Below are 55,602 nucleotides of genomic sequence, written 5' to 3' on the forward strand. Positions count from 1 at the left end.
CCCCCCCCCCCCCCCCCCCCCCCCCCCCCCCCCCCCCCCCCCCCCCCCCCCCCCCCCCCCCCCCCCCCCCCCCCCCCCCCCCCCCCCCCCCCCCCACCGATCCCATCCCTGGAGCCTGTGATGACCCTCCCCGCCCGGCCGGCGCTGCGCGTCGGCCTCATCGGCTACGCCTTCATGGGCGCCGCCCACTCCCACGCGTGGCGCACCGCGCCACGCTTCTTCGACCTCCCGCTCCGCCCCGAGCTGACCGTGCTCGCCGGCCGCGACCCCGCGGGGCTGTCCGCCGCCGCCGGCCGGCTGGGTTGGGCGGACACCGAGACCGACTGGCACCGGCTCCTCGACCGCGACGACGTCGACCTGGTCGACATCTGCACCCCCGGCGACACCCACGCCGAGATGGCGATCGCGGCGCTGGCCGCCGGCAAGCACGTGCTGTGCGAGAAGCCGCTGGCCAACACGGTGGCCGAGGCCGAGGCGATGGCCGCCGCGGCCGAGCGGGCCGCCGCCTCCGGCGTCCGCGCGATGGTCGGGTTCACCTACCGCCGGGTGCCCGCGATCGCCTTCGCCCGCCGGCTGGTCGCCGACGGGCGGCTGGGGGAGATCCGGCACGTGCGCGCCCAGTACCTGCAGGACTGGATCGCCGACCCGGCCGCCCCGATGTCCTGGCGGCTGCAGAAGGAGAAGGCCGGCTCGGGTGCGCTGGGCGACATCGGCGCGCACATCGTCGACCTCACCCAGTTCATCACCGGCGAGCGGCTCACCGGGGTCAGCGCCGTCCTGGAGACCTTCGTCCGCGAGCGCCCGCTGCCGGCCAGCAGCGGCAAGCTGGGGGGCGTCGGGGGAGAGGGGATGGGCGAGGTCACCGTGGACGACGCCGCGGTGTTCCTCGGCCGGTTCACCGGGGGAGCGCTGGCCACCTTCGAGGCCACCCGCTTCGCGCTGGGCCGGAAGAACGCCATCCGGATCGAGGTCAACGGCTCGGCGGGCAGCCTGGCGTTCGACTTCGAGGACATGAACGTCCTGCACTTCTTCGACGGCACCGAGCCGGCCGCGACCGCGGGCTTCCGCCGGATCGTGGTCACCGAGCCCGAGCACCCCTACGTCGGCGCCTGGTGGCCGGCCGGGCACGGGCTGGGCTACGAGCACGGCTTCACCCACCAGGTGGTCGACCTGGTCACCGCGCTGGCCGCGGGTGAGCAGCCCACGCCGTCGTTCGCCGACGGCCTGCAGGTGCAGCGGGTGCTCGACGCCGTCGAACGCAGCGCCGCCGACCGCTCGACCTGGACCGAGATCTGCACCGACCACCCCGACAACGCTGCTCAGGGAGAGAACTGATGCCCCGTCCCGTCACGCTGTTCACCGGCCAGTGGGCCGACCTGCCCTTCGAGGAGGTGTGCCGGCTGGCCGCCGGGTGGGGGTACGACGGCCTGGAGATCGCCTGCTGGGGCGACCACCTCGACGTCGTCCGGGCCGCCGAGGACGAGTCCTACGTCCGGGACCGGCTCGACCTGCTCCAGCGGCACGGCCTGCAGGTCTTCGCCATCTCCAACCACCTCAACGGCCAGGCGGTCTGCGACGACCCGATCGACGAGCGTCACCGCGGCATCGTGCACCCCCGGGTGTGGGGCGACGGCGACCCCGAGAGCGTGCGGCAGCGGGCGGCGGAGGAGATGAAGGCGACCGCGCGGGCGGCCCGGGCACTCGGCGTCGACGTCGTCGTCGGGTTCACCGGGTCGAAGATCTGGAAGACCGTGGCGATGTTCCCGCCGGTGCCCGAGTCGATGATCGACGACGGCTACGCCGACTTCGCCGCCCGCTGGAACCCGATCCTGGACGTGTTCGACGAGGTCGGGGTCCGGTTCGCGCACGAGGTGCACCCCTCGGAGATCGCCTACGACTACTGGACGACGGTGCGCGCCCTGGAGGCGATCGGCCACCGCGAGGCGTTCGGGCTGAACTGGGACCCCAGCCACTTCGTCTGGCAGGACCTCGACCCGGTCGGCTTCCTCTGGGACTTCAAGGACCGGATCTACCACGTCGACTGCAAGGACGCGAAGAAGCAGGTCGGCAACGGGCGCAACGGCCGGATGGGCTCGCACCTGCCCTGGGCCGACCCGCGGCGCGGCTGGGACTTCGTCTCCACCGGCCACGGCGACGTGCCGTGGGAGGCGTGCTTCCGGATGCTCAACACCATCGGCTACGCCGGCCCCATCTCGGTGGAGTGGGAGGACGCCGGGATGGACCGGCTGGTCGGCGCGCCCGAGGCCCTGGAGTTCGTGCGCCGGCTGGCGTTCGACCCGCCGTCCGCGGCCTTCGACTCGGCCTTCTCCAGCGGGGCCTGACTCCGCCGGCTGCGGGGGCCACGGGGCCCCGCAGCCGGCACCGCCCCCTTGCCGCCGGGTGGCCGGACGGTGATGCTCGTCACATGTCCAGCACCCCGGGTCCGACGTCGTCGGTCGAGGAGACGCCGCAGTCCACCGGCAAGGTCGACGGCAAGTACTACGAGAAGGAGCTGGCCCGGCTGCAGGCGGAACTGGTGAAGCAGCAGGAGCACGTCCGCGCGCGGGGCCTGCGGGTCGTCGTCCTCTTCGAGGGCCGCGACGCCGCCGGCAAGGGCGGGGCCATCCAGCGGATCACCGAGAGCCTGAACCCCCGGCACGCGCACGTCGTCGCCCTGGCGACGCCGACCGACCGCGAGAAGGGGCAGTGGTACTTCCAGCGCTACGTGGCGCACCTGCCCGGGCCGGGGGAGATGGTCCTGTTCGACCGGTCCTGGTACAACCGCGCCGGCGTCGAGCGCGTCATGGGCTTCTGCACCGACGAGGAGTACGCGGAGTTCCTGCGCTCCTGCCCGGAGTTCGAGCGGATGCTCGTGCGCAGCGGCATCACGCTCGTGAAGTACTGGTTCTCCGTCAGCGACACCGAGCAGGAGAAGCGCTTCCAGAAGCGGCTCGAGGATCCGACGAAGCGCTGGAAGCTCAGCCCGATGGACCTGGAGGCCCGCAACCGCTGGGTCGACTTCTCCCGGGCCAAGGACGCGATGTTCGCCGCCACCGACATCCCCGAGGCGCCCTGGTGGGTCGTCGAGGCCGAGGTGAAGAAGCGCGCCCGGCTCAACGTGATGGCCCACCTGCTCACCCAGGTGCCCTACGAGGACCTCACCCCGCCCGCGCCGGAGCTGCCGCCCCGGCCGCCGGTGGAGGAGGACTACCTCCGGCCGCCCAAGGAGAGCCAGCACATCGTGCCCGACATCGTCCCCTGAGTCCCGTTCCCTGAGCGGCCGGCCGGCGGCGGGGGTCAGCGGGCGCCGGCGACGTACCGCTCGAACCAGTCGTTGCGGAAGGCGCCGCGCGGGTCCAGCCGCTCGGTGAGGGCCAGGAAGTCCCGGTGCCGCGGGTAGTGGGCGGCGATCGTCGCCGCGTCGGCGAGGAAGAGCTTGCCCCAGTGCGGCCGCGGGCCGAACGGCTCGAGCGCGCCCTCCAGGTGCACCAGCAGCTCCTCGACGGCCGGCTGGTCGGGCAGCCAGGTGAAGTGCAGCGCGACGCTGGCCTCGTCGTACGCGGTGCTCATCCAGAGCTCGTCGGCGGCGACGGTGCGGATCTCGCAGGTCTGCAGCAGCGGGCGGATCCGGTCGCCCAGCGAGCGCAGCGCGTCGATCGCCGCCACCGCGTGCCGGTGCGGGACCAGGAACTCCGACTGGATCTCCTCGCCGTTGCTCGGGGTGAAGCCCATCCGGAAGTGCGGCAACCGGTCCGACCACAGCCCGGGAACCCCCTGCTGCACGGTGGCCGGGCCGGACGGCAGGCCGGGGATCGGGTGCCGCTCGCCGTCGGCCTCCCGCGCGCCGAACAGCTCGCCCGCGGGCCCGTCGCCGGCGTCGGTGCGGGACTTCACCCAGACCATCTCCACCGCCTCGCCGAAGAGGGTGAACAGGCTGACGCTGTAGCCGGCCGACATGACCTCGTCGAACCGCTCGGCCAGCGTCGACCACGGCAGCCCCTCGAACACGCGCTGCCGCACCTCGAAGGCCGGCTCGACGTCCAGCGTGACGCGGGTGACCGCGCCCAGCGCCCCCAGGCCGACGACCACGCCGGCGAAGTCGGCGTCCCCGCGCACCGGGTGCAGCACCTCGCCGGTCGAGGTGACCAGCTGCAGGCCGGCCACCGCCGCGGCGAGGTTGCGGTTGGTCACGCCCGACCCGTGGGTGGCGGTGGCCACCGCGCCGGCGACCGAGATGTGCGGGAGCGAGGCCAGGTTGTGCAGCGCGAGGCCCTGCTCGCGCAGCACCTCGGTCAGCTGGCCGTACCGGACACCGCCGTCGACGGTGACCGTCCGGCGGTCGGGGGAGGTGACGACGCTGCCCGTCAGCTCCTCCAGGGAGAGCAGCTCCGCGGAGTCGGCCACGCCGGTGAAGGAGTGCCGGGAGCCCAGCACCCGGATCCGCGCCGCGGCGGCCACGACCTCCTGCACCTGCTCCAGGCTGGCGGGCCGGTGCAGGCGCGTCGCCCGATAGGTGTGGTTGCCGGCCCAGTTGCGGGCCGCGGTCAGTTCCGCCGTGTCGGTCACGCCCCAGTGTCCCGCAGCCCGGTCCCGGCCGCCCGGAAACCGGGTGGTCGCCGACCCGCGGGCCTGGGAGGTGGGCCCGGACGTGCAGCGGGCGGCGGCCGCGGCGATCGGGCACTGGGCTCTCGCCGTCGGGACGCGGCGACGGGGGAGGAGGTCGCCGGGATGGTCCAGGTGGCCCGGGCACGGTTCGCGCCCGACGTGGCGGCCGAGGGGGAGCGTCCGGGAGGCTGACGCCCGGCCGCGGCGCGCGCGGTCTGGTTCACTGGTGGTTGAACGTTGAACCGGATCGGTCCCGATCCGAGCCCAGCCACCTGGAGGACCCGTGCACCTCGGCGTCGACAGCTTCGTCTCGGCCGTCACCGACCCCTCGACCGAGCGGCTCATCGGCCCCGAGGAGCGGATGGAGCACCTCCTGGAGGAGATCGCCCTCGCCGACCAGGTGGGGCTCTACTCCTTCGGCATCGGCGAGCACCACCGGGCCGAGTACTACGACTCCGCCCCGCCGGTGATCCTCGCCGCCGCCGCGGCGCGCACCTCGCGGATCCGGCTGGGCAGCGCCGTCGCCGTGCTCAGCGCCGCCGACCCGGTCCGGGTGTTCCAGCAGTTCGCCACCCTCGACCTCATCGCCAAGGGCCGGATCGACCTGGTCGTCGGCCGGGGGTCGTTCACCGAGGCGTTCCCGCTGTTCGGGCTGAGCCTCGCCGACTACGACTCGCTGTTCGAGGAGAAGCTCGACCTCCTGCTCCAGATCCGCGACAGCGAGCAGGTCACCTGGTCCGGCCGGCACCGCCCGGCGCTGACCGGCCAGGGCGTCTACCCCCGCCCGCTGCAGGACCCGCTGCCGATCTGGGTCGGCGTCGGCGGCACCCCGGAGTCCTTCGTCCGGGCCGGGCTGCTCGGGCTCCCGCTGATGGTGGCGATCATCGGCGGCGAGCCCCGCCAGTTCGCCCCGCTGGTCGACCTCTACCGCCGGGCCGGCGCGCAGGCCGGGCACGCACCCGAGAAGCTCCAGGTGGGCCTGCACGTCTTCGGGTTCGTCGCCGAGAGCACCCAGGCGGCGGCGGACACGATCTACCCGGGGTGGCACCAGATGTTCACCTCGGTCTCCCGCGAGCGAGGCTTCGCACCGCCCACCCGGGCCCAGTTCGACGCGACCAGCGGGCCGAACGGCGCCTTCTTCATGGGCGACCCGCAGACCGTGGCGGACAAGCTGGTGCGGGTCTCCGAGCAGCTCGGCGGGGTCCAGCGCATCTCGCTGCAGATGACCAACCCGCGCCTGGCGCACGCCGACCTGCTGCGCGGCATCGAGCTGCTCGGCACCGAGGTCGCCCCGCGGGTCGCCGGCGCCTGAGGGAGCGCGGCCTGAGGGAGCGCGGCCTGAGCCGCCCTGTCGTCCGGTTCACCGCGGCGCAGCACGGCGCACCGGACGGCGCAGCGGCTCAACCCCCGGCGAGCAGCGCGCGGACGGCGTCGAGGGTGTCGGCGTCGGCCGGGGTCTTGTCCGGCCGGTACCGCACCACGCGGGCGAACCGCAGCGCGACGCCGCCGGGGTAGCGGGTGCTGCGCTGGGCGCCGTCGACGGCGATCTCCACGACCAGCTCCGGGCGCAGCCGCACGCCCCAGTCGGCCTGCTCCACCGCGTGCTCGGGGAAGGTGCGGGTCTGCCAGGCCAGCAGCTCGTCGGTCATCCCCTTGAACGTCTTGCCGACCATCACCGGCTCGCCGCCCTCGGGGTCGCGGGCGCCGAGGTGGATGTTGGACAGCGTGCCGGTGCGCCGCCCGTACCCCCACTCCGCGCCCAGCACGACCAGGTCCAGGGTGTGCACCGGCTTCACCTTCTGCCAGGCGCGGCCCCGGCGGCCGGCGGCGTACGGCGCGTCCAGCGCCTTGACGACCACGCCCTCGTGGCCGGCGGCCAGCGCGTCGTCGAGCACCACCGCGGCCTGCTCCGGCGTAGGCAGGCGCACCCCGGGCATCCGCAGCGCCGCGTGCTGCTCGTCGGCCAGCAGCCCGGCCAGCGCGTCGAGCCGCTCGGTCAGCGGAGCGTCGAGCAGGTCACGGCCGTCCAGGTGCAGCAGGTCGAAGAAGAACGGGCTCAGCAGCACGGCGGCCTCCTGGTCCCGACCCGGGCCCTCGCTGCCGAAGCGGCTCATCGTGTCCTGGAACGCACGCGGCCGGCCGTCGTCGTCCAGCGCCAGCGTCTCGCCGTCCAGCACGCAGGCCCGGCACGGCAGCGCCCGCACCCGGTCGACCAGCTCGGGCACCCCGTCGGTGACCTCGCGCAGCGTGCGGGTCCACACCCGGACGTCGTCGCCGTCGCGGTGCACCTGGATGCGCGCGCCGTCGAGCTTGAACTCCACGGTCACCTCGCCGCCGAGGTCGGCCAGCGCGGCGTCCAGCGACGATCCGGGGCTGGCCAGCATCGGCCGCACCGGGCGGCCGACCCGCAGCCGCTCGGCGTCCAGCGCGGCGACCCCGCCGGTGAGCGCCGCCGCCGCGGTGCCGGGGAGGCTGCCGGACAGCATGAACGCCCGGCGCACGCTCGCGGCCGGGACCTCGGCCGCGGCGGCGATCGCGTCGAGCACCACGCCCTCCAGCGCGCCCTGGCGCAGCTCACCGGTCAGCAACCGGACCAGGAACTGCTGCTCCTCGGTGGTCGCGGCACCCAGCAACGCGCCCAGGGCCGCGTCCCGCCGCGCCGCCGAGCCGGTGCCCGCCGTGCCGGCGAGCAGCTCCAGGGCCTCGTCCACGTCGACGACGCCGAGGGACGGCGCGTCCGCCGGGTCCCCGGTCAGCCGGGACAGCGTCCGCCAGCCCACGCCGAGCCGGCCCTGGCGCGGCTCGCCGGCCAGCCACGCGGTGACCGGACCGACCTCGTCGTCGCCCGCCCGCCGCAGCAGGTCGGCGATCGCGGCGGCCTTGGCGGTGCGTGACCGGGTGGCCGCGACGGCGGCGGAGGCGGCGACGACGGCGGCGAGCAGCACGCCGGCCATCGTGGCAGCAGCCCTGGGCGCCGTCGCGCCCGACGGCGGTCGCGCGGACCCGGCGGCCGAGCTGCGGCGGCTGCACGACGAGCTGAGGAGGTCGCTGCTGCCCGCCGTCCACCAGCTGCCCACCCGGGACGACCCCCTGGGGGAGATGGTGTGCCGGCTGCGTCGCTGACCCGGCGGACCGTTTCCGGCCGCCGGTGACAGGGCACCTGCCCACCGTGACCGGGACCCCTGCCGCCGTGCCACCGGACCGCGCCCCCGGCGTGCCGCCGACCCTGGTCGACGGCACCCGGCTGTGGGTCGACGCCCGGCTCCGCGCCCTGGTGCAGCGCCGCGGGGAGGCCGCGATCCTGCACCGGCTGGGCGGGGACGTGCCCGGTGACCGGGTGCTCGAGCTGGGCACTGGCCGCCGCGGCACCGGGCTGCGGCTGGCCGTGGAGGTCTTCGGCGCCGGGCACGCCACCGGGGTCGACCTCTACCCGGCCTCGGTCGAGGCCGCCCGCCGGGCGCTGCGCGACCTCGGCGACCGGGTCACCGTCGTCCAGGGCGACGCGACCGCGCTGACCCTCGACGACGCCTCCGTCGACGCCGTCTTCGGTTACCACGTGCTGCACCACGCCGGCCCCTGGCGCGACGCCGTCCGCGAGGCGGCCCGGGTGCTCCGCCCCGGTGGTCGGCTCTACTCGTGCGAGATGACCGCCCGGTTGATCGACAGCCGCCCGCTGCGCGCCTTCTCCCGGCACCCCGCCGACGGCGACCGCCCCACCCCGGAGTCGATCGCCGGCGCCTGCCGGGACGCGGGGCTCACCGTCCTCGCGCAGGAGACGAGGCTCGCCGGCTGCTGGACCGGGCTGGTCGCGTCCCGCTCGTGATGGCCGCGCCCCGCAGCAGCTCCGACGCACGGCCCGGCGCCACGCTGCGTGCCGCGCTCGGGTTGCTCGGCCGGCGGTGGCGGGCCGCCTACCTGGCCGCGCTGATCGCGGCGGCGGTGAACACCGTCCCCGACGTGCTCCGGCAGGTGCTGGTCTGGGACGACCCGCGCTACGGCGCGGCCCTCGCCGTCGACGTCGTCGGCTTCACCACTGCGCTGATCGCGCAGCTGTGGGTCACCGGTGCGGTCGCCGGGCTGCCGGACGGCGGCCCGCTGCGGACCCGTGGCGCGCTGCGACGGGGCACCGCGCTCGCCGTGCGGGCGGTCCGCCGGGCACCCGGGACGGTGCTGGCCGGGGTCGCCGCCGGCGGGGCGGTCTCCGCGCTGCTCACCCTGCCCGTCTCGATCGCCGCCCTGGGGCTGGACCGGGTGATCGGGCCGCTGGACTCCCCGGGGGTGGTCCCGTTCGCCGTCGCCACCGTCTCCGACCTGGTGGCGAGCACGGCCACGCTGCCGTTCCTGGCGCTGGTGCTCGTGCTGGCCGGCGCCGGTTGGCCGGCTGCGCGGCCGGGCACCAGCCGGTCATGACCAACGACTGGGATGTCACCCGCAAGACGATCGGCTCGCTGTCGGTGTGGCTGGGCACCGGGGCGCTGTTCGCGCCCCGGGCGATCACCGCCGTGCTCGGGGTCCGGGAGCAGGCCGCCCAGGGCGACGTCGCGCTGCCGCTGCTGGTGCGGCTGATCGCCGCCCGGAACATCGCCATGGGCGCCGCGCTGCTGGTCACGCCCGCGCCGCAGGCCCGCCGGACGACGGAGGTGACCCTGCTGCTCACCGCGCTCGACGCGGCCGCCGTGCTGGTGGCCCGGCGCGGCGAGGACGTGGCCGGGCGCAGCGCCGGCCTGTCGCTGACCGTGCTGTCGCTCGCGGCGGCCGGCGCGGTGCGCTGGCACCGGCGCTGACCGCCGCGGAGGTGCGCTAGGCCGGGACGCCGTCGGGGTCGTCCGGCCCCTCGGGATCGACGGTGGGCTCGACCGGGAGGTCCGGCTCGGGCGGGGCCGGAGGCAGGTCGTCGGGGGTGTCCGGCAGCAGCGGACCGGGGTCGTCCGGCATCGGCGCGTCCGGGTCCAGCGGCGGGTACTCCGGGTCGGCGGTCACAGCAGCCGGTCCAGGTCGTCGGGGCCCGGCCCGGTACCGCCGGAGTCGCGCACCGGAGAGGTCTCGGGCAGGTCGTCGTCCGGCGGCTCGGCCGCCACCGGGCCCTCGGCGTAGAGCGTGTCGGGGTTCCGTGGATCGATCTCGGTCATCCGCCTGCCCTACCCGGCCGACGCGCGCTGACGCACGGTCGCGCTTCCGTCGGACCCCTCGGCGACACTGCAGGGGTGGAGCGGGTCCTGCTGGTGCGGCGGGGCGACGACGTCGTCGAGGTACGCGCGCACGCCGGCGACGACGTCCAGGTCACCCGGCTGCCGGCCGCCGAGCTCCCGGGATTCGTCGTCGCGCGGGAGGCAGGGGCACCGGTCCGCTGGGTGTGGGACGACACCACCCGCTGGTACCCGGCGCTGCTCGACGCCGGGGTGCGGGTGGCCCGCTGCACCGACCTGCGGCTGTGCCACGCCCTGCTGCGCCGTTCCCCGTTCGTCGACCAGGCCCTGCTCGCCGGCCCGGACCTGGCGGGCTGGGACGCCCTCCAGCCCGTGGTCGCCGTCGACCCCGCGCTCTTCCCCCTCACCGACCCCGCCGACGCGCTCGACCCGGTCGCCGAGTCCGGGCGCCAGCAGGCCGCGGTGGCGGCCTCGCCCCACCGCGGCCCGCTCGGGCTGCTGCTGGCCGCGGAGTCCTCCGGCGCGCTCGTCGCCGCGGAGATGACGCACGCCGGCCTGCCGTGGCGCACCGACCGGCACGAGCAGCTGCTCACCGAGCTGGTCGGCCCGCGACCGCCGGCCGGTCGGCGCCCGCCGGTGCTCGAGCGGCTGGCCGCCGACATCCGGGCCGCGTTGCGGGCGCCGGAGCTGAACCCCGACTCCCCGGGTGGGCTGCTCCGGGCGCTGCAGGCCGCCGGGCTGCCGGTCGAGGACACCCGCTCCTGGACCCTGGAGCAGCTCGATCACCCGGCCGTCCCGCCGGTGCTGGAGTACAAGAAGCTGTCCCGGCTGCTGGCCGCGAACGGCTGGAACTGGCTGGACACCTGGGTCCGCGGCGGACGGTTCCGGTCGGTCTTCGTCCCCGGCGGGGTGGTCACCGGGCGGTGGGCGTCCAACGGCGGCGGCGCGCTGTCGGTGCCCACCCAGGTGCGGCCGGCCGCGGTCGCCGACGACGGGTGGCGCTTCGTCGTCGCCGACGTCGCCCAGCTCGAGCCGCGGGTGCTCGCGGGCATGAGCCGGGACGCCGCGATGGCCGAGGCGGCGCGCTCGGCCGACCTGTACGCCGGCATGGTCGCCGGCGGCACGGTGGCCACCCGGGCCGAGGCGAAGATCGGCATGCTCGGGGCGATGTACGGCGGCACCCGCGGCGAGAGCGGCCGGATGATGCCGCGGCTGACCCGCCGCTACCCGCGGGCGATCGGGCTTGTCGAGGAGGCCGCCCGGGCGGGGGAGCGGGGGGAGGTGGTGCACACGCTGCTGGGCCGGGGCTCGCCGCTGCCCACCGGCCCGTGGGCGGAGCGGGCGGGCGACCTGGGGGAGCCGCCGGAGCCGACGGGATCGCGCGAGGACGCCGACCGGCGCCGCCGCGCGTGGGGCCGGTTCACCCGCAACTTCGTCGTCCAGGGCACCGGCGCGGAGTGGGCGCTGTGCTGGCTGGCCGACCTGCGCAACCGGCTGTGGCTGCTGGGCGGGGGAGCGCTGACCGATCGCCCGCACCTGGTCTTCTTCCTGCACGACGAGGTGCTGGTGCACACCCCCGCGGAGCACGCCGACGACGTCGCCGTGGCCGTGCGGGAGTCGGCCGCGGCGGCGGGCCGGCTGCTGTTCGGGGAGTTCCCGGTCGACTTCCCGCTGGACGTGGCCGTCGTCCGGTCCTGGGCAGACGCGGGCTGAGCGGACCGGCGGTGGAACGCGACGGGCCCCGCGGTCGGTGACCGCGGGGCCCGTGCACGTCCACCCGGTGGGGTCAGACCAGACCCTCGTTGTGCGGCTCGATGCTCGCCGACGGGTCGACGCCCTCGTCGGCCGCGGGCTGCACCGGGCCCTCGCCGGGCTTGGAACCGCTGCCGGCGGCCGTGTTCCGCGACGAGCGCTCCGGATCGTTCAGATCGGTGGTGGTCGGCGCCTGGCCGATCCGCTTCGCGGCCTCGCCGGTGCCGGTCTGCTCGAGCTCGTTCTCGCTCACGTCTCCTCCATCCGTCGGGTGCGTGCGTTCTACCCGGGTGGCACCTGAGCACACGCCGGCCGGGGAGCCCGCTGCACCGCCGGGGCCTCGGCCGCACTGCGTTCGACCGCTGCCGGATCGACGTGCGCACCCCCCCCGGCAGGGCGAGCGCGGTGCGTGGCGAGGTGTGCCTCGCCGGGGGATCAGGCAGGCTCGTCCCGCCATGACGCCGAACGAGCAGGGGTCCTCGATGTCGCGGATCGACCGCATCGCCGTCCTGCGGGGTGCGCTCCACCGGCCAGTGGGCGCTGAGCCCGGGCACGGCCCGCGGTGAGCGTGCTGCGTGCCGGCCCACTCGGTGTCCTGGTCGACCGCATACGGGGGTCGCTGTGGCCGATCCCGTTCATCGGCATCCTGGTCGCCGTCGGCCTGGGCATCCTGCTGCCGGCCGTCGACGGCGGGCTCGCCTTCGGTGACCACCCGCTGACCTTCGCCTTCGGGGGCGGACCCGCCGCCGCGCGTGACCTGCTCAACGCCATCGCCGGCTCGCTGATCTCGGTGACCGGGCTGGTGTTCTCCCTCACCGTGCTCGCGCTGCAGCTGAGCAGCAGCCAGTACTCGCCACGGTTGCTGCAGACGTTCGTCACCGACCGGGTGGTGCAGCTGACCCTCGCCCAGCTGGTGCTCACCTTCGTCTACGCCCTCACCGTGCTCCGCACCGTGCGGACGGCGGACGCGACGACGGGCGAGTCGGCGTTCGTCCCCCGCCTGTCGATCAGCGTCGCCTACCTGCTGACCCTGGGCAGCGTCGTGGCGCTGGTGCTCTTCATCGGCCACCTGGCCTCGGTGCTGCGGGTCGAGACGATGCTCCGCGACGTCCACCAGGAGTCCACCAGCACGATCGCCCGGGAGCTCGGCGGCCGGGAGGGCCGCGACCCGGCGGAGACCGGGGTCGGTGGCTCCGGTCCCCGCGGGCGGGAGGTGCTGCTGACCGCGCGGTCCAGCGGCTTCCTGGTGGGGCTCGACGCGGCGGCCGCGGCGGCGGCCGCCGCCGAGGCACGGGTGGTCGTGGAGCTCGGGGTGCGGATGGGCGACTCGGTCGTCGAGGGCACGCCGGTGGCCCGGGCCCGGCTCGAGCCCGGCTCGGATCCCGACATCGAGGCGCTGACCGGTCGGCTGGACGGGGCACTCCGGCTGCACTTCGAGCGCTCGGCCAGCCGGGACGTCGCCTACGGCCTGCGCAAGGTCGTCGACATCGCGTTGCGCGCGCTCTCCCCGGGGATCAACGACCCGACGACGGCGGTGCACGCCCTCTCGCACGCCTCGGCCCTGCTGGGGCAGCTCGCGGTCACCCCGGCCGACGAGCGGGTGTGCCGGGACGAGGAGGGGAACGTGCGGGTGGTCCTGCCGCCGTGGGACCTGCCGGCCCTGCTGCAGCTGGCGGTGGAGGAGCCGTTGCACTTCGCCGAGGGGCAGCCGGCCGTGCTGCGCCGGCTGGCCGGGCTGCTGCGCGAGTTCGCCTGGCGGGCCCGCGGCCGCGGGGTCGACGACCTGGTGCTCGAGTACGCCGACGCCGTCGCCGACAGCGCCCGGCGGTCGACCCAGGTGCCGGAGGCGGAGACCAGCGCCTGGCGCGAGCAGGCGGCGCAGGCGCTCGCCGGGGAGTGGCCCGCCGGTCGACGCTGACCGGCGGGCGCGCCCCGGCCGGGGCGGCTCAGCCGTCCGACGGATCCTCGTCCGGGTTCGGGAAGTCGAAGGTCGGGAGGGGGTCCTGGTCCTCCGCGGACACCATCGCCTCGATGGTGACCTCACCGGCCCGCTCGAAGGTGAACGTCACCGGGATCGACTCGGACGAACGCAGTGAGGTCTGCAGGTCGACCAGGGTGATCGCCGGCATGCCCTCCGCCCCCACGTACACGTTGTCGTTGGCGTCGACCTGCAGCGAGATGTCGTCGCCCCCGGCGGTGCCGTCGGGTCCGGCGATCCGGGCGTCGGCGAAGTCGGGGCCGCTCACGTCGATGAGCGTGTCCGCCTCGGTGCCGTCGTTCGCGATGCCCAGGAAGAGGGTGGCGTCCTCGCCCTCCTCATAGACGCCGTCCAGCGGGTACTCCAGCTGCACCTGCAGCAGCTTGATGGTCTCGCTGACCTCCTCGTCGGGTCCGACGGCGCCACCCGTCACCTCGAGGGCCGCCGTCTCCCGCGGTGCGTCGTCGTCCTCCCCGCACCCGGCGGCACCCAGCAGGGCGACGGCGCTGGCAGCGGCAGCGAGCGCGCGGCGCCGGGACGTGTGGTTGGTCGTCTGCACGGTCTGGTCCACTCCTCCGATCGGGGACGGCCGCCCCTCCGGTCCGGCCGTCCGCGGAACTGCTCCCAGCGTGCGCGGTACCCGTGGAGGGCGCCCGGTGAGCACCGACGTCGTGAGCGAACCGTCACCGTCGCCGAGCGGACGGCGGGCACCGTGCGAGAGTCGGCGGGTGAGCGACTCCGGCCACCCGCTGTCCTTCGGCGCCTTCCTGACCCCGGCCAACGCCGACGCCGAGCGCACCGTCGCCCTGGCGGTGCTGGCCGAGCAGGTGGGGCTGGACCTGGTCACCTTCTCCGACCATCCCTACCAGCCGGGCTTCCTCGACACCTGGACGCTGCTGAGCTTCGTGGCTGCGCGCACCGGCGCGGTGCGCCTGGCGGCGAACGTCACCAACCTCCCGCTGCGGCCGCCGGCCGTGCTGGCCCGCAGCGTGGCCAGCCTCGACCTGCTCAGCGGCGGCCGGGTGGAGCTCGGGTTGGGCGCCGGCGCCTTCTGGGACGCCATCGCGGCGATGGGCGGCCGCCGGCTGTCCGGTGGGCAGGCGGTGCAGGCGCTGGAGGAGGCGATCGAGGTCGTCCGGCAGACCTGGGACGCCGACGCGCCCGGCGGCGTCCGGGTGGAGGGGGAGTTCCACCGGGTGGTCGGTGCCAAGCGCGGCCCGGCGCCCGCGCACGAGGTCGGCATCTGGCTGGGCGCCTACAAGCCGCGGATGCTGGCGCTCACCGGCCGGCGGGCCGATGGCTGGCTGCCCTCGCTGAGCTTCCTGCAGCCCGGCGACCTCGCGCGGGGCAACGAGGTCATCGACGCGGCCGCCGTCGAGGCCGGCCGGTCGCCGGCGGACGTGCGCCGGCTGCTCAACATCACCGGCACCTTCACCGCGACCGGTCGCGGCCCGCTGCAGGGGCCGGTGGAGCAGTGGGCCGAGGAGCTGGCCGAGCTGGCCCTGGCGGACCGGATCGGCACGTTCATCCTGGGCAGCGACGACCCGGACGACCTGCGCCGGTTCGCCGCGGAGGTGGCCCCCGCGGTGCGGGAGCTGGTCGCGGCCGGGGGCAGCGCCACCGTCGAACCGCCCGCGGGGCCCGCGGTGGTGGGGGAGTCGTCGTCCGCCACCACGTCGTTCCCCGTCGCCCCCACGCCCGACGACGGCACCCGGCGCAGCGACCGGCGGGTCTGGGACGAGGCGACGCGCCCGACCGGACCGGCGCCGGATCCCGGGCGCAGCTACACCCCGCACGAGCTGGCCCAGGGACAGCAGCTGGTGGCCATCCACGACGGGTTGCGCGCCGAGCTGGCCCAGGTCCAGTCACTGGTCGACCAGGTGGCCGCCGGCACGATGGACGTGGGGACGGCGCGGTCGCACATCAGCGTGATGACGATGCGGCAGAACAAGTGGACGCTGGGCACCTACTGCGAGGCCTACTGCCGGATCGTGACGACGCACCACACCATCGAGGACCGGTCGATGTTCCCGCACCTGCGCGCCGGTGACGCCCGGCTGGGCCCGGTGATCGACCGGCTGGAGCAGGAGCACCACGCCATCCACGACGTGCTGGAGGGCGTCGACCGGGCGCTGGTCGAGTTCGTCGCCGCCGACGACGGGATGGCCGGCCTGCGCGCCGCGATCGACCTGCTCAGCGACACGCTGCTGTCGCACCTGGCCTACGAGGAGCGGGAGCTGGTGGAGCCGCTCGCCCGGCTCGGCATGCACTGACCCGGCGGCTCTCCACGCTCTTCGTCCGCTCTCCACGTGCTGCAGCGCGGGGAGGGCAGAGGAAGAGCGTGGGAACCGGTCACCGCGGCGCTCGGCGGTGTGACCGCTGGGACGCGAGGGGCGTCACTCCACAAATCGGTCCGGGCGGATTGTCACGACTCCACAACGCACCTACGGTGGCTGAGTCCGATCGGCCGTTCCGCTCCTGCGCGGGGGTCCGAGTGGATGCCACCGACGCATGGTCCGGGACCTCCCCGGGTGGCCTGCCCGGCGGCCCGCCGCAGCCCGCGCACCCCTCCCGGGGTGCCGCCGACAGCCGTCTCGGAGCCCTCCTGCTCATGCGCCCCCGTACTCCTGCTGCCCGCCGCACCCCGCCCACCGGCATGCGCCGCCCCTCGCTCTACCTGGCGGTCGCCGCCGCCGGCGCCGTCGGGATGAACGTGCTCGCCGGCGCGGAGCCCGCCGCCCAGGCGGAGGCGGCCCCGACCGGGACGGTGAGCGTCGCCCAGGCCCTGGGCCTGACCGGCTCGGCCCGCCCCGTCGACCCGGAGCGCGACCTGGCGCCCCTGCAGGAGCTGGCGGCCACCCGCAGCAGCCGCGAGGACGCCCAGGTGGCCGCGCAGCAGGCCCAGGCCGCCGCCGACCAGGCCGAGGTCGACCGCCTGGCCGCCGAGGCCGAGGCGACGGCCGCGGCCGAGCGGGCCGCCGCCGAGGAGGCAGCGGCGAAGGCTGCTGCCGAGGCCGAGGCACGGGCTGCCGCGCAGGCGGCGGCCGCCTCAGCGGTACCCGCCGAGCGGGCGGCTCCGCAGCGGAGCGGCACCACCGCTGCCGCGACGACCGCCGCCGCGGCCGCCGCCGGCGCGGTCGGCCGGATCAGCAACAGCGCGGGCGGGGTGAAGCCGGTGGTCCAGGCCGCCGCGAACGCCGTCGTCTCCGCCGTGCCCGGTGCCGGTCGCATCACCCTCGGCGGCACCCGGGCCAGCGCGGCCGACCCGGGCGGCCACCCGTCCGGCCTCGCCCTGGACTACATGGTCATGAACGACGCCGCCCTCGGTGACGCCATCGTGGAGTACCACCGCGCGCACTGGGCCGAGCTGGGCGTGGACTACCTCATCTGGGAGCAGCGGATGCTCTCCTCGCCCTCCGGCTCCTGGAAGAGCATGGAGAACCGGGGGAGCGCCACGGCGAACCACTACGACCACGTGCACGTGAACTACCGGGGCTGACCCCACCGGGGCACGGACGTCCGCCCCCGCGCGCCCGGACCAACGTCCCTGCCCCCGGCCCGCCGGGGTGGGGAGGCTGGGGGCATGGCCGCCACCGAGCAACTGGCCCGCACTCCCACGCCGGCTCCGCACCACGGCCTGCCCGTTCCCGACGTCGTCGTCCTGCTGGGCACCGACCGCGAACGGGGCCTGAGCGAGCACGAGGCGGCCGACCGGCTGACGCGCCTGGGCCCCAACGTGCTGCCCCGGCTCGGCCAGCGCGGGCCCTGGCTGCGCCTGCTGCTGCAGTTCCACCACCCGCTGATCCACGTGCTGCTGGTGGCCGCCGGCGCCACCCAGCAGTGGCAGAGGGCTCCGGCCGACGGGCACGTGCGGGTGGGCCCGAACGAGCCGCTGCATGAGCCGTCCTGAGCAGCCGGCCGGGGCGGGCGCGGTCAGGGGCGGGGGTTGGTCCGCGTCCAGCCGCGCTCGTCCCGGCGGGCGCCCAGCCCCGCCCGGCAGCGGCGGCACACCTCGGCGACGGCATCGGCGTGCCGGCCGGACTCCGGCTGCACGTCGGCCCAGGTCACGTGCGGGAAGCGGCGCAGCCGCGACCGGCTGAGCGAGAGGCCGCAGACCGTCTCGTTGCGCCCCTGCTGCCAGGCGTGCACCTCCCCGGCCGGCCGCCGGATCCCGTCGGGGTCGGTCCACTCGTCGGCGGCGGCGACCGCCGCGCTCGCTGTCCGCATGGCGCAGGCCCTACCCAGGTCACGGTCCGGGTGCACGGTCCGGGTGCGCGGTCCGGGTGCGCGGTCCGGGTGCGCGGTCCGGGTGCGCGGTCCGGGTGCGCGGCCCGCCGCGTTGACCGCGCACGACCCCGCCGTGATCCTCGGGCGACTGGAGGACCAGGGACGGGGGATGCATGGGCGCGACAGGTGATCGCCGGGCAGCCGCGGCGGGTGGGCTGCTGGTCCTGTCCGCCGCGGTGCTGGCCGGCTGCACCGGCGACGGGCCGGCGGAGACGATCCGCTCCTACGACGTGGCCGTCGAGGCCGCCGCCGACGGCTCGCTGCGGGTCGCCGAGACGATCGACTACGACTTCGGGGACGAGGAACGGCACGGGATCGAACGGCTGATCCCGGAGCGGCTGCCCCACGAGCAGACCCGCGACCGGCTGCACCCGGTCAGCGACGTCACCGTGGAGAGCCCCACGGGGGCGCCGGTGGACACCGAGCTGACCAGCGAGGACGGCGTGCTCACCATCCGGGTCGGGGACGAGGACACCGAGGTCAGCGGTCGGCACACCTACGTGATCGGCTACCGGGTCGAGGGCGTCGCCGACCCCGGCCCCGACAGGCTGCGCTGGGGCGCGGTCGGGACGGCGTGGGAGGTGCCCATCGACGACGTCGAGGTCCGGGTCACCGGGCCGTCCGGCATCCCACCGGTCGACGGCGCGTGCGTGGTGGGTGAGGCCGACTCGACCACCCCGTGCGCGGCGGCGATCGAGCCCGGCGGCGACCTGCACGCGCAGGCCTCCGGGCTCGAGCCGGGGGAGGGGGTGACGGTCGCCGGTCGCTGGCCGGCGGGCACCTTCGCCGCGGCGGAGCCGATCTACGACGACACGTTCAGCCCGGCGCAGGCGTTCCGGGTCACCCCGGCCACCGCGGGTGCCGGCCTCGCCGCGCTGCTCGCCCTCGCCGCGCCGGTGGTGCTGCTGGCCCGCCGTGGCCGGCCGCGGCGGCCGGCCGGCCCGGTACCGCCGCAGCTGACCCCACCCCGGGGCGGGCGACCCGCGCAGCTGGGCACCGTGCTCGACGGCCACGCCCAGCGGCACGAGGTGACCGCCACCCTGCTCGACCTGGCGATCCGCGGGCACCTGCGGATCGAGGAGACCGCCGGCCCCACCACCGAGCAGGAGGACGCACCCGCCGACTGGCGGCTCGTCCGCACGGCGACCGATCCGCGGGACCCCCGTCCTCACGACCTGCGCGGCTACGAGGTGCTCCTGCTGGACGGGGTCTTCGCCGAGGGCGACGTCGTCACCCTGTCGGAGCTGCAGCCCCGGTTCGGCGGGCTCGATGCCCGGGTCCGCTCGGCGATCTACGCGGACGTCGTCGAGCTGGGCTGGTTCACCGCCGACCCGGCCGCGGTCCGGCGCCGCTGGTACGGGCGGGGCGCCGCGCTGCTGGCCGCCGGTGTGGTGCTGACCGTGGTGCTCGCGGCCACCAGCACCTGGGCGCTCGCCGGTCTGGGCGTCGTCGTCGCCGGGCTGGTGGTGCTGGGGCTGGCCGGGCGGATGCCGCAGCGCACGGTGGAGGGTGCGGCGGTGCACCAGCAGGTGGTGGCCTTCCGCGACGCCCTCGCCGCGTCGGACGAGCTGGCACGGGTGGCGGCCGGCCGGGTCGGCGACCTGGCCGGGGACCCGCGGGCCCGCTACCTGCCGCACGCGGTCGCGCTGGGCGTCGCGGAGCAGTTCGCCCGGACGCTCGAGGCGACCGGTCTCGCGCCGGCGCCGGACTGGTACGTCCCGGCGCACGGCGCCGGGTACGCCGGGATGTGGCCCGCCCTGGTCGCCTTCTCCGCCCCGGACAACCCGGCGCTCTCCCCGCCGGTGAGCAGCGGCGGCGGCGCGACGTCGGTGGGCGGCGCGGCCGGCGGAGGTGGCGGCGGCAGCTGGTGACGGCTGGCACATGTCAAGCAGCCTTGACAGATCGGTCGCCTGTCAAGCACCCTTGTCGTGTCAAGGACGTTTGTCCTGTCCCGGCCGGTCGACCAGAGAGGGAGCCATGCGCAACGACGTCCGGGAGCTGCGGCTCGCCGCCGGCCTGTCCCAGCGGGAGCTGGCCGAGGCCCTCGACGTCTCCCGGCAGACGGTCAACTCGATCGAGACCGGCCGCTACGACCCCTCGCTGCCCCTGGCCATCGCCATCGCCCGGCACTTCCACCGCACCGTCGAGGAGACGTTCCATGTCGACTGACACCGACCGCCAGCCGGTCCAGCACCCCGCCCTCGTCCTCCTGGTCGGCGCCGCGACGCTCACCGTGGTCATCGGCGTCGGCCTGCTGCTGCGCGAGCACGGCCCGGGGAACATGGGCAACGGCTTCCTGCAGGGCGGGGCGGTCGGCCTGCTCCTGGCCGGGGTGATGATCTGGCGGGTCAGCCGCCGCCGGGGTCGGGCGACCACCTTCGAGCGGGCCTGGACCCAGACCGGGGACGAGCGGGACGACGTCGTGCTCACCCGGGCCCTGGCCGTGGTCGGGCTGCTCGCCTTCCCGCTGACCGGGATCGCCACCGTCGCCATCGCCCTCGGTGCGCTGACCGAGATGGTGTTGTTCGGGCTGCTGGTCGCCGAGGTCGCGGTCGGCGCCGTCGCCTTCGGGGTGATCTCCCGCCGCAGCTGAGGCCGGGAGCCGCGATCGCTCGTACGCTCGAGGGGTGAGCATCGCCCCGGCAGTCCCGGTCACCCTCGACGACGGTTTCGCCCGCGAGCTGCCCGAGCTGGCGCTCCCGTGGCAGGCCGAGCAGGCGCCCGCGCCGGCGCTGCTCGTGCTCAACGAGGGGCTGGCCGACTCGCTCGGCCTGGACCGCGGGTGGCTGCGCAGCCCGGCGGGCGTCCGCTTCCTGGTCGGCAACGCCGTCCCCGAGGGCGCGTCCCCGGTGGCGCAGGCCTACTCGGGGCACCAGTTCGGCAACTACTCGCCGCGGCTGGGCGACGGGCGGGCACTGCTGCTCGGCGAGCTCGTCGACGACCAGGGCCGGCGGCGCGACCTGCACCTCAAGGGCTCCGGCCGCACGCCGTTCGCCCGTGGCGGCGACGGGCTGGCCGCCGTCGGGCCGATGCTGCGGGAGTACGTGATCAGCGAGGCGATGCACGCCCTCGGCATCCCGACCACCCGCTCCCTCGCCGTCGCCGCCACCGGGCGTGACGTGCGCCGGGAAACCCTGCTGCCCGGCGCGGTGCTCGCCCGGGTGGCCAGCAGCCACCTGCGGGTGGGCACCTTCCAGTACGCCCGGGCCACCGGCGACGTCGACCTGCTGCGCCGCCTCGCCGACGTCGCGATCGCCCGGCACCACCCGGCCGCGGCCGACGCCGAGCAGCCGTACCTGGCGCTGTTCGAGGCGGTCGTCGCCGCCCAGGCGTCGCTGGTGGCGCAGTGGATGCTGGTCGGCTTCGTGCACGGGGTGATGAACACCGACAACGTGACGATCTCCGGCGAGACGATCGACTACGGGCCCTGCGCCTTCCTCGACGGCTACGACCAGGCCACCGTGTACAGCTCGATCGACACCGGCGGGCGCTACGCCTACGGCAACCAGCCGCTGGCCGCGGAGTGGGACCTGGCCCGGCTCGCCGAGGCGCTGCTGCCGCTGCTGCACGACGAGCAGGAGCAGGCGGTCCCGATCGCCGTCGAGGCGCTCGGCCGGTTCCGCGGCGAGTACAACGCCGTCTGGGGCGCCGGCATGCGCGCCAAGCTCGGCCTGGCCGGGGAGGTCGACGGTGCGGGCGTCGACGACGCGGCGGCCGGCGCCGTCGTCGAGGAGCTGCTGCCGCTGCTGCAGGAGAGCCGGGCCGACTGGACGTCGTTCTTCCGCGCGCTCGGCACCGCCGCCCGCGGCGACGCCGAGCCGGCCCGGCGGCTGGTGCTCGACCTGACCGCGTTCGACGGCTGGCTCGACCGCTGGCGGGCGCTGGCCCCGGACGCCGGGCTGATGGACCGCACCAACCCGGTGTACGTCCCGCGCAACCACCTGGTCGAGGAGGCGCTGGACGCCGCCACCGCCGGTGACCTCGCGCCGTTCCAGGAGCTGGTCGCGGTGGTGGCGCGGCCCTTCGACGAGCGGCCCGGGCTGGAGCGGTACGCCGCGCCGGCACCGGACACGTTCGGGCCCTACCGCACCTTCTGCGGCACCTGACCGGTCACAACTCGGCGCGCAGGATCGCCGCGGCCTCGGCCAGCGAGCGCATCTTGCCCGCCGCCGATGCCCGCGGCAGGTACTTCAGCCCGCAGTCGCTGGAGAGCATCAGCGCGTCGACGTCCACGGAGTTAAGCGCCCGGCGCACCCGGTCGGCGATCACCTGCGGGGTCTCCACCTCCGGCGTGGACAGGTCGAGCACGCCCAGCGCGATGCCCTTTCGGCGCAGCGGCCGCAGCGTCGCCGGGTCCAGGCCGGACTGGGCGGTCTCCACCGAGACGGCCGCCACCGGGACGTCGGCCAGCTCGGGCAGGAACGAGTAGCCGGCCGGCCGCTCGGCGACCATCGCGGCGTAGCCGAAGCACAGGTGCACGTGCACCGGCCCGGCGGCGCCCTCGACCGCGCGGGTGAGCGCCTCGGCGCCGTACTCGCGGGCGATCTCCGGGCGGGCCTGCAGCCACGGCTCGTCGACCTGCACGATGTCGGCGCCGGCGGCGAACAGGTCGGCGATCTCCGCGCGGACGACGTCGGCGTAGGCCAGCGCCAGGGCCCGGTCGTCGGGGTAGTGGTCGTTCTGCGCCTGCTGGGCCATGGTGAACGGCCCCGGCACGGTGATCTTCACGGCCCGGTCGGTGTGCGCGCGGAGGAACGCCACGTCGTCGACCTGCACCGGCGCCGGACGCCGCAGCTCGCCGGTGACCCGGGGCACCGGGATGTCGATGCCCGACCGGTTGCGCACGTGCCCGGGGGAGTCCAGGTCCAGCCCCTCCAGCGCGGTGGCGAAGTGGTTGGAGTAGGACTCCCGGCGGATCTCCCCGTCGGTGACGATGTCCAGCCCGGCCTCCTCCTGGGAGCGCAGCGCCGCCAGCGTGGCGTCGTCCTGGGCCTCGGCGAGGTGCTCGGCGGGGACGCGCCACAGCTCGGCGGCGCGGACCCGCGGCGGGAACTGGTGGCCGAGCCGCTCGCGGTCGATCAGCCAGTCGGGCTGCGGCAGGCTGCCGACGACCATCGTGGGCAGGGGCGGGAGCTGGCGCGGCATCCGCCCATCCTGCCGGGCCGGTCGCCGGCGCGCGTGCCCGGGGCGGGCGGTCAGCTGGTCGCGGCGCGGCCGTCGTGCCTGCGGTGCCAGGTGAAGACGCCCGCCGACATCGCGGTGACCACCGTCGCGTCGACGGCCCACCTGCCGAGGGAGCGCAGGGCCAGCTCGCCGTCGCCCGCCACGACGGCCATCGCGGCCAGGCTGAGCGACGGGATCAGCCCCAGGGCGATCATCACGCCGGCGGTCAGCACCCGGCGGTTGATCACCAGCAGCAGTGCACCACCGAATCCGCCGACCACGGCCACCGCCCAGCTCACCCACGAGGTGGTCGAGAAGTAGCTGACCAGCGCCGCGGACGACAGGTAGCTGTCGGTTCCGGCGGACAGCGCGTCAGCGCCGAAGATGACCATGGCCAGTGCGCTGAGCGCTGCGCCGGCCGCCAGGGCGGCGTAGCCCTTGGCCACGGCGAGCAGGCCGCGCCGCCAGGCCGCGCTGCGCTCGACGAGCCCGAGGGCGATCCGGCTGAACGGCTCGAAGCCGGGAGCGATGACCATCGCACCGATCACCAGGTGCAGGCTTCCGCTGGCCAGGCCGAACCCCGCGATCAGCCCAGCGGTCACCATCACCCCGATCTTGCCGGCGGTCATGGTGCTCTCCCGGCCGATCTCGAGCTCGATCTCCTCGGCCGTGCCACTGGTGATGTCCTGCATCACGTCGTCGTGCCGGCCGGCGGAGACCGTGCTGGCCGGTCGGCTCGTCGAGAGGGAGACCGACGAGTCCCGGCCGGCGCCGCACCGGTCGGCCAGCCGCACCACCTCGGCGAGCCGGCGGTTGGTCACCTCGACCGTGACCACGTCCCCGGGGGGCTGCAGTGACGCGCCGCGGAACACCTTCAGCGACAGGGGCTCCATGCTGCGCAGTTCCTGCACGACGGTCTCGACCAGGTCGGGGGGCAAGGTCATCTGCACGGTCCTGGGCATGAGGGGCGTCTGCCCGGCCGGGTACCGCGGCAATCCTCGTTGCGCTGCGCCGGGCGGGGGTCACCGCGGCTCGACGACGTCGTGCTCACCGGGCATGCCGCGGGCCACGACGACCGGGGGCCCGCCGTCCACCGGCCAGACCCGGAGGTCCCGGAAGGCCATCGGCAGCCCACGGGCGCGGAACGGGTCGGCGTCGTCCATCACCTGCAGGTGCACGTGCGGCTGGGTGGAGTTGCCCGAGTTGCCGCACTCGGCCAGCTGGTCGCCGGCGGCCACCGGCTGTCCGGCCGCCACCCGGATCGACCCCCGGCGGAGGTGGGCCAGCACGACGAAGCCACCGCCGTCAGCCAGGACGATCACGACGTGGTTGCCGGCCAGCGCCCCCGCCCCGCCCCGGGCCCGCCGGGCCTGGGTGAGCGCGTAGGACACCCGGGCCGGCGCCGATCGCCGCGCCGCGTGGTCGGGCTCGCCGTCGTGCACGGTGACCACCCGGCCGGCGGTGGGGGAGAGGACCGGCCGGCCGAAGGCGACGAACCGCTCCGGTGGCTCGGTGGCCAGCGCCGTCCGCCAGTCCCGGGTCCGCGCCGTCTGCTCGCCGGCCACGGCGACGAAGTCGATTGCGTAGGTGGTGGCGAACAGGTGGCTGCCGTGGCTGGGCACCCGCCGCGCCGGGCTGTTCACCGCCCGCCAGGTGCCGTGGAACGGCAGCCGGAGGACCACCCCGTCGGATCCGGACATCGGCTCTCCTCGGTGTTCGCGGTCAGCCGGCCGGCTGGCCGAGCGACCGGCCGATGCCGCGCGCCGTGGCCAGCAGCAGGGGCACCAGCTCGGCCGCCCGGCCGTCGTTGGGCACGATGACCGACAGCGCGGCGACGACCCGGCCCCCGGTGTCCCGCACCGGGACGGCGACCCCGGTGGCGTCAGGGTGCTGGTGCCCGGCGAGCACCGCGCGCTGGGTGTGGCGGACCTCGGCGAGCGCGGCGCGCAGCTGGGCGGACGTGCGCAGCCCGGCCGGGGTGACCGGGTGCAGCGGCCGGGCCAGCACCCGCTCCTGCACCTCGTGCGGCGCGTGCGCCAGCAGCACCAGCCCGGAGGACGACGTGGCCAGCGGCAGCCGGCCGGCGATCCGCGAGAAGTTGATCACCGCGTCGCGCGCGCTGAGCCGCTCGACGAAGATCACGTCCTCGCCGTCGAGGACCCCGAGCTGGACGTGGTGGCCGATGACGGCGTGCACGTCCTCCAGGAAGGGCATCGCCGCGTCGCGCAGCGAGACCGTGGGCGAGGCGCGGGAGCCCAGTTCCCACAGCCGCACGCCGATCCGCACCTCCCGCCCGGGCCCGCGCTCCAGGAGCCCGTGCTGCACCAGTTCGGCGACCAGCCGGGACGCCGTGGCCACGTGCAGGCCGCTGCGCCGGGCGACCTCACCGACCGTCAGGGCGGGGCCCTCGGCGGTGAACGCGTCCAGCACGCGCACCGCACGGGTCAGCACGGACTCCCCGGGCGCGGTTCGGGCCATGTCGGCAGTCTGCCACCGTTTCTCTCATTCAGTGAGAACCGGCTACGGCAGAGGGTGACCGGCGTCGCATCCTCGGTACAGCGACGACGAGGAGGTCGGGATGCTCAGCGCGGAGCAGGGCAGGACGGCGGACCGCACGGTGGTGCGGGTGCTGGAGAAGACGCCGGTCGCCGACGGCGTGGTGGTGGTGACCCTCGCGGCGCCGGACGGCCGGCGGCTGCCGGACTGGACCCCGGGGGCGCATGTCGACCTCACCTTCGGCAACGGGCTGACCCGGCAGTACTCGCTGTGCGGGGACCGGTGGGATGCGCACGCCTACCGGGTGGGCGTGCTGCTGGAGCCGGCCGGCCGGGGTGGCTCGGCCTACGTGCACGAGCAGCTCCAGCCGGGGCACCAGGTGCAGCTCGGCGGGCCGCGGAACAACTTCCCGCTGGTGCCGGCGGAGACCTACCGGTTCGTCGCCGGGGGCATCGGGATCACCCCGCTGCTGCCGATGATCGTCCAGGCCGAGCTGGTCGGCGCCGACTGGCAGCTGCTCTACGGCGGCCGGCAGCGCAGCTCGATGGCGTTCCTGGACGAGCTGGCGCAGCACGGCGACCGGGTGCTGGTCCGCCCGCAGGACGAGTTCGGCCTGCTCGACCTGGCCGGCTTCCTCGGCGAGCCGCGGCCCGGGGTGCGGGTCTACGGCTGCGGCCCGGGCCCGTTGCTCACCGCGCTGGAGGCGGCCTGCGCGGACTGGCCGGCGCCCACCCTGCACACCGAGCGGTTCGCCGGCGCCGACCAGGGCGCGCCGGTGCGCACCACGGCCTTCGAGGTGGAGCTGGCCCGCACCGGGCGCACCGTCACCGTGCCCCCGGAGCTCTCCGTGCTGGAGGCGGTGGCCGCGGTGGGCGTCGACGTCCTCTCCTCCTGCCGCCAGGGCACCTGCGGCACCTGCGAGACGGTCGTGCTCGCGGGCACCCCCGACCACCGCGACTCGCTGCTCGACGACGCCGACCGGGCCGCCGGGGACTGCATGTACCCCTGCGTCTCCCGGTCCTGCAGCGACCGCCTCGTCCTCGACCTCTGACCCCCCCCCGGGAGCCGGCCATGACCCTCACCCCGATGACCCTCACCCAGACCGCCGCCGACCTGCCGGTCAGCGACGTCGACCCGTTCGCCCACGACGTGCTCGAGGACCCGCTGCCGATGCACCAGCAGCTCCGCGAGGCAGGCCCGGTGGTGCACCTGAGCCGCTACGACGTGTTCGCCCTCGCCCGGTACGAGGAGGTGCACGCCGCCCTCGTCGACTGGCAGGAGTTCCAGTCCGCCGCCGGGGTCGGGCTGAGCAACTTCCGCACCGAGAAGCCGTGGCGGCCGCCGAGCCTGCTGCTCGAGGCCGACCCGCCGCGCCACGACGCGCCCCGGCGGGTGCTCACCTCGGTGCTGGGGCCCCGCGCGCTCCGCCGGCTGCGCGACCGGTGGGCCGCGGACGCCGAGCAGCTGGTCGACGCCGTGCTGGCCGCGGGCACCGAGTTCGACGCCGTCCCGACCCTGGCGCAGGCCTTCCCGCTGCGGGTCTTCCCCGACGCGGTCGGGCTCGGCCCGGACGGCCGGGAGAACCTGCTCCCGTACGGCGACCACGCCTTCAACGCCTTCGGCCCGAGCAACGACCTGGTGGCCAAGGGCGAGCCGCGGGTGGCCGAGCTGTCGGCCTGGGTGGCGGCGCAGTGCGCCCGGGAGGCGCTCACCGACGACGGGTTCGGGGCCGCGATCTGGGCCGCCGCCGACCGCGGTGACATCACCCCGGAGCAGGCGCCGCTGATGGTGCGGTCGCTGCTCACCGCCGGGGTCGACACGACCGTGCATGGGATCTCCGCGGTGCTGTACGGACTCGCGTCGCACCCGGGGGAGTGGGACCGGCTGGTCGCCGACCCGTCGCTGGCCCGGGTCGCCTTCGACGAGGCGGTCCGGTGGGAGTCGCCGGTGCAGACCTTCTTCCGGACGACGACCACCGACGTCCGGATCGGCGGGACCGTCGTCCCGGAGGGCCGCAAGGTGCTGATGTTCCTGGCCGCGGCCAACCGCGACCCGCGCCGCTGGCACGACCCCGACCGGTTCGACCTGACCCGGGACCCGTCCGGGCACGTCGGCTTCGGCATGGGGCTGCACCAGTGCGTGGGGCAGCACGTGGCCCGGTTGGAGGCGGAGGCGGTGCTGACCGCGCTGGCCCGCCGGGTGCGGTCGATCGAGCTCGCCGGGCCGGTCCGGCGGCACCACAACAACACGCTGCGGGCGCTGGACAGCCTGCCGCTGTCCCTCGCCCTGCGGTAGCGCGCAGGAGGGCCCGTCCCCGACGGGTCCCGGCCGGTTACCGGGCTCCGCGACCGGGTCATCTGTCGCGGTCCGGGTGGGGCGCCGGCCCGATCCGCCGCGGCGCGGCGCTCCGTAGCGTCGACGGATCGGCGGCCGCCCGGCGCCGCCCCGTCGCAGGGAGCACCGCGTGGCCACCGTCGTGAACCCGCCCAGTGCGCCGCCGCTGGTCCACCCGCTGCTGCGCCGGTCCGGCCGGTGCGCCGTGCTCGGCGTCCTCAACGTCACCCCGGACTCCTTCTCCGACGGCGGGCTGTGGTCGACCCCGGACGCCGCCGTGGCCCACGGCCTGGCGATGGCCGCCGACGGCGCCGACGTCGTGGACGTCGGCGGCGAGTCGACCCGGCCCGGCGCCGGGCGGGTGGAGATCGCCGAGGAGCTGCGCCGGGTCGTGCCGGTGGTCACCGAGCTGACCGCCGCGGGGGTGGCGGTGAGCGTGGACACCACCCGGGCCGTGGTCGCCGAGGCGGCGATCGCCGCTGGAGCCATGCTGGTCAACGACGTGAGCGGCGGGCTGGCCGACCCCGCGATGGCGCGTGTGGTCGCCGACGCCGGGGTGCCCTGGGTGCTGATGCACTGGCGCGGTCACAGCCGGGACATGTACGCGGCGGCCGACTACCGGGACGTCGTCGCCGAGGTCCGCACCGAGCTGACCGCCCGGGTCGACGCCGCCGTCGCAGCGGGCGTGGACGCCGGCCGGCTGCTGCTCGACCCGGGGCTGGGCTTCGCCAAGCGCCCGGAGCACGACGTCGCGCTGCTGCGGCACCTCGACGCGCTGGTCGACCTCGGCCTGCCGCTGCTGGTGGGCGCCTCGCGCAAGCGGTTCCTCCAGGCGGTGCTGACCGAGCAGGGTGGAGCACCCCGGACGGCGGAGCAGCGCGACCCGGCCACCCTGGCCACCACGGTGCTCGCCGCGCAGGCCGGCGCCTGGGGCGTGCGGGTGCACGAGGTGGCCGGCACCGCCGACGCCCTGCGCATCCTCTCCGCCGTCACCGCCGGCTGAGTTCGCAGTCCGCTCCGGCGTCAGCCGGGCAGGTGGCGGACGAAGCAGACCCGGTCCAGGCCCGGCCCGTCGTAGTCCGGTTGCACGGCACACCGTCGACGAGGGGCGTGCTCGGCTCGATCTGGAAGCCGAGGCGCGGCTACTCCGGGATGCTCGGCTGGACGTCGACGGACGAGGCGGCGAACCACAGCCCGGGGACGGCCGGGTGTGGCTGGGCGCCCAGGACGAACGCGATGCTTGCCTCTGGCCCAGGTGTCACGGCGGACGACTCCTCGGCTGCGCTGCGGCTTCCACGGCAGCGCCGTCGTCGGCAACGCGGACCGTCCAGCCCCCGGCTGACGCATGCCACGCGGCCGCGCCGGCTCGGAGAAGCGCCTTCTCGTCCACGACGTCGACTGTGTAGCTCACCGCTACCCGGTAGGTCGTCATCACCCGATCCTGGCATCCGCCGGAGGTCCGCTGCGGAGCGATAGCCGCCGGAAGCGAGAGCCGCCACAGGCGCTCGCGCGGTCCAGCTCCATGATCACCTCGGCTTCATCGTTGCCTCGGTCGCACGGTGACCGCACTGGGCCCGGGGTGATCATGCGGGGCGAGCGGCCGGCGGCGCGGACGTGCCGCCGGAACGGCCAGGGGCCGGGCAGCGCTGCGTGTGCAGCGCCACCCGGCCCCTGGTGCGACCGACCTGGTGGGTCAGGCCTTGTTACCGGTGCGCCAGCCGGCCTGGTACGTCTCGCGGGCCATGGCGGCGAACGGCGCCGGGCTCACGACGGCGCGCACGGCGAACTGCTCGTGCGGCTCGACCGTGGTCTTCTTGCTGCCGCCGTTCGGCTCGCCCCAGACGACCTGCACCTCGGCGCCCAGCGGGACGTCGGGGCTGACGGTGGCCAGGGACAGCGCCCGCCGCTCGTTGGCGCTGTAGCCGGTGAACAGCGACAGGCCGACCAGGTTGCCGTCGGCGTCCTGCACCCGGTCGTAGTTCGACGAACCGTAGTTGGCGTTCGGCAGGTCGAAGACCTGGTAGCCCGGGCCCTCGAGGTCGACCAGGCTGCCCAGGATCTTGGCGACGTCGTCCGGGTTCCAGGCGAGGGTCACCTTGCGGCGCTGGCTCTCCTTGTCGATGTTCTCCAGCGCCTCACGGCCGATGAAGTCGTGGTCGAACTTCACGAACGAGCCGTAGCCGAGCTCCCACGGGTTGAGGTAGTAGTCCTCGATCCGGTCGGAGACGAAGCTGCCGGCCAGGGCGTTGGTGGCCTCGTAGCCGTCACTCGGCAGCCACTGGCGGTAGTCGCTCAGGCCCTCGCTGCTGTAGACCGCGGGCAGCGGCGAGGGGATCCAGCCGGACTCCAGCGTGTTGCTGGAGTAGGCGCGCGAGCCACAGGGCTCGATGCCGAACTCCTGGCCGGCCTCGAGGATGGCGTCGCGGGTCTGCTCGTAGGTCTCGTACGGGCCCCAGATCTCCAGACCCGGTGCGCCGGCCATGCCGTGGCGCAGGGTGCGCACCTGGTTGCCGGCGATGTTCATGGTGCTCATCTTGAAGAACTTGAGCTGCTCGACGGTGCCGCCGTTGAGCTTCTCGATGATCTCCCAGGCGCGCGGGCCCTGGATCTGGAAGCGCCACACCGAGCGGCTGACCGACTTGCCGTAGGGGCGGGACGGCGAGCGGGGGTCGTTCTTCAGCTCGACGTCGTAGCCCTTGCTGCCGTGGTACATCAGCCAGTTGGCCACCGGGGCGCGACCGACGAAGACGAACTCCTCCTCGGCCAGGCGGAAGAGGATGCCGTCGCCGACGACGCCGCCCTCGGGCGAGACCGGGACGAACTGCTTGGCGCTGTCGACCGGGAAGTTCGCGGTGCTGTTGATGCCCGTCTCGGTGAGCAGCTTCAGCGCGTCCGGGCCGGAGACGTAGGTGTTGAACATGTGGTGCGACTGGTCGAACAGCACGGCGCTGTTCTGCCACGCCTTCTGCTCACGCCGCCAGTTGGTGAACTCCGACGGGACGACCGGGTAGATGTAGGTGCCCAGCTGCGAGTTGCGCAGCAGCTCGACGGTGTTGCCGCTCTGGTTCAGCAGGTCCTGCAGGTTGTTGGCGCTCATGTGGGTCCGTTTCGTCGTCGATGGATTCCCGGTGCCGTCCAGGCGGGCGGCGGGCTGGTGCGGGGTGGTGCCGACCTACTGCTCGGCGAGACGGTTGAGCATCTGCTGCCGCCACGCCTCGGTCGGCTCCAGGTCGTTGAAGGTGAAGACGTGGAACTTCTCGATCCGCTGGTCGGACGCCCCGATCGAGGGGGCCAGGCCGCGGATGATCCCGTCGGGGCTGTAGCCACCGGGGAGGAAGAAGCGCCACAGCAGGTTCTGCTGCTTCTTGAGGAACTTCGCCGACTCACCGATGCCCAGCCCGTTGGAGACGCGCAGCAGCTTCTGCCGGGTCACCGCGCCGGGGATGCCGATGTGCAGCGGCAGGTCGATGCCGCGCCGCTGCAGCTCCTTGGCCCAGCCGACGATGCGCTTGGTGTCGAAGCAGATCTGGGTGGTGATGTGGTTGGCGAAGGGGGCCTTGTCGGCGAGCGCGCCGTAGAGCACGTCGTCGGAGACCGACGGGTGGCCCTCCGGGTGGCCACCGATGCCCACCTCGGTGAACGGGTGGTCCAGCTCCTTCATCGCCAGCAGCAGCGCGTGGGCGTCCCGGAACTCGGTGGGGGTGTCGGTGGGGTCACCGCCGACCACGAAGACCTCGGTGATGCCGGCCTCGCGCACCTCCGCGATGATGTCGGCCAGCTGCGCCCGGTCGGCGATCTGCTGGGCGCTGAAGTGCGGGGCGACGGTGTAGCCGGCCTTGGTCAGCCGGACGGCCAGCTCGACCGTGGCACCGATGCCCTTGGCCGGGGAGGCGGTGACGGTCAGGCGCACGTCGGTGGGCACGTGCTGCTGGACGTCGTCCCCGGTCTTCTTGAACGGGATCACCTCGTAACCGAGGGTCTCGAAGGTGCGGCGCAGGGCAGCGCGGGTGTCGGGGTTGCGCGGAAGCGACCTGTTCACTCCGTGTCCCTTCCTCGTGTGGCGCGCGCCCGGGGCGCGGGCGGCGGGATCTGTGCGGGCCGGGCGGTGGCGTACGTCCCACGGCCACGATAGGGACCGTCCTGTGACCAGCGGCACAGTGCAATGGCGGGACCGCGGCGGCCGGGTGCGGCAGCGGCGGGTGGGTCAAATGTCGCGCGGACGGGCACGGCCGGGCTCAGCCGGCCTCTGCCTGGGCGCGGGCGGCGACCAGCGTGTTGTGCAGCAGCATCGCGATGGTCATCGGGCCGACGCCGCCGGGCACCGGTGTGATCAGCGAGGCCCGGGCCGACGCGGCCTCGGTGTCGACGTCGCCGACCAGGCCGGAGTCGGTGCGGTGGATGCCGACGTCGACCACGACGGCGCCGTCCTTGACCCAGTCGCCCTGGACCAACCCCGGCTGGCCGGCCGCGGCGACGATGACGTCGGCGCGGCGGCAGACCTCGGCGAGGTCGCGGGTGCGCGAGTGGCAGATGGTCACCGTTGCGTTGCGCTGCAGCAGCAGCTGGGCGACCGGCTTCCCGACCAGCTCGGAGCGGCCGATGACCACCGCCTCGGCGCCCTCCAGCGGGACGTCGTGCGCGTCGAGCAGCTCGATCACCCCCGACGGGGTGCACGGGCGCAGACCCGGACGGCCCTGGGCCAGCAGGCCCGCGCTGAGCGTGGTCAGCCCGTCGACGTCCTTCTCGGCGGGGATCAGCTGGACCAGCGCCCCGGAGTCGAGGCCGCGGGGGAGGGGGAGCTGCAGCAGGATCCCGGAGACCTCGGGGTCGGCGGCGAGCTCGGTGAGGACCGCGGCCACCTCCTCCTGGGTCGCCGTCGCCGGCAGCAGCCGGTGGTGGTCGGTCATCCCGGCCGCGACGCACTGCTTGCGCTTGCTGGACACGTAGACCGCCGAGGCCGGGTCGTCGCCGACCAGGACGGTGGCCAGGCCCGGCGTCCGTCCGGTGCGGGCGGTGAACTCGGCGACCTCGGCCGCCGTCCGCTCGCGCACCTGCTTGGCCAGCGCCTTGCCGTCCATCAGGGTGGCGGCCATCAGAGCACCACCGTCGCGTTGCCGTGCCGGAACACCCGGTCCTCGCAGTGCCAGGCGACGGCGCGGGCCAGCACCGAGCGCTCGACGTCGGCGCCGCGGCGCTGCAGCTCAGCGGCGAGCTGTGCGTGGGACACCCGGGTGACGTCCTGCTCGATGATCGGCCCCTCGTCGAGGTCCTGGGTGGCGTAGTGCGCCGTCGCGCCGATCAGCTTCACGCCGCGGGCCTTCGCCTGCAGGTAGGGGTTGGCGCCCATGAACGCCGGCAGGAACGAGTGGTGGATGTTGATCACCGGGCAGCCGACGTTCTCCAGGAACGTGCTGCTGAGGATCTGCATGTACCGGGCCATGATCACCAGGTCGACGTTGCCGCGCAGCATCTCCAACTGCCGGGTCTCGGCGTCGGCCTTGGTGTCCTTGGTGACCGGGATGTGGATGAACGGGATGCCGAAGGCGCGCACCTCGTCGGCCAGGTCCGAGTGGTTGCTGATCACCATGACGGGGTTCATCGCCAGCTCGCCGCGGCCGACCCGCCACAGCAGGTCCAGCAGGCAGTGGTCGTACTTGGAGACCATGATCCCCACCCGCTTGGGCTCGTCGGCCCGGGTGAGCGACCAGTCCAGCTCGAACTCCGCGGCGATCTCGGCGAACTCGGCCTCGATCGCCTCCTGCTGGGCCGACAGCCCGTCGAGGTGGAAGACGGTGCGCTGGAAGAACCGCCCGCCCTCCGGGTCGGTGGAGTACTGGCCGAGCTCGATGATGTTGGCCCCGTGCTCGGCCAGGAAGGTCGAGACCGCGGCGACGACGCCGGGGCGGTCGTCGCACTGCACCAGCAGGCGACCGACGTCCCGGGTTCCGGGCATCGGGGACGCTGCCGCACGCGGGGCGCCGAGGGTGACCATCTGGCTCATGGGGGAGGCTCCTGGCAGGGGTCGCTGGGACGGCGGTGGGTGGCCGGGATCGACCGGTCACCTCTCTCTGAGCACCTTAGGAATGAGCTGCGTCACTCCGGATCACGCGGATGACGGGATCAGCGCGTGCACTCGTCGCGGGCGCTCTGCGACAAGTGACGTAGCTGGTCGCCCGAGCGGCCGGCAGCCCCTTCCCTCACGGGCGCAGGCTCCCACGCCGGGCCCCGCCCCGCCCTCCGAGCCGACCAGGCCGCCGGTGACCGCCGGTGTCGCCGACGGCGGGTGTTGGGCTCGCAGCCACCCGGTGTTGGCCCCTGCTGGGGAGGGTGGGGATACGGGGATGTCAACCGCAGGGGGAGCGCCGTGACGGACCAGAGGAACGACACCGCACCGACCGAGCAACCACCCGAGAAGATGACCCGGCGCCAGGTCGCCGGCCATGCCGCGCTGGCGCTGGCGCTGCTCTACCTGTTCCTGGTGGGCGTCGGGGTGGTGGAGGACGGCATCGCCCAGATGGGCGAGGGGTTCAACGACGCGGTCCTCGCCGGGGTGAGCAACCCGCTGACCGGGCTCTTCGCCGGCGTGCTGGCGACCATCCTGGTGCAGTCCTCCTCGGTGTCCACGTCGGCGATCGTGGGCATGGTGGCCGCCGGGGTCATCCCGGTGGAGCTCGCCGTGCCGATGGTCATGGGCGCGAACATCGGCACGACCGTGACCAACACCCTGGTGACGATGGTGAGCATGCGGCGCCGGAACGAGTTCAAGCAGGTCGTCGCCGCGGCCACGATGCACGACCTGTTCAACTTCTTCGCGGTCCTGCTCCTGCTGCCGCTCGAGCTGCTCACCGGTTTCCTGTCCTCGTCGGCCCGCTGGCTCGCCGGGCTCGTCTCCGGTGCCGGCGTCGGCGGTGCGGAGCTGCAGAGCCCGCTCGCGCTGGCGACCGACCCGGCCAACGCGGCGGTCGGGACCGTGCTGGGCGCGCTGGTCCCGGCCGGTGCCTTCCTGGGCACCGTCATGCTGGTCGTCGGGATCGCCGCGCTGTACGTGACGATCCGGTACATCAGCAAGAACATGCGGGCGGTGGTCACCGGGCCGCTGCAGGAGAAGGCGAACCGCTCGGTGAGCAAGGCCGGCGGGCTGGTGGGCATCGGTGTCGGGACGGTCGCCGCGGTCCTGGTCGTCAGCTCCTCGATCGTCACCGTGACGCTGCTGCCCCTGGTGGCCGCCGGGGTGCTCACCGTGCGCAACGCGTATCCGATCACCATCGGGGCCAACCTGGGCACCACGGCCACGGCGCTGCTCGCCGCGCTGGCCACCGGCCAGCCGGAGGGGCTGGTCATCGCGCTGGTGCACGTGCTGTTCAACGTGTTCGCCGTCGTCCTCATCTACCCGGTGCCGAAGATCCGGTACATCCCGGTCCGGCTGGCGGAGGCGCTCGGTTCCTTCGTTGCCAGGCAGCCGTGGGCCATGCCGGTCTACGCCGGTGGGGTGTTCGTGGCGGTGCCGGTGGCCGCCGTCGCGCTGGGCTGACCGGGGCGGGTGACGGCGCGGCGTCCGCCCCAGGGTGCGCCCGTGCCGTTCACCCTGGTCCACCCGGCGGCGGTCCTGCCGCTGGTGCGCACCCACCTCGTGCCGTTGGCGCTGGTGGCCGGCTCGCTGGCGCCGGACCTGCCGTACCACGTCCCGCTGCAGTGGATCGGCGGGGACCACGACCTCACGCACACCGCGTCCTCGGTGCTGTGGCTCGACCGCTGGTCGGGCTGCTGCTGCTCGCCGCCTTCCACCTCGTGCTCGAGCGCCCGCTGGTGGCGCTGCTCCCGCCGGCGGGCGCGGGCCGGGTGTGGCCGGCAGCGCACCGGTTCCCCCGGCCCGGGCCGGGAACCGCGGTCCGGGTGCTGCCGGGCGGGCAGGACGACCTGCGGGAGCTGGGCAGCTGGTCCCCGACCGAGGTGGCGCAGTACGCGGCGCGGGAGTTCGCCGTGGAGGCCGCGACGGCCCTGGGGGTGGCGGTGGCGCTCTACGCCGTGGCCTGGCACCTACGCCGTGGCCTGGCACCTCGTCCGGCTGCACGCCGGGCGGGGCACCCCGGCGGGGTGCACCGGCCGTCCTGAGCACCGGCCGGGTGGTCGCGCTGCCCGCCGGCCCGCCAGGCGGTAACCTGGGACGAGCACCGACCGCACGGCAGCTGCCGTGTGACTGGCGACGACGTCCGGCTCTCGGGTGTCGACCCGACCGCCGGCTCCGGTTCCTCGTCGAGGGCGGGGCGTCCGGCGCCGAGGCGTCGATCTCGTGGAGATCCGCGTGGGGATCCGACGAGCCGGTTCCCGGCTCGGGGTGGCCACCGACGGCCCTCCGCCCGTGACGTGGTCGCCCGACCACGGGACGGTGCGCAGCACCATGCCGCGGGTCGCCCGCGGCATCCAGAGGAGGAGTCTGTGGGCCGATCAGGCCAGCGCTCGACGGGTCAGCGACGTGCGGCCCCGCGGAACCAGCGACGCGTCCCCGGGGACGTGGTCACGCTGCTGTCCCGCACCGTCCGTTCGGTGGAGGCCGCCGTCCAGGACGGCCGCGTCACCCCGGCGGTACGCACCAAGTTCCAGGTCGTCGCCCTGATGGTGCGCGACGAGCACGCCCGGGTGCGGGCGGACGAGAGCCTCAGCTCCGCCGCCCGGTCGGAGCAGCTCAAGCGCATCGACCAGATCGGCACGATCCTGGCCAAGACCGCGGTCCGCGACCCCGGGCTGCTCGCGCTGCTCGCCGATGACGCCGTCGTCACCACGGCCGCCCGGTCGCTCCAGCAGGAGATGCTGCGGTCGGTGGGCCTGGAGCCCGCGGCCGAGCCGGAGCCGGAGCCGGAGCCGGCTGCCGCACCGCCTGCCGCGCCGGAAAACCGGGTGGTGCCGCAGTCGGTGATCTCCCGGCAGCTGGCGAACCCGTTCCTCGCCCCCGACTTCTCCGCTGCGCCCCCGCCCGTCGCGCGGCCGCGCCGGCTGGCCGGCTGGGAGCTGATCGGCCCGCTGCTCAACTCCTTCGAGCGCGCCGGCGGCGGGGACGCCGCCTGCATGCCGATGCCCGCGCAGGCCGCCCGGCCGCTGCCCGGGGGCGCCGAGCTGATGCCGCACCAGGCGCAGCTGGTCGCCGCCGCGGCCGCCGGCCACCGAACCTTCCTGCTCGCCGACGAGCCCGGCCTGGGCAAGACCGCCCAGGCGCTGCTCGCCGCGGAGGCGGCCGACGTCTACCCGCTGCTGGTGGTCGTGCCGAACGTGGTCAAGACCAACTGGGCCCGCGAGGCCGCCCGGTGGACGCCGCGCCGCCGGGCCACCGTCATCCACGGCAACGGGGAGACCGTCGACGGCTTCGCCGACATCGTGGTCGTCAACTACGAGGTGCTCGACCGGCACGTGGGCTGGCTGGGCGACTTCGGCTTCCGCGGCATGGTGGTCGACGAGGCGCACTTCATCAAGAACAAGACCTCGCAGCGCTCCCAGCACGTGCTGGAGCTCTCCGAGCGGATCCGCACCCGCACCGTGCGCCCGCTGCTGATGGCGCTGACCGGCACGCCGCTGATCAACGACATCGAGGACTTCCGGGCGATCTGGCAGTTCCTCGGCTGGATCGACGACGCGAAGCCGCTGGGTGAGCTGATGAACGCCCTGGAGGAGGTCGGCCTGACGCCGGCCGACCCGGGCTTCTACCCCGCGGCCCGCCGGTGCGTGATCGACATGGGCATCGTGCGCCGCCGCAAGGTGGAGGTGGCCGCCGACATCCCGGCCCGCCGGATCGCCGACCTCCCCGTGGAGCTGGACGGCGCCGCCGGCCGGTCGATCCGGGCGGCCGAGCGCGACCTGGCCCGCCGGATGGTGTCCCGGTACGAGACGGCGCTGGCGAACCGGCGGTCCGGTGACCAGGTCGAGGGCATCGACCCGGAGCTGGTCCGCACCGTGGCCCGCTGGGAGCTCAAGGACGCCACGACCTCCAGCAGCGGCGACAACGTGTTCGGCATGCTGCGCCGCATCGGCCAGGCCAAGGCCGACCTGGCCGCCGACTACGCCGCACAGCTCGCGCGCAACGCCGGCAAGGTGGTCTTCTTCGCCAAGCACGTCGACGTCATGGACGCCGCCGAGCAGGTGTTCACCAAGCAGGGGGTCCGGTTCTCCTCCATCCGCGGGGACCAGACGCCCGCGGTGCGGCAGCGCAACGTCGACGCGTTCGTCAACGACCCGGGCGTCGCGGTCGCCGTCTGCTCGCTGACCGCGGCGGGGGTGGGGCTGAACCTGCAGGTGGCGTCCAACGTGGTGCTCGCGGAGCTGTCGTGGACCGATGCCGAGCAGACCCAGGCCATCGACCGCAGCCACCGCATCGGGCAGACCGAGCCGGTCACCGCCTGGCGGATCATCGCCGCGCAGACCATCGATGCCCGGATCGCCGAGCTCATCGACAGCAAGGCGGGGCTCGCCGCCCGGGCGCTCGACGGGTCCGACGAGGAGGTGCAGTCGTCGGCGGACGTGCAGCTGGAGGCGCTCGTCGCGCTGCTGACCGACGCGCTGGCGGCGCGGCCGGTCCCCGTGCCGCCGCTGCCCGCGCCCGCCGGGGACTGACCCGCCGGGCGCGGCTCACCCGCGGCGAGCCGGGCTCACCAGCGCAGCGGCTCCATCGAGCGGGACTGGGCGGTGCGGCAGGCCCGGCAGTTGCCCCAGGTCACCAGCTGGAAGGGCGTGGTGGGCCGGCCGCACTCGGGGCAGGGGACGACGTCGCCGGCCTGGGCGCGCGCCTCGTCGCGCTCGCGGGCGCGCTGGTCGTGGACGGCATCGTCGCCGCGGCAGGTGCACCCGAGGTGGGCGTCGGCGCAGCGTCTCCGGGGAGTGTCGATGGGGAGCCTCCTGGCTGGGCGGGGCGGAGCTCGATCGATCCGTCCACCGGGCACCGGGCCCGGGAACGGACGAGGCCCCGGCGTGCAACGCCGGGGCCTCGTCTCAGTGCTCAGATCGGGCGGACGTTCTCCGCCTGCGGGCCCTTCTGGCCCTGCGTGACGTCGAACTCGACGCGCTGCGCCTCGTCCAGCGACTTGTAGCCGCTACCGCTGATCGCGGAGAAGTGGCAGAACACGTCGGGGCCGCCACCGTCCTGCTCGATGAAGCCGAAGCCCTTCTCGCTGTTGAACCACTTCACGGTGCCCTGGGTCATGTCGTCCTCGTCCCGGGTGGGGTTGTCCGGCCGACAGTCGTCGCGCCGGGATCGCCGTACCGACCGGCAGGACCGAGAAGGAACGTCAGGCAGAGACGACTGCGGACGTCCGGGAACGAAGCAGAGGCACAACGGCGATCACCACGGACTGTACGGCCTCACCGGCCTCCCGTGGGGCGGAGGGCCCGAGAAGTCCTCCGAAGCGTGACCCACGGCGCCTCGCGGGCGGCCCCGCCGTGCGCGGGAACCGGGTGCACCGGGTCACCCGGCGGCGCCGCCCAGCCGGGCACGGAGCGAGGCCACGGGCAGCGCGGCCTGGACCGTGCTGCCCGTGCCCAGCCGGCGCCCGTCGCCGTCCACGGCGGTGCAGCTGCAGGTGAGCCGGTTGCCGTGCACCTCCGCGCGGGTGGCGGTGACCCGGATCCGGTCGCCCACCCGGCTGGGGGCCAGGTGCTCCACGGTCAGCGACCGGCCGATGCCGTCCTCGTCCGGATCGAGGTACCGCAGCAGCAGCTTGCGGGCGGCCTCCTCGAAGTGCTTGGCCATCGTGTAGGTGGCGTAGACCGGGTGCACCGCCCCGAGCTCGTCGAACCGGACGGTCATCTCCGGCGTCACCACCACCTCGATCGAGGCCGTGGCGCCGGCCGGGACCGGCCTCACGCGTCGAAGTCCACGGTCACGGCGTCGGACACCGGCAGCGCCTGGCAGGTGAGCACGAAGCCCGCCGCCACCTCGGCCGGCTCCAGCGCGTGGTTGCGCCGCATCCGCACCTCCCCGCCGGTCACCCGGGCCCGGCAGGTGCCGCACACCCCGCCCCGGCAGGCGAACGGCAGGTCACCGCGGACCCGCTGGGCCGAGTCGAGCACGGGGGAGTCCCGGGGCAGCGCCAGGGTCGTCGACCGGCCGTCGAGCACCACGGTCACCGTGCTGCTCGGGCCGGCGACCACGCCCGGGTCGCCGCGCACCGGCTCGGGCGGGACGTCGTCGACGAAGAACAGCTCCTGGTGCACCCGCGCAGCCGGCACCGCCAGCTCGACCAGCAGCGCCCGCGCGTCGGTGACCATCCCGTGCGGCCCGCACAGCCACCAGTGGTCCACCTGCCGGGCGTCGACGAAGGCGTCCACCAGCGCGCGCAGCCGGTCGCCGTCCAGCCGGCCGCTGGTCAGCTCGGCGTCCCGGGCCTCCCGGGACAGCACGTGCACCAGCTGCAGCCGGGTGCCGTACCGGTCCTTCAGGTCGGCGAGCTCGTCGGCGAACATCACCGTGTCGGTGCGGCGGTTGCCGTAGAGCACCGTCACGGTGGACACGCCGTCCCGGAGCACCGTGCCGGCCAGGCTGATCGCCGGTGTCACGCCGGAGCCGGCGACGACGAAGACGTGGTCGCCGGGGACGTCCAGGTCGGCGGTGAAGGTGCCCGAGGGTGGGAGCACCTCGATCCGGTCACCGGGCCGCACGTCGTGCACCAGCCAGGAGGAGAAGAAGCCGCCGGGCACCTCGCGGACGCCGACCCGGGGCGGCGACCCGACCGGTGCGCAGATGGAGTAGGAGCGGCGCTCGTCCCGGTCGCCGTCGACCCGGCGCAGGGTGAGCGCCTGACCCGGCTGGAACCGGTACTCCGCGGCGAGCTCGTCGGGGACGTCGAAGGTCACCGCCACCGCGTCGTCGGTCAGCGGTTCGACGGAGGCGACGGTCAGCGGGTGGAACCGCGGCCGTCGCCGGGTGGGGGTGTGCACTCAGACCTCCTTGACCTTCTCGAACGGCTCGCCGCACGACCGGCACCGGAACAGCGCCGTGCACGCGGTCGGCCCGAACTCGCTGGTCTGCTCGGCGTCGGGCGAACCGCACCGCGGGCAGGTGGCCGCGTGCCGCACCGGGCCGAGCCGCAGCGGCACCGGGCCCGCGGCCCGCACCGGGGCCGGGCCCGGTGGGGCGATGCCGGCCGCGGCCAGCTTCCGGCGGCCGGCGTCGCTGATCCAGTCGGTGGTCCACGCGGGGGCGAGCACGGTGCGGACGTCGACCCGGTCGAAGCCGGCGCGGTGCAGGGCGTGCACCAGGTCCGCGCGGATGACCCCCAGCGCCGGGCACCCGGTGTAGGTCGGGGTGATCTCGACGACCACGACGCCCTGCTCGGTCCGGACGTCGCGGAGCACCCCGAGGTCGGCGAGGGTGAGCACCGGCAGCTCGGGGTCGGTCACCGTCTCCGCCACCGCCCGCGCACCTGGGGCGGAGACGGCTGTCTCCGCCCTCACCAGCTCGCCGCCGGGTGCCGGCGGGCGAGGCCCTGCAGGGTGGCGAGCAGCTCGGTCAGCTCGGGGCCGTGCACACCGGTCCGGCCGCGCGGGGCGGCGTCGGCCGGCCGGTCCGGCACCCGCAGCGTGGCCTGCTCCAGCACGGTGGTGAGCACCGCGCGCACCTCGTCGCGGACCGCGGCCGGGTCGACGCCCACGCCGGCGTCGGCCAGGCGCCGCTCGACGTCGGTGGCGGTGAACACGTCGGCCAGCAGCGGCCACACCGCGTCGGCGCCGGCCTGCGCGCGCCGGTGCGACTCGGCCGTCCCGTCGCCCAGCCGCAGCACCCACCGGGCGGCGTGGTCGCGGTGGTAGGCGAGCTCGTGCACCCCCTTGCCGGCGATCGCGGCCAGCACCGGGTCCCGCGACCCGCGCAGCCGGTCGAGGACCGCCAGCCGGACGGCCGAGGCGGCCAGCAACCGGACCGTCGTCTGCGCGAAGTCGCCGTTCCCCGCCGCCACCAGCCCGGTGCAGCGGAACTCGTCGGGGTCGCGGAAGTAGGCCAGCGCGTCCTCGTCCGGGACGGTGCCCGAGGCCAGCGACCGGGAGCGGCCCAGCACGCCGGGCGACCCGGCCCGGGCGAGCAGCAGCCGGGCCTGGCCGAGCAGGTCCAGGGCGGTGTTGCCGATCGCAACCTCCTCCTCCAGCTCGGGAGCTGCGGTGATCCACTCGGTGAGCCGCTGCGCGAGCACCAGCGCGTCGTCGCCGAGCATCAGGCAGTACTCGCCGAGGTCGGCGGGGTCGACGCCGTCGGGCGGCCGGGTGTCGACCCCGGCCAGCGGCTCGTCGAACCCGGTGCCGAACGCCCACTGCCCCTCGCCCCCGTGGGCGGAGTCCAGCGCGTCGTAGACCGTCTCCTGGTGCATGCGGCTCCCTTAGATGTGCGGGACGTCGTCGGGGAGCGCGTAGAAGGTCGGGTGCCGGTAGACCTTGTCGCCGCTGGGGGCGAACATCGGGTCCTTCTCGTCGGGGCTGGAGGCGGTGATGTCGGCCGCCGGCACCACCCAGATGCTCACGCCCTCGTTGCGCCGGGTGTAGAGGTCGCGGGCGGCGTGCACGGCCATCTCGTCGTCGGGGGCGTGCAGCGAGCCGACGTGCACGTGGTTCAGCCCGCGCTTGCCGCGGACGAAAACCTCGTACAGCGGCCAGTCCCGGCGGGTCGCGGCCGGCCGCGGCTCGACGGGGACGTCGCCGGAGGTGGGGACGGCGCCGTGGCCGCCCTCCGCGGTCACGTCGCTCATGCCGCGCCCCCGGCGTGCGTCGCGGCGTGCGTCGAGGCGTGCTTCGAGGCGTACGCGGTGGCCGCCTCGGTGACCCAGGCGTTGTCGTCGCGGGCGGCCCGGCGGCGGGCGATCCGCTCGGCGTTGCACGGGCCGTCGCCGGCGAGCACCTGCCGGAAGTGGTCCCAGTCGATCGCGCCGAACCGCCAGTGCCCGGACCCGTCGTCCCAGCGGAGGTCGGGGTCGGGCAGCGTCACCCCGAGGACCTCGGCCTGGGGCACGCTCATGTCGACGAACCGCTGGCGCAGCTCGTCGTTGCCGTGCCGCTTGATGCCCCAGGCCATCGACCGCGCCGAGTTGGGGCTCTCGTCGTCCGGCGGGCCGAACATCATCAGCGAGGGCCACCACCAGCGGTCGACGGCGTCCTGCACCATGGCCCGCTGCTCGTCGGTGCCGCGCATCATCGTCAGCAGCAGCTCGTAGCCCTGCCGCTGGTGGAACGACTCCTCCTTGCAGACCCGGATCATCGCCCGCGCATAGGGCCCGTAGGAGGAGCGGCACAGCGGCACCTGGTTGCAGATCGCCGCGCCGTCGACGAGCCAGCCGACGACCCCGACGTCGGCATAGCTGAGCGTCGGGTAGTTGAAGATCGAGCTGTACTTCTGCCGGCCCTCGATCAGCTTGTCGGTGAGGTCGGCCCGGTCGGCGCCGAGGGTCTCGGCGGCCGAGTACAGGTAGAGGCCGTGGCCGGTCTCGTCCTGCACCTTGGCGAGCAGCACCGCCTTGCGCCGCAGGCTGGGTGCCGCCAGCAGCCAGTCGCCCTCGGGCTGCATCCCGATGATCTCCGAGTGCGCGTGCTGCGCGATCTGCCGGACGAGCGTCTTCCGGTAGCCCTCCGGCATCCAGTCGCGCGGTTCGATCCGGCGGTCGGCGGCGATCGTCGCGTCGAAGTGCTCCTGCAGCGGGGTGTCGGGCACCGGGGTCGCAGCGGGCATGTCGCGCCTCCATTTACTGACCGGGCCGTCGGTAATAGTCTGCTCCCGACGTGACCGGGGACACAAGCAGCAGACGGAGGCCGGTGATGACGACGGTGCCCGCACCGGCGCGCCGCGGTCGCCCCGGGCACTCGCTGGACTCGCTGCTGGCGGTGGCGGTCGCCGTCTTCATCGAGCGGGGCTACGACGCGACGACCATGGACGAGCTGGCCGGCCGGCTGGGCGTCACCAAGTCCGCGATCTACCACCACGTGCCGAGCAAGGTCGAACTGCTGCGGCTGGCCCTGGACCGGGCGCTGGACGGGCTGTTCACGGTCACCCGCGAGCCCGGCGCGACCCGCGGGGCCGCGATCGACCGGCTCGAGCACGTCGTCCGCGGCTCGGTGCGGGTGCTCACCGAGCAGCTGCCGTTCGTCACCCTGCTGCTGCGGGTGCGGGGCAACACCGACGTCGAGCGCGCGGCGCTGGACCGGCGCCGCGCGTTCGACCGGGTGGTCACCGGGCTGGTGCGCACGGCGGTGGCGGAGGGGGACGTCCGGCCGGACGTCGACCCCGCGGTCACCGGCCGGCTGCTGTTCGGCACCGTCAACTCGCTCACCGAGTGGTACCGCCCCGGCGGGGAGCTGACCGCCGATGCCCTGGCCGACGCGGTGGTCACGATCGCCTTCGAGGGACTGCGCACCCGCTGAACGGCGGGCTCAGAGGTCGCCGAGCGCCCGGACCGGCGACTCCACGCAGTCGGCCACGAACCGCAGGAAGCCGCCGGCCGTGGCGCCGTCACAGGCCCGGTGGTCGAAGGCGAGGCCGAGCTGGGCGACCGACCGGACGGCGAGCTGCCCGTCGACCACCCACGGCCGGGGGATGATCCGGCCGATGCCCAGGATCGCGACCTCCGGGTGGTTGATGATCGCGGCCGCGCCGTCGAGCCCGAAGACGCCGTGGTTGTTCACGGTGACGGTGCCGCCGGTCAGCTCCGCCGGCGCGAGGCGGCCCTCCCGGGCCCGGGCGGTGCGCTCGGCCAGCGCCGCGGACAGCTCCCGGGTGGTGAGCCGGTGCGCGTCCCGGACCACCGGCACGACCAGCCCGCGGTCGGTCTGCGCGGCGAACCCGAGGTGGACGGCGTCGGGGAGCACCAGCTCCTGGCCCCCGGCGTCGGTCTCCTCGATCCGGGCGTTGAGCTCCGGGAACCGGCGCAGGCCCAGCACGGTGAACCGGGCCAGCAACGCCAGCAGCCCCACCGGCCGGTCCGGCGCCGCCGCGGTCAGGCTCGCCCGGGCGGCCAGCAGGTCGGTGGCGTCGACGTCCACCCACACCGTCGCCTCGGGGATCTCCCGGCGGGAGCGGCTCAGCTTGTCCGCGGTGGCCTTCAACACGCCGGTCAGCGGCACCCGCCGCACCCCGGACGCGGTCTGCGGCGCCGGAGCCGGCGGCGCCGGTGGGGGCGGTGCCGGCGGCGCGGGGTGGGCGTCCAGCGCGGCCTCCACGTCGCGCCGGGTGATCGTGCCGCCGAACCCGCTGCCGGTCAGCTCGCCCAGGTCCAGCCCGCCGGTCCGGGCGAGCCGCCGGACGATGGGGGAGATGACGGCGACGGTCGTGGGGGAGGCGGGAGCTGCCGGGCGCTCCGGCGCCGGACGGCGACCGCGCCGCCGGCCGCCGCGCCGGGGCGGGGTGGACGACGTGCCGTAGCCGATGAGGACGCTGCCCGAGCCCTCCTCGGCGTCCGGCGCGGGGGTGGTCACCCCGGGTTCGCTGAACCCGGTCGGCTGCACCTCCAGCAGCGGGGCCCCGACGGCGAGGGTCGCCCCGGGGTCGCCGTGCCGCCGGGTGACCACGCCGGCCAAGGGCACCGGCACCTCCACCGCGGCCTTCGCCGTCTCGACCTCCACCACCGGCTGGTCGACGGCGACCGTGTCGCCCTCCTCGACCAGCCAGGTCACGATCGCCGCCTCGGTGAGCCCCTCGCCCAGGTCGGGCAGCAGGAAGACCGGCATGTCAGTGCCCCGCTCTCGGCGGGACGACCTCGTCGTCCCACTGCAGCCGGGCGATCGCGTCGAGGATGCGGTCGACGTTCGGCAGGTGGTGCTCCTCCAGCTTGGGTGGCGGGTACGGGATGTCGCGGCCGGTGACCCGGAGCACCGGCGCGGCCAGGTGGTGGAAGCACTGCTCGGTGACCCGGGCGGCGACCTCCGCGCCGTAGCCGCCGAACCCCTGCGCCTCGTGCACGACGACCGCGCGCCCGGTGCGCCGGACCGAGCCGGTGACCGTCTCGTCGTCGAAGGGCGACAGCGACCGCAGGTCGACCACCTCGACGTCCCAGCCCTCCTCGGTGGCGGCCTCGGCCGCCTCCAGGGCGGTGGCCAGCATCCCGCCGTAGGCGATCAGCGTGACGTCGGCACCGGCGCGGCGGACGGCCGCCCGGTCGACCGGCAGCGGGTCGGCGCCCAGCGCGGTCGTCTCCCGGCTCCAGTAGCGGCGCTTGGGCTCGAGGAAGAGCACCGGGTCGGGGCAGTCGATCGCGGCGCGCAGCAGGTCGTAGGCGTCACCCGGGGTGCCCGGGGTGAGCACCCGCAGGCCGGACGTGTGGGTGTAGTAGGCCTCGGACGAGTCGGAGTGGTGCTCCACGCCGCCGATCCCGCCGCCGTAGGGCACCCGGATCACCACCGGCACACCCAGCCGCCCGCGGGTGCGGTTGCGCAGCTTGGCCAGGTGACTGGTGACCTGCTCGAAGGCCGGGTAGGCGAACGCGTCGAACTGCATCTCGACCACCGGCCGCAGGCCCTGCATCGCCATGCCGATCGCGGTGCCGACGATCGCGCTCTCCGCCAGCGGCGTGTCGAACACCCGCCGCTCGCCGAAGCGGGCGGCCAGGCCGTCGGTGATCCGGAAGACGCCGCCGAGCGTGCCGACGTCCTCACCGAAGACGACGACCCGGTCGTCGGCGGCCAGCGCGTCGGCCAGCGCCCGGTTCAGCGCGCCGGCCATCGTCACCGGGGTGGCGGCCGGCGCCTCGACCGGCCCGGGCAGGGTGGCGGTCACCGGACCTCCCCGTCCGGCGCCGCGAGCTCCTCGGCCAGCTCGCGCCGCTGGGCGAGCAGGTGGGCGGTGGGCTCGGCGTAGACGTGGTCGAACAGCGTGAGCGGATCGAGGTCGGGGTCCCGGCCCATCCCGTCACGGACCCGCGCCGCCAGCTGCTCGGCCTCGGCGGCCAGGGCCGCGGTCGCGGTCCCGTCCAGCAGTCCGCGGGCGGTGAGGAGGTGCTCGAGCCGGTCGACGGGGTCACGGTCGCGCCAGGCGGACACCTCCTCCTCGCTGCGGTAGCGGGTGGCGTCGTCGGCGTTGGTGTGCGCCTCCATCCGGTAGGTGCGCGCCTCGACCAGCGTGGGGCCGCCACCGGCGGCGGCCCGGGCGACCGCGGCGGTGAGCACCGCGTGCACCGCCGCCGCGTCGTTGCCGTCCACGAGGACGCCGGGGACCCCGTGCCCGGCGCCCCGGTGCGCCAGCGAGGGCGCCGCGGTCTGCTTGGCCAGCGGCACGCTGATGGCGTAGCCGTTGTTCTGCACCAGGAAGACCACCGGGGCGCGCCACACCCCGGCGCAGTTGAGCGCCTCGGCGGTGTCGCCCTCGCTGGTGGCGCCGTCCCCGAGCAGCACCAGGGCGACGGTGTCCTGGCCCTGCAGCCGCGCGGCGTGCGCCAGCCCCACGGCGTGCAGGGTGTTGGTCGCCAGCGGCGTGCACTGCGGGGCTGTCCGGTGGGCGTGGGGGTCGTAGCCGCAGTGCCAGTCGCCGCGGAAGATCACCAGGGCCTCCAGCGGGTCGACCCCCCGGGTGACGACGGCGACGGAGTCCCGGTAGGTGGGGAAGAGCCAGTCCCGCGGCCGCAGCACGGTGGCCGCGGCGACCTGGCAGGCCTCCTGGCCCCGGGAGGACGGGTAGACCGCCAGCCGCCCCTGCCGGGTGAGGGCGGTGGCCTGGGCGTCGAACCGCCGGCCGAGCACCATCCGGCGGTGCAGGCCGAGCAGCACGTCGTCGGCGGGCAGGTCGAGCTCCGAGCCGACCTGGTCGCCGTCGGGTCCGACCAGCTGGAGCGGCTCGGCCGTGGGCAGCAGGTCCCAGCCCGCCGGCCCGGCGAGCTGCGCGGCGACATCGTGCGGGTGGTCGTGCAGGTGGTCGTGCGGGTGGTGCACCGGGGGAGCGGCCATGACGACCTCCGCGATCAGTGAGACCTGTGTCACAGAGCCTGCTCCCGGCGTGATCACCCGTCCAGCGCCGCCACCAGGTCCCGGACGGGTGGATCCCCGCCGGGCACCGCACCGGCCCCCGGCCGGACGGACGGTCGGCGTCAGGGGCCGGAGCGGGCCGGTTGTCCGGCCAGCGGGTCACCCAGTTCGTCGAGGACCAGCACGGTCTCGGTGCCGCGCACCCCGGGGATCGCCTGCAGGGTGTTGAGCACCAGGTCGCGCAGCGCCCCGGCGTCGGTGGTGCGGACCAGCAGCACCAGGTCGTGGTCGCCGGACACCAGGGCCGCGTGCCAGACCTCGGGGACGGCGCCGATCCGTTCCCGGACCTCCTTCCAGGCGTGCTGGGCGATGCGCAGGTTGACGAACGCGGTGACCGTCAGCCCCAGCCGCGCGGGGTCCACCCGGGCCGACCAGCCGGTGAGCACCCCGTCGCGCTCCAGCCGCTGCACCCGGGCGTGCACCGCGGCCCGCGAGGCGTGCACCTGCTCGGCCAGCGCCCGCACCGACAGCCGGGCGTCCGCCCGCAGGGCCGCGACGATCCGCCGGTCGACGTCGTCGAGGCCCGGACCGGCGGCCGCGGAGCGGGACGGGGGCGGGGTCGTCACGGCAGCAGTGTGACCCACGGACCGGCTCCGGTGGGGGCGTGACGGGAGCCCCGCCGGGCCCCGTACGAGGTCGACCGTCACGCCGGGAGCGGTGCCGGTCGTGCCGGCCGCCGCACCGTGCGCGCAGGGCGGACTGGCGTGCGCGCCACCACCAGTGACGTCGGTGGCCGGGCTGGTGGGCTGTGGCCCGCAAGCTCCCGTGACCCTGCCCCCGGTCCGCACCGTGACCGACGACCCGACCGTGCCCACTCCCCGTCCTGGAGGTCCCGTGTTCGACCCGCTCCTGCCCGCCACCGAGCTCGCCGAGCTCATCCGCCGCCGGGAGACCAGCTCGGTCGAGATCGTCTCCGGCTACCTCGACCGCATCGACCGGCTGAACCCGGAGCTCACCGCCATCGTCTGGCTGGACCACGAGGCCACCCTGGCGGCGGCGCGCGCGGCCGACGCGGCGCTGGCCGCCGGGCGCGAGGTGGGGCCCTTCCACGGCGTCCCCATCCCGGTCAAGGACCTCACGCCGGTGCAGGGGCAGCCCTGCTACTACGGCTCGCTCGGCACGTCGGAGGAGCCGGCCGAGGAGAGCGAGCCGGTGGTCGACCAGCTGCTGGCCGCGGGGTTCGTGCTGATGGGCCGCAGCGCGGCGCCCGAGGCCGGGACCATGTCGGTGACCGAGAGCCGGCGCTTCGGGATCACCCGCAACCCGTGGGACACCACCCGCTCGCCCGGCGGTTCCAGCGGCGGCGCCGGCGCTGCCGTCGCCGCCGGGCTGGCCCCGGTCGCGCACGCGTCCGACGGCGGCGGGTCGATCCGGATGCCGGCGTCCAGCTGCGGCGTGGTGGGCCTCAAGCCCAGCCGCGGCCGGGTCCCCTCGCTGGTCTCCGGCTGGGAGCACGCGGGCGTCGAGGGCGCGGAGACCCGGACGGTGCGCGACGCCGCCGCCGTGCTGGACGCGATCAGCCACCCCGACCCGCTGGCCCTGTACAACGCACCTCGGCCGGCGCGGCCCTTCGTGGACGAGGTCGGTGCGCCCTCCGGACGGCTGCGCATCGGCCTGCTGACCGACGCGCCGACCGGCGTCCCCGTCGACGGCGACTGCGTGGCGGGCGCCCTCCGGACGGCGGAGGTGCTCGAGGCGCTGGGGCACTCCGTCGCCCCGGCCACCCTGCACGGCTACAGCGAGGAGGCGGTGATCGGCTACATGACCCACGTCATGGACGCCTCGGTCACCGCGCTGCCCTACGTCCGCCCGGAGCTGGCCGAGCCGTACCTGCAGTACCGGATGGAGCGCGCCCGACGCGCGTCGGCCGCCGACTACGTGGCTGCCGCGCACCGCCTGCAGCGGGAGAGCCGCCAGGTCGCGGCCCAGTTCGGGCGCGACTTCGACGTCCTGCTCACCCCCACGATGGCGACCCTGCCCGTGCCGGCCGGACTCCTGGTCGAGGAGGCCAACGCCGACCCGGAGGGCCCGCGGTTCAACGAGCTGCGGATGGTGTCGTTCACCAGCTGGGTGAACCTGGCGGGCCTGCCGGCGGTCTCGCTGCCGCTGCACGTGTCCGCCGACGGGATGCCGGTCGGCGTCCAGCTGGTGGCCGGGCCGTGGCGGGAGGACGTGCTGGTGCGGCTCGCGGCCGACCTGGAGCAGGCGATGCCGTGGGCCGACCGGCGCCCGCCGGCGTTCGCCGGCTGAGCCCGCTCAGCCGGAGTCGCTCCCGAGCGTGCCGTCGGCGCCGGACCCGGTGCCGACGGCACGCTCGCGGTGCTCGCGGGGACTGACGCCGTACCGGGCGCGGAAGGCCTTGCTCAGGTGACTGGGGTCGGCCAGGCCCCACCGCCGCGCGATGGCGGCGACCGGCTCTCCCCGCCGGCCCGGGTCCGCGAGGTCCCGGCGGACCAGCTCCAGCCGTCGCGCTCGGACGTACCCGGCCACGGTCAGGGACTGCCGGCTGAACACCTTCTGCAGGTGCCGGACCGAGACGTGGTGGGCCGAGGCGATCGCGTCCGTGGACAGGTCGGGGTCGGCGAGCCGGTCCTCGATGAACACGAGCACCCGTTCGAGGAGCTCATCGTGGGGGCCCGGCGGAGCGGTCGCCGAGCTCACGTGGCCGGCCAGCAGCGAGGTGACGGCGTCGGCCGTCTGCAGGCGCAGGTGCGCCGACATCCGGGGGAGCTGGTCGGGCAGCTGACCGAGCAGCCCGGTGAGGAGCGACGCCGACGGCGCGGACGGGAGCTCGTCGTTCGCCGTCGCCGCGTGCAGCGCGCCGGGGTCGACGCCGAGCAGCGACGGCGTCACCTCCAGCACCAGGTAGTGGTACGGACCGCGGACCCGCAGGCGGAACGGCCGGCTGCGCGAGTAGAGGCCCACCCGGTCGGGGCCGAGCGGGACCGTGCGCTCGACGCCGTCCGGCCCGCGCTGGTGGAGCGTCCCCTCGCCGTCGAGCAGGACACCGAGGTAGTAGCCGGGGAACTGGCGGGTGGAGGGCAGCGGCGTCACCACCACGTCGTCGCAGTCCTTGAAGTCGCAGGCCGGGATGCGCCCCAGCTGCCAGGAGTGCGCGCGGGCCGTCATCTGCGGTTCGGTGCCGCGCACCAGGACGGCGTCCGAGGCGCGGCGCGACTGCACGGGCGACTCACCCAGGTAGGCGTGGATCACCGTGCCGCGCGTGCCGGCGACCTGCTGCACCGTTCCTCCCGACCGCCGACGCCTCACCCCAGCCGTGCCGACGCGAGCGTAGGCGGATCCTGTGTCGCGCGGGTCACATCCACGTCTCGGATCCGCCCCGGCCTCGGCCGACCCGCCGGCAGCGGCGCGGCGACGGGAGCCGTCCGCGTGTGCCGACGGCTGCTTGCTTCGCCGAAGTGGCCACTTCGGCGCGGACCTTCGCCGAAGTGGCCACTTCGGCGCGGAGGGGTGCTGCCGGGTCGGGCCGCCTCTCGCCGCGCGGGGGCGGTGGTGCGGGTCCTGTCACGCCCGCGAAACGTGGGGGCCCGGTTTGTTGCGCGCAGCCACGAATTCCTAACGTGCCAGCAATCTGCGGGGAACGGGCGGGCCGAAAACTGTCGAGCGACAGGAAAGGCCCCGACGGGGCGCCACCCACCACCACGGGAGCGCACGTGACCAGCACCATCCGCCCGCCCGCCGCGGGCGCACCGGACGACGCGGGGGCACCGGGCACCGCCACGACGGCCGGGGCCCGCGCGCACGCCCGCACGCAGCACGGCCAGGTCACCGAGTTCATGCGGCACGTCCCGCCGGCCACCGCGCCCGGCCCGGCCGCGACCGGCGACCTCACCTGGGCCGAGACCGTCGCGCCGGGTGGCTACACCACGGCGGTGCTGGCCCGCGGCACCCGGCTGCGGCTCACCGACCGCGACGGCGACGCCTGCGCGCACCTGATGCTGCTACGCGCCGACGCCCCGCACGAGCGGCTCAACGTCGCCGACACGGTCAAGGTCCCGTGGCAGGCCTACCTGGCGGCGGGCCACCCGCTGCTCAGCGGCTTCGGCCGGGTGCTGGCCACCGTCGTCGCCGACACCTCCGGCGCGCACGACGCGCTCGCCGGCACGTCCACCCGGGAGGGGAACCTGGCCCGCTACGGCGCCGCCGCCCCCGAGTCGACGGCCCCCGCGGGGCGCGAGCTGCTCACCCTGGGCGCGCTGAAGCACGGCCTCGGGGTCCGCGACCTGCCGCCGTCGATCTCCTTCTTCCAGGGCGTGCGGGTCGCCCCCGACGGCACCTTCGAGTGGCTCGGCTCGGCCGGCCCGGGCACGTCGGTCGACCTGCTGCTGCACGTGGACGCCATCGTGCTGCTGGCCAACACCGCGCACCCGCTCGACCCGCGGCCGGAGTTCACCAGCTCGCCGCTGGAGGTCCGCTCCTGGGCCGCCGCTCCCGACCTGGACCGGCTCGCCGCCGGGGAGCTCGTCGGCCCGCTGGGCCCCGAGCACGTCCAGGCCATCGCCAACACCGACGCCGATCTGCTCGCCAGGGGAGTGCTGTGACCGTCCAGGACCTGACCCGGTTCCCCGCCGCGGGAGACCCCGCCACCGACGTCGCGCTGGTGCCCGGCGAGGTGGTGGTCGACGAGGTGGTCGCGGCCCGCGCCCCGTGGTCGGCCGTCGTCGCCGCCGGGGACGTGCTGACCATCGTCGACCTGGCCGGCAACCAGGCCGTCGACTGCCTGCTCTACTCCGCCGCCGACACCGCCGTCCGCTACTCCGCGCCGGAGACGATCCGCCGCCAGGGCCGCATCTCCCTGACCACCGGGTCGGTGCTGCGGGCCGACACCGGCCTGGCGCTGATGACCGTGGTGGCCGACGAGGTCGGGGTGCACGACACCCTCGGCGGGGCGTGCTCCAAGGAGTCCAACACCCTGCGCTACGGCCAGCACACCCGCGCCCAGCACGGCTGCCTGGAGAACTTCCTCGCCGAGGGCGCCCGGCACGGCCTGTCCGCCCGCGACCTGGCCTCCAACATCAACTGGTTCATGAACGTCCCGGTCGACCCGGACGGCGCCCTCGGCATCGTCGACGGCCTGTCCGCGCCCGGCAAGCGGCTGGCGCTGCGGGCCGAGGTGGACACCCTGGTGCTGGTCTCCAACTGCCCGCAGGTCAACAACCCGTGCAACGCGTTCGACCCGACCCCGGTGCGGATGGTCGTCACCCGCCCGATCGCGGGGGGTGCGGCATGAGCTTCGACACCCTGCTGGTCGCCAACCGCGGCGAGATCGCCGTCCGCATCGTGCGCTCGGCCCGCGCCCTCGGGCTGCGGACGGTCGCCGTCTTCTCCGATGCCGACCGCGCCGCACCGCACGTGCACCTGGCCGACGAGGCGGTGCACATCGGCCCGGCCGCCCCGCAGCTGAGCTACCTGCGCGCCGAGGCCGTGCTGGACGCCGCCGCCCGCACCGGCGCCGGCGCCGTCCACCCCGGCTACGGGTTCCTCTCCGAGGACGCCGGGTTCGCCGCCGCCGTCGAGGCGGCCGGGCTGGCCTTCGTCGGCCCGACGCCGGAGCAGCTGCGGGTCTTCGGCACCAAGCACACCGCGCGGGCCGCGGCCGAGGCGGCCGGCGTGCCGGTCTTCCCGGGCACCGGCTTGCTCGCCGACGCCGCCGCGGTGGTCGCCGCGGCCGAGGAGATCGGCTACCCGCTGATCCTCAAGGCGACCGGCGGCGGTGGCGGCATCGGCATGCAGGTGTGCCGGGACGCCGGGGAGCTGGTGGCCGCCTACGACCGGGTGTCCCGGCAGGCCGAGCGCAGCTTCGGTGCCGCCGGCGTCTTCGCCGAGCGGTACGTCGACCGCGCCCGCCACGTCGAGGTGCAGGTCTTCGGCGACGGCGCCGGCCGGGTGCTCTCCCTGGGCGACCGCGACTGCTCCCTGCAGCGGCGCAACCAGAAGGTCGTCGAGGAGGCGCCGGCGCTGGGGCTGCCCGAGGAACTGCGCGAGCAGCTGCAGGAGTCCTCCCGGGCGCTGGCGGCCTCGGTGTCCTACCGCTCCGCGGGCACCGTCGAGTTCATCTACGACCCCCGCCGGCAGGAGGCCTCGTTCCTGGAGGTCAACGCCCGGCTGCAGGTCGAGCACCCGGTGACCGAGGCGGTCACCGGCGTGGACCTGGTCGGCTGGATGCTGCGGGTGGCGCAGGGGGAGACCGGCGTCCTGGACGCCCACCTGCCGCCCGGCCGGGCGACCGGCGCGGTCCCGGTCCGGGGCCACGCGGTCGAGGCGCGGGTCTACGCCGAGGACCCGGCCCGCGACTTCCAGCCCAGCGCGGGGGTGCTCACCAACGTCGAGCTGCCCGAGGGCGACGGCGTCCGGGTGGACGGCTGGGTCGACAGCGGCACCGAGGTCTCGCCCTCCTACGACCCGCTGCTGGCGAAGGTCATCGTGTCCGGCGCCGACCGGGACGAGGCGTTCGACCGCCTCGGCGCCGCCCTGGCGCGCACCCGGCTGGACGGCATCGAGGTCAACCTCGGACTGCTGGCCGCGATCCCGGACCACGCCGACGTCCGCGCGCTGACGCACAGCACCGCGACGCTGGCCGACGTGGGCGACCCGCGGCCGCGGATCACCGTGGAGCGCCCCGGTCTGCTCACCACCGTGCAGGACGCCCCCGGGCGGATCGGGCTGTGGCAGGTCGGGGTGCCGCCGAGCGGCCCGATGGACGACCTGTCCTTCCGGCTCGGCAACCGGGCGCTGGGCAACCCCGAGGGCGCGCCGGGCCTGGAGTGCACCGCGACCGGCCCCGCACTGCGGTTCACCCACGCCACCACCGTCTGCGTCTCCGGCGCCCCGTGCACCGTGACCGTCGACGGGCGACCGGTGCCGCTGTGGGAACCGGTCGAGGTCCCCGCCGGCGGGCTGCTGGACGTCGGGGTCGCCGACGGCCCCGGCCTGCGCAGCTACGTGCTCGTCGCCGGTGGCCTGGACGTGCCGACCTACCTGGGCAGCGCGGCCACCTTCACCCTCGGCCAGTTCGGCGGCCACGGCGGCCGCGCGCTGGCCCCCGGTGACGTGCTGCGCGCCGTCCCCGGGGCGGACGCCACCGCCGGTGGGCCGGTCCCGGCGGAGCTGCGCCCGGCGATGCCGTCGGAGTGGCAGCTCGCGGTCACCGAGGGCCCGCACGGCGCACCGGAGTTCTTCACCCGGGAGGACATCGACACCCTCTACGGCAGCCCGTACGCGGTGCACTTCAACTCCGCCCGCACCGGCGTCCGGCTGGAGGGCCCGCAGCCGCAGTGGGCCCGGCCCGACGGCGGCGAGGCGGGGCTGCACCCGTCGAACATCCACGACAACGCCTACTCGGTGGGCGCGCTGGACTTCACCGGCGACACCCCGATCCTGCTGGGCCCGGACGGGCCGAGCCTGGGCGGGTTCGTCTGCCCGGTGACCGTGGTCGCCGCGGACCGGTGGAAGCTCGGCCAGCTGCGCCCCGGCGACACCGTCCGGTTCGTGCCGGTGCGGGCGGCCGACGCCCCGTCCCGCGCCGACCTCACCCCGGCCCGGCGCGCCGCCTCCCCGCTGGTGCACAGCGCCGGCGGTGACGGCGACGACGGGGTGCTGGCCCGCCGCCCGGCCCTGGACGGCGCACCGGCGGTCACCTACCGGCGCAGCGGCGACGACAACGTGCTCGTCGAGTACGGGGAGATCGTGCTGGACCTGGCGCTGCGGGCCCGGGTGCACGCGCTGCACACCCGGCTGGCCCGGCTGCAGGAGACCGGTGAGGTCGCCGGGATCGTCGACCTCACCCCGGGCATCCGCTCGCTGCAGGTGCACGTCGACCCCGACGTCCTCCCCGTGCGCCGGCTGATGGGGCTG

The 55,602-nt window shown here is 75.3% G+C and carries 55 protein-coding genes and 2 pseudogenes (1 of these 57 only partly in view); 29 read left to right on the plus strand and 28 right to left on the minus strand.

The window, feature by feature from the left end:
- The first annotated feature begins 120 nt into the window (after positions 1–120).
- The 3 genes from ACI79U_RS09430 to ppk2 all read left to right on the plus strand — a co-directional run bounded on the left by ACI79U_RS09430 (position 121) and on the right by ppk2 (position 3,262).
- Positions 121–1,335 (plus strand): Gfo/Idh/MocA family protein, encoded by a 1,215-nt coding sequence (locus tag ACI79U_RS09430; RefSeq protein ID WP_457069209.1) that lies wholly within the window; start codon positions 121–123, stop codon positions 1,333–1,335.
- Positions 1,335–2,342: a sugar phosphate isomerase/epimerase family protein gene (locus ACI79U_RS09435; protein WP_457069207.1), complete on the plus strand. Its 1,008-nt coding sequence runs from the start codon at positions 1,335–1,337 to the stop codon at positions 2,340–2,342. The genes ACI79U_RS09430 and ACI79U_RS09435 overlap by 1 nt, the downstream gene beginning before the upstream one ends.
- A gap of 83 nt (positions 2,343–2,425) precedes the next feature.
- Positions 2,426–3,262: a polyphosphate kinase 2 gene (ppk2, locus tag ACI79U_RS09440; RefSeq protein WP_457069205.1), complete on the plus strand. Its 837-nt coding sequence runs from the start codon at positions 2,426–2,428 to the stop codon at positions 3,260–3,262.
- Between the two features lie 35 nt (positions 3,263–3,297).
- On the opposite strand, the gene ACI79U_RS09445 is transcribed toward ppk2, so the two are convergent.
- The gene (locus ACI79U_RS09445) at positions 3,298–4,566 is read right to left on the minus strand and encodes an FAD-binding protein (protein ID WP_457069203.1); all 1,269 of its coding nucleotides are present in this window, start codon (positions 4,564–4,566) and stop codon (positions 3,298–3,300) included.
- A gap of 322 nt (positions 4,567–4,888) precedes the next feature.
- Between ACI79U_RS09445 and ACI79U_RS09450 the strand changes: the two genes are divergently transcribed.
- Positions 4,889–5,917, plus strand: a complete 1,029-nt coding sequence (locus tag ACI79U_RS09450) for an LLM class flavin-dependent oxidoreductase (protein WP_457069201.1) — start codon at positions 4,889–4,891, stop codon at positions 5,915–5,917.
- An 88-nt stretch (positions 5,918–6,005) separates the two neighbouring features.
- Here the strand turns inward: ACI79U_RS09450 and ACI79U_RS09455 are convergent, their stop codons facing one another.
- The gene (locus ACI79U_RS09455; RefSeq protein WP_457072787.1) at positions 6,006–7,550 is read right to left on the minus strand and encodes an ATP-dependent DNA ligase; all 1,545 of its coding nucleotides are present in this window, start codon (positions 7,548–7,550) and stop codon (positions 6,006–6,008) included.
- 10 nt (positions 7,551–7,560) lie between these two features.
- Between ACI79U_RS09455 and ACI79U_RS09460 the strand changes: the two genes are divergently transcribed.
- From ACI79U_RS09460 to ACI79U_RS09475, 4 genes are read left to right on the plus strand one after another with little or no spacing between them, the layout of a single operon-like run.
- Positions 7,561–7,728 carry a hypothetical protein gene (locus ACI79U_RS09460; RefSeq protein WP_457069197.1) on the plus strand — a complete coding sequence of 56 codons (168 nt, stop codon included), beginning with the start codon at positions 7,561–7,563 and terminating at the stop codon, positions 7,726–7,728.
- A gap of 46 nt (positions 7,729–7,774) precedes the next feature.
- Entirely contained in the window at positions 7,775–8,428 is a 654-nt protein-coding gene (locus ACI79U_RS09465; protein ID WP_457069195.1) for a class I SAM-dependent methyltransferase, read from the plus strand.
- Positions 8,425–9,015: a hypothetical protein gene (locus ACI79U_RS09470; protein WP_457069193.1), complete on the plus strand. Its 591-nt coding sequence runs from the start codon at positions 8,425–8,427 to the stop codon at positions 9,013–9,015. Before ACI79U_RS09465 ends, ACI79U_RS09470 begins: the two co-directional genes overlap by 4 nt.
- Complete coding sequence (locus ACI79U_RS09475; RefSeq protein ID WP_457069191.1) at positions 9,012–9,389, plus strand: DUF4267 domain-containing protein; 378 nt, start codon at positions 9,012–9,014, stop codon at positions 9,387–9,389. The genes ACI79U_RS09470 and ACI79U_RS09475 overlap by 4 nt, the downstream gene beginning before the upstream one ends.
- Before the next feature lie 16 nt (positions 9,390–9,405).
- Here ACI79U_RS09475 and ACI79U_RS09480 read toward each other — a convergent pair whose 3' ends face one another.
- On the minus strand, positions 9,406–9,585 hold the full coding sequence (locus tag ACI79U_RS09480; protein WP_457069189.1) for a hypothetical protein: 180 nt from the start codon (positions 9,583–9,585) through the stop codon (positions 9,406–9,408).
- On the minus strand, positions 9,582–9,734 hold the full coding sequence (locus ACI79U_RS09485; RefSeq protein ID WP_457069187.1) for a hypothetical protein: 153 nt from the start codon (positions 9,732–9,734) through the stop codon (positions 9,582–9,584). The genes ACI79U_RS09480 and ACI79U_RS09485 overlap by 4 nt, the downstream gene beginning before the upstream one ends.
- A 75-nt stretch (positions 9,735–9,809) precedes the next feature.
- Between ACI79U_RS09485 and ACI79U_RS09490 the strand changes: the two genes are divergently transcribed.
- Positions 9,810–11,465 (plus strand): bifunctional 3'-5' exonuclease/DNA polymerase, encoded by a 1,656-nt coding sequence (locus ACI79U_RS09490; protein ID WP_457069185.1) that lies wholly within the window; start codon positions 9,810–9,812, stop codon positions 11,463–11,465.
- Between the two features lie 73 nt (positions 11,466–11,538).
- Here the strand turns inward: ACI79U_RS09490 and ACI79U_RS09495 are convergent, their stop codons facing one another.
- Positions 11,539–11,757, minus strand: coding sequence for a hypothetical protein (locus tag ACI79U_RS09495; RefSeq protein ID WP_457069183.1), 219 nt, complete (start codon positions 11,755–11,757; stop codon positions 11,539–11,541).
- A 309-nt stretch (positions 11,758–12,066) separates the two neighbouring features.
- Here ACI79U_RS09495 and ACI79U_RS09500 point away from each other — a divergent pair, with 309 nt between their 5' ends.
- On the plus strand, positions 12,067–13,422 hold the full coding sequence (locus tag ACI79U_RS09500; protein WP_457069181.1) for a DUF2254 domain-containing protein: 1,356 nt from the start codon (positions 12,067–12,069) through the stop codon (positions 13,420–13,422).
- Between the two features lie 28 nt (positions 13,423–13,450).
- Here the strand turns inward: ACI79U_RS09500 and ACI79U_RS09505 are convergent, their stop codons facing one another.
- Positions 13,451–14,041, minus strand: coding sequence for a hypothetical protein (locus tag ACI79U_RS09505; protein ID WP_457069179.1), 591 nt, complete (start codon positions 14,039–14,041; stop codon positions 13,451–13,453).
- 169 nt (positions 14,042–14,210) lie between these two features.
- Between ACI79U_RS09505 and ACI79U_RS09510 the strand changes: the two genes are divergently transcribed.
- The 3 genes from ACI79U_RS09510 to ACI79U_RS09520 all read left to right on the plus strand — a co-directional run bounded on the left by ACI79U_RS09510 (position 14,211) and on the right by ACI79U_RS09520 (position 17,392).
- Positions 14,211–15,755 carry an LLM class flavin-dependent oxidoreductase gene (locus ACI79U_RS09510; RefSeq protein WP_457069177.1) on the plus strand — a complete coding sequence of 515 codons (1,545 nt, stop codon included), beginning with the start codon at positions 14,211–14,213 and terminating at the stop codon, positions 15,753–15,755.
- Positions 15,756–16,093: 338 nt separating this feature from the next.
- Positions 16,094–16,981 carry a hypothetical protein gene (locus ACI79U_RS09515; protein WP_457069175.1) on the plus strand — a complete coding sequence of 296 codons (888 nt, stop codon included), beginning with the start codon at positions 16,094–16,096 and terminating at the stop codon, positions 16,979–16,981.
- Between the two features lie 84 nt (positions 16,982–17,065).
- Positions 17,066–17,392, plus strand: a complete 327-nt coding sequence (locus tag ACI79U_RS09520) for a cation-transporting P-type ATPase (RefSeq protein WP_457069173.1) — start codon at positions 17,066–17,068, stop codon at positions 17,390–17,392.
- Between the two features lie 23 nt (positions 17,393–17,415).
- Here the strand turns inward: ACI79U_RS09520 and ACI79U_RS09525 are convergent, their stop codons facing one another.
- Positions 17,416–17,709 (minus strand): hypothetical protein, encoded by a 294-nt coding sequence (locus ACI79U_RS09525; protein WP_457069171.1) that lies wholly within the window; start codon positions 17,707–17,709, stop codon positions 17,416–17,418.
- 173 nt (positions 17,710–17,882) lie between these two features.
- Here ACI79U_RS09525 and ACI79U_RS09530 point away from each other — a divergent pair, with 173 nt between their 5' ends.
- From ACI79U_RS09530 to ACI79U_RS09545, 4 genes are all read left to right on the plus strand, one after another.
- Positions 17,883–19,640, plus strand: coding sequence for a DUF2207 domain-containing protein (locus tag ACI79U_RS09530; RefSeq protein ID WP_457069169.1), 1,758 nt, complete (start codon positions 17,883–17,885; stop codon positions 19,638–19,640).
- Between the two features lie 106 nt (positions 19,641–19,746).
- Positions 19,747–19,938 carry a helix-turn-helix transcriptional regulator gene (locus tag ACI79U_RS09535; protein ID WP_153361041.1) on the plus strand — a complete coding sequence of 64 codons (192 nt, stop codon included), beginning with the start codon at positions 19,747–19,749 and terminating at the stop codon, positions 19,936–19,938.
- The gene (locus tag ACI79U_RS09540) at positions 19,928–20,362 is read left to right on the plus strand and encodes a hypothetical protein (protein WP_457069167.1); all 435 of its coding nucleotides are present in this window, start codon (positions 19,928–19,930) and stop codon (positions 20,360–20,362) included. Before ACI79U_RS09535 ends, ACI79U_RS09540 begins: the two co-directional genes overlap by 11 nt.
- Positions 20,363–20,396: 34 nt before the next feature.
- Positions 20,397–21,875, plus strand: coding sequence for a protein adenylyltransferase SelO (locus ACI79U_RS09545; protein ID WP_457069165.1), 1,479 nt, complete (start codon positions 20,397–20,399; stop codon positions 21,873–21,875).
- A 4-nt stretch (positions 21,876–21,879) separates the two neighbouring features.
- On the opposite strand, the gene ACI79U_RS09550 is transcribed toward ACI79U_RS09545, so the two are convergent.
- The 4 genes from ACI79U_RS09550 to ACI79U_RS09565 form a co-directional block, all read right to left on the minus strand.
- The gene (locus tag ACI79U_RS09550) at positions 21,880–22,914 is read right to left on the minus strand and encodes a 5-methyltetrahydropteroyltriglutamate--homocysteine methyltransferase (RefSeq protein ID WP_457069163.1); all 1,035 of its coding nucleotides are present in this window, start codon (positions 22,912–22,914) and stop codon (positions 21,880–21,882) included.
- Between the two features lie 50 nt (positions 22,915–22,964).
- The gene (locus tag ACI79U_RS09555; protein ID WP_457069161.1) at positions 22,965–23,876 is read right to left on the minus strand and encodes a DUF389 domain-containing protein; all 912 of its coding nucleotides are present in this window, start codon (positions 23,874–23,876) and stop codon (positions 22,965–22,967) included.
- Positions 23,877–23,954: 78 nt separating this feature from the next.
- On the minus strand, positions 23,955–24,632 hold the full coding sequence (locus tag ACI79U_RS09560; protein ID WP_457069159.1) for a M23 family metallopeptidase: 678 nt from the start codon (positions 24,630–24,632) through the stop codon (positions 23,955–23,957).
- Between the two features lie 22 nt (positions 24,633–24,654).
- The gene (locus tag ACI79U_RS09565; protein ID WP_457069157.1) at positions 24,655–25,410 is read right to left on the minus strand and encodes an IclR family transcriptional regulator; all 756 of its coding nucleotides are present in this window, start codon (positions 25,408–25,410) and stop codon (positions 24,655–24,657) included.
- 145 nt (positions 25,411–25,555) lie between these two features.
- On the opposite strand from ACI79U_RS09565, the pseudogene ACI79U_RS09570 reads away from it, so the two are divergent.
- The 3 genes and pseudogenes from ACI79U_RS09570 to folP all read left to right on the plus strand — a co-directional run.
- Positions 25,556–26,479 (plus strand): annotated as a pseudogene (locus ACI79U_RS09570) (PDR/VanB family oxidoreductase); the annotation flags it as partial.
- 20 nt (positions 26,480–26,499) lie between these two features.
- Complete coding sequence (locus tag ACI79U_RS09575) at positions 26,500–27,723, plus strand: cytochrome P450 (RefSeq protein WP_457069155.1); 1,224 nt, start codon at positions 26,500–26,502, stop codon at positions 27,721–27,723.
- A 169-nt stretch (positions 27,724–27,892) separates the two neighbouring features.
- Positions 27,893–28,765 carry a dihydropteroate synthase gene (gene folP, locus ACI79U_RS09580; protein WP_457069153.1) on the plus strand — a complete coding sequence of 291 codons (873 nt, stop codon included), beginning with the start codon at positions 27,893–27,895 and terminating at the stop codon, positions 28,763–28,765.
- 690 nt (positions 28,766–29,455) lie between these two features.
- Here folP and ligM read toward each other — a convergent pair.
- The 4 genes from ligM to purU all read right to left on the minus strand — a co-directional run bounded on the left by ligM (position 29,456) and on the right by purU (position 33,715).
- On the minus strand, positions 29,456–30,859 hold the full coding sequence (gene ligM / locus ACI79U_RS09585) for a vanillate/3-O-methylgallate O-demethylase (RefSeq protein ID WP_457069151.1): 1,404 nt from the start codon (positions 30,857–30,859) through the stop codon (positions 29,456–29,458).
- A gap of 75 nt (positions 30,860–30,934) precedes the next feature.
- The gene (locus ACI79U_RS09590; RefSeq protein ID WP_457069149.1) at positions 30,935–31,801 is read right to left on the minus strand and encodes a methylenetetrahydrofolate reductase; all 867 of its coding nucleotides are present in this window, start codon (positions 31,799–31,801) and stop codon (positions 30,935–30,937) included.
- A gap of 196 nt (positions 31,802–31,997) precedes the next feature.
- Positions 31,998–32,855, minus strand: coding sequence for a bifunctional methylenetetrahydrofolate dehydrogenase/methenyltetrahydrofolate cyclohydrolase FolD (gene folD / locus ACI79U_RS09595; protein ID WP_457069147.1), 858 nt, complete (start codon positions 32,853–32,855; stop codon positions 31,998–32,000).
- Positions 32,855–33,715, minus strand: coding sequence for a formyltetrahydrofolate deformylase (gene purU, locus ACI79U_RS09600; RefSeq protein WP_457072788.1), 861 nt, complete (start codon positions 33,713–33,715; stop codon positions 32,855–32,857). Before purU ends, folD begins: the two co-directional genes overlap by 1 nt.
- A 411-nt stretch (positions 33,716–34,126) precedes the next feature.
- On the opposite strand from purU, the gene ACI79U_RS09605 reads away from it, so the two are divergent.
- From ACI79U_RS09605 to ACI79U_RS09620, 4 genes and pseudogenes are all read left to right on the plus strand, one after another.
- On the plus strand, positions 34,127–35,293 hold the full coding sequence (locus tag ACI79U_RS09605) for a Na/Pi symporter (protein ID WP_457069143.1): 1,167 nt from the start codon (positions 34,127–34,129) through the stop codon (positions 35,291–35,293).
- A gap of 99 nt (positions 35,294–35,392) precedes the next feature.
- Positions 35,393–35,452: pseudogene (locus tag ACI79U_RS09610) on the plus strand (hypothetical protein); the annotation flags it as partial.
- A 50-nt stretch (positions 35,453–35,502) separates the two neighbouring features.
- Positions 35,503–35,874, plus strand: coding sequence for a hypothetical protein (locus tag ACI79U_RS09615; protein WP_457069211.1), 372 nt, complete (start codon positions 35,503–35,505; stop codon positions 35,872–35,874).
- 399 nt (positions 35,875–36,273) lie between these two features.
- Complete coding sequence (locus tag ACI79U_RS09620) at positions 36,274–38,361, plus strand: DEAD/DEAH box helicase (RefSeq protein WP_457069141.1); 2,088 nt, start codon at positions 36,274–36,276, stop codon at positions 38,359–38,361.
- A 35-nt stretch (positions 38,362–38,396) separates the two neighbouring features.
- Here the strand turns inward: ACI79U_RS09620 and ACI79U_RS09625 are convergent, their stop codons facing one another.
- The 8 genes from ACI79U_RS09625 to paaA all read right to left on the minus strand — a co-directional run bounded on the left by ACI79U_RS09625 (position 38,397) and on the right by paaA (position 43,450).
- On the minus strand, positions 38,397–38,687 hold the full coding sequence (locus ACI79U_RS09625; RefSeq protein WP_457069139.1) for a hypothetical protein: 291 nt from the start codon (positions 38,685–38,687) through the stop codon (positions 38,397–38,399).
- A 56-nt stretch (positions 38,688–38,743) separates the two neighbouring features.
- A complete protein-coding gene (locus tag ACI79U_RS09630; RefSeq protein WP_153361672.1) occupies positions 38,744–38,947 on the minus strand; it encodes a cold-shock protein in 204 nt (67 codons plus the stop codon).
- Between the two features lie 261 nt (positions 38,948–39,208).
- Complete coding sequence (locus tag ACI79U_RS09635) at positions 39,209–39,607, minus strand: thioesterase family protein (protein WP_457069136.1); 399 nt, start codon at positions 39,605–39,607, stop codon at positions 39,209–39,211.
- On the minus strand, positions 39,604–40,680 hold the full coding sequence (gene paaE, locus ACI79U_RS09640) for a 1,2-phenylacetyl-CoA epoxidase subunit PaaE (RefSeq protein ID WP_457069134.1): 1,077 nt from the start codon (positions 40,678–40,680) through the stop codon (positions 39,604–39,606). The genes ACI79U_RS09635 and paaE overlap by 4 nt, the downstream gene beginning before the upstream one ends.
- Positions 40,681–41,154, minus strand: coding sequence for a 1,2-phenylacetyl-CoA epoxidase subunit PaaD (paaD, locus tag ACI79U_RS09645; protein WP_457069132.1), 474 nt, complete (start codon positions 41,152–41,154; stop codon positions 40,681–40,683). It lies immediately after the preceding gene.
- 38 nt (positions 41,155–41,192) lie between these two features.
- Positions 41,193–42,101: a 1,2-phenylacetyl-CoA epoxidase subunit PaaC gene (gene paaC, locus ACI79U_RS09650; protein WP_457069130.1), complete on the minus strand. Its 909-nt coding sequence runs from the start codon at positions 42,099–42,101 to the stop codon at positions 41,193–41,195.
- Positions 42,102–42,110: 9 nt separating this feature from the next.
- Positions 42,111–42,476 (minus strand): 1,2-phenylacetyl-CoA epoxidase subunit PaaB, encoded by a 366-nt coding sequence (gene paaB / locus ACI79U_RS09655; protein WP_457069128.1) that lies wholly within the window; start codon positions 42,474–42,476, stop codon positions 42,111–42,113.
- Positions 42,473–43,450: a 1,2-phenylacetyl-CoA epoxidase subunit PaaA gene (gene paaA / locus ACI79U_RS09660; RefSeq protein WP_457069126.1), complete on the minus strand. Its 978-nt coding sequence runs from the start codon at positions 43,448–43,450 to the stop codon at positions 42,473–42,475. The genes paaB and paaA overlap by 4 nt, the downstream gene beginning before the upstream one ends.
- 86 nt (positions 43,451–43,536) lie before the next feature.
- Here paaA and ACI79U_RS09665 point away from each other — a divergent pair, with 86 nt between their 5' ends.
- The gene (locus ACI79U_RS09665; RefSeq protein ID WP_457069124.1) at positions 43,537–44,139 is read left to right on the plus strand and encodes a TetR/AcrR family transcriptional regulator; all 603 of its coding nucleotides are present in this window, start codon (positions 43,537–43,539) and stop codon (positions 44,137–44,139) included.
- A gap of 9 nt (positions 44,140–44,148) precedes the next feature.
- Here ACI79U_RS09665 and ACI79U_RS09670 read toward each other — a convergent pair whose 3' ends face one another.
- The 4 genes from ACI79U_RS09670 to ACI79U_RS09685 form a co-directional block, all read right to left on the minus strand.
- Positions 44,149–45,441, minus strand: coding sequence for a dihydrolipoamide acetyltransferase family protein (locus ACI79U_RS09670; protein ID WP_457069122.1), 1,293 nt, complete (start codon positions 45,439–45,441; stop codon positions 44,149–44,151).
- A 1-nt stretch (position 45,442) separates the two neighbouring features.
- Entirely contained in the window at positions 45,443–46,486 is a 1,044-nt protein-coding gene (locus ACI79U_RS09675) for an alpha-ketoacid dehydrogenase subunit beta (RefSeq protein WP_457069120.1), read from the minus strand.
- Positions 46,483–47,682, minus strand: a complete 1,200-nt coding sequence (locus ACI79U_RS09680; RefSeq protein WP_457069118.1) for a thiamine pyrophosphate-dependent enzyme — start codon at positions 47,680–47,682, stop codon at positions 46,483–46,485. The genes ACI79U_RS09675 and ACI79U_RS09680 overlap by 4 nt, the downstream gene beginning before the upstream one ends.
- A 107-nt stretch (positions 47,683–47,789) precedes the next feature.
- Positions 47,790–48,293, minus strand: a complete 504-nt coding sequence (locus tag ACI79U_RS09685; RefSeq protein WP_457069116.1) for an Lrp/AsnC family transcriptional regulator — start codon at positions 48,291–48,293, stop codon at positions 47,790–47,792.
- A 268-nt stretch (positions 48,294–48,561) separates the two neighbouring features.
- Between ACI79U_RS09685 and ACI79U_RS09690 the strand changes: the two genes are divergently transcribed.
- Positions 48,562–49,977 (plus strand): amidase, encoded by a 1,416-nt coding sequence (locus tag ACI79U_RS09690; RefSeq protein WP_457069114.1) that lies wholly within the window; start codon positions 48,562–48,564, stop codon positions 49,975–49,977.
- 6 nt (positions 49,978–49,983) lie between these two features.
- On the opposite strand, the gene ACI79U_RS09695 is transcribed toward ACI79U_RS09690, so the two are convergent.
- Entirely contained in the window at positions 49,984–50,970 is a 987-nt protein-coding gene (locus tag ACI79U_RS09695) for a helix-turn-helix domain-containing protein (RefSeq protein WP_457069112.1), read from the minus strand.
- Between the two features lie 431 nt (positions 50,971–51,401).
- On the opposite strand from ACI79U_RS09695, the gene ACI79U_RS09700 reads away from it, so the two are divergent.
- The 3 genes in view from ACI79U_RS09700 to uca are tightly spaced (each overlapping or abutting the next) and all read left to right on the plus strand, a layout consistent with a single transcriptional unit that may run on beyond the window.
- Positions 51,402–52,289 carry an urea amidolyase associated protein UAAP1 gene (locus ACI79U_RS09700; RefSeq protein ID WP_457069110.1) on the plus strand — a complete coding sequence of 296 codons (888 nt, stop codon included), beginning with the start codon at positions 51,402–51,404 and terminating at the stop codon, positions 52,287–52,289.
- A complete protein-coding gene (locus tag ACI79U_RS09705; RefSeq protein WP_457069108.1) occupies positions 52,286–52,978 on the plus strand; it encodes an urea amidolyase associated protein UAAP2 in 693 nt (230 codons plus the stop codon). The genes ACI79U_RS09700 and ACI79U_RS09705 overlap by 4 nt, the downstream gene beginning before the upstream one ends.
- Positions 52,975–55,602: the 5' portion of an urea carboxylase gene (gene uca, locus ACI79U_RS09710; RefSeq protein ID WP_457069106.1), read on the plus strand. Its footprint extends 1,056 nt past the window's final position; the window shows 2,628 of its 3,684 coding nt (coding positions 1–2,628); it begins with the start codon at positions 52,975–52,977; the stop codon falls past the right edge of the window. The genes ACI79U_RS09705 and uca overlap by 4 nt, the downstream gene beginning before the upstream one ends.

Source organism: Modestobacter sp. SYSU DS0904 (assembly GCF_054051115.1).

Bases quoted from the DNA above. Each gene is read 5' to 3' on its own strand.
- ACI79U_RS09430 (WP_457069209.1), top strand. From the start codon at position 121: ATGACCCTCCCCGCCCGGCCGGCGCTGCGCGTCGGCCTCATCGGCTAC.
- ACI79U_RS09435 (WP_457069207.1), top strand. From the start codon at position 1,335: ATGCCCCGTCCCGTCACGCTGTTCACCGGCCAGTGGGCCGACCTGCCC.
- ppk2 (WP_457069205.1), top strand. From the start codon at position 2,426: ATGTCCAGCACCCCGGGTCCGACGTCGTCGGTCGAGGAGACGCCGCAG.
- ACI79U_RS09475 (WP_457069191.1), top strand. From the start codon at position 9,012: ATGACCAACGACTGGGATGTCACCCGCAAGACGATCGGCTCGCTGTCG.
- ACI79U_RS09485 (WP_457069187.1), bottom strand. From the start codon at position 9,734: ATGACCGAGATCGATCCACGGAACCCCGACACGCTCTACGCCGAGGGC.
- ACI79U_RS09515 (WP_457069175.1), top strand. From the start codon at position 16,094: ATGCGCCCCCGTACTCCTGCTGCCCGCCGCACCCCGCCCACCGGCATG.
- ACI79U_RS09520 (WP_457069173.1), top strand. From the start codon at position 17,066: ATGGCCGCCACCGAGCAACTGGCCCGCACTCCCACGCCGGCTCCGCAC.
- ACI79U_RS09525 (WP_457069171.1), bottom strand. From the start codon at position 17,709: ATGCGGACAGCGAGCGCGGCGGTCGCCGCCGCCGACGAGTGGACCGAC.
- ACI79U_RS09530 (WP_457069169.1), top strand. From the start codon at position 17,883: ATGGGCGCGACAGGTGATCGCCGGGCAGCCGCGGCGGGTGGGCTGCTG.
- ACI79U_RS09535 (WP_153361041.1), top strand. From the start codon at position 19,747: ATGCGCAACGACGTCCGGGAGCTGCGGCTCGCCGCCGGCCTGTCCCAG.
- ACI79U_RS09540 (WP_457069167.1), top strand. From the start codon at position 19,928: ATGTCGACTGACACCGACCGCCAGCCGGTCCAGCACCCCGCCCTCGTC.
- ACI79U_RS09550 (WP_457069163.1), bottom strand. From the start codon at position 22,914: ATGCCGCGCCAGCTCCCGCCCCTGCCCACGATGGTCGTCGGCAGCCTG.
- ACI79U_RS09555 (WP_457069161.1), bottom strand. From the start codon at position 23,876: ATGACCTTGCCCCCCGACCTGGTCGAGACCGTCGTGCAGGAACTGCGC.
- ACI79U_RS09560 (WP_457069159.1), bottom strand. From the start codon at position 24,632: ATGTCCGGATCCGACGGGGTGGTCCTCCGGCTGCCGTTCCACGGCACC.
- ACI79U_RS09565 (WP_457069157.1), bottom strand. From the start codon at position 25,410: ATGGCCCGAACCGCGCCCGGGGAGTCCGTGCTGACCCGTGCGGTGCGC.
- ACI79U_RS09575 (WP_457069155.1), top strand. From the start codon at position 26,500: ATGACCCTCACCCCGATGACCCTCACCCAGACCGCCGCCGACCTGCCG.
- ligM (WP_457069151.1), bottom strand. From the start codon at position 30,859: ATGAGCGCCAACAACCTGCAGGACCTGCTGAACCAGAGCGGCAACACC.
- folD (WP_457069147.1), bottom strand. From the start codon at position 32,855: ATGGCCGCCACCCTGATGGACGGCAAGGCGCTGGCCAAGCAGGTGCGC.
- purU (WP_457072788.1), bottom strand. From the start codon at position 33,715: ATGCCCGGAACCCGGGACGTCGGTCGCCTGCTGGTGCAGTGCGACGAC.
- ACI79U_RS09630 (WP_153361672.1), bottom strand. From the start codon at position 38,947: ATGACCCAGGGCACCGTGAAGTGGTTCAACAGCGAGAAGGGCTTCGGC.
- paaC (WP_457069130.1), bottom strand. From the start codon at position 42,101: ATGCACCAGGAGACGGTCTACGACGCGCTGGACTCCGCCCACGGGGGC.
- paaB (WP_457069128.1), bottom strand. From the start codon at position 42,476: ATGAGCGACGTGACCGCGGAGGGCGGCCACGGCGCCGTCCCCACCTCC.
- paaA (WP_457069126.1), bottom strand. From the start codon at position 43,450: ATGCCCGCTGCGACCCCGGTGCCCGACACCCCGCTGCAGGAGCACTTC.
- ACI79U_RS09665 (WP_457069124.1), top strand. From the start codon at position 43,537: ATGACGACGGTGCCCGCACCGGCGCGCCGCGGTCGCCCCGGGCACTCG.
- ACI79U_RS09670 (WP_457069122.1), bottom strand. From the start codon at position 45,441: ATGCCGGTCTTCCTGCTGCCCGACCTGGGCGAGGGGCTCACCGAGGCG.